The organism is Desulfuromonas sp., assembly GCF_002868845.1.
GTDB lineage: Bacteria > Desulfobacterota > Desulfuromonadia > Desulfuromonadales > BM501 > BM501.
The window spans coordinates 56033-97536 of the sequence record NZ_PKUB01000052.1 but is presented as its reverse complement, the minus strand read 5'-3'; the positions used below and the strand labels follow the sequence as shown (position 1 = coordinate 97536).

Sequence of the window (41504 nt, the reverse complement as noted above, 5' to 3'; positions counted from 1 at the left end):
AGGCCTTCAAAAGTGGAATAGACCTGCTATCAGGAAGTTACGGATCACCATACTTAACTCCATTTTTCAGACAAGATCTAAGAGGGGTCGGCAACTTACCAAACAGAGCAAAGAGGCCAGTCCCCAGGGGCTAGCGCGCCTCCTCAGGTATTTCCCGTTGCCGGGTGGCACCAAGCGTGGTAAGAGAAGTGTATAACCTCCACCAAGGCCATCCAGGGAAACCACCATGCCGACACTCATCCTCTACCTCTTCATCGCCATCTTCTTCTCCTTCCTCTGCTCGATCCTCGAGGCGGTGCTGCTGAGCATCTCCCCGGCCTACATCGCGGGCAAGGAGAAGGAGGCGCCTAAGACCGCCCACCTGCTCAACCGCCTCAAGGAGAATATCGACCGCCCCCTGGCGGCGATCCTCACCCTCAACACCTTCGCCCACACCATCGGCGCCGCCGGGGTCGGGGCCCAGGCCCAGCGACTGTGGGGCAACGAGTACCTCTCGGTCGTCTCGGCCCTGCTGACCCTGGCCATCCTCATCTTCTCCGAGATCATCCCGAAGACCCTCGGCGCCACCTACTGGAAGCCGTTGGCGCCCCTTTCGGCCCGCATCACCCGGTGGATGATCCTCATCCTTTACCCCTTCGTCCAGATCAGCCAGCTCCTCACCCGCCTGCTGCGCAAGTCCGAGGAAGAGAGCGTCTACAGCCGGGCCGACCTCAGCGCCATCTCCACCATCGGCGCCCGCGAGGGGGTCATCCATGAGGACGAGTCGCGCATCATCAAGAACCTGATGCGCTTCAACCGCATCTACGTCAACAGCATCATGACCCCGCGCACCGTGGTGACCGCCCTGCCCGAGGAGATGACCGTCGCCGACTATCGGAAGAGGGGGATCGCCTCCCCCTTCACCCGCATCCCTGTCTACCGGGAGAGCATCGACCAGATCACCGGCTTTGTGCGCAGGGACGAGGTGCAGCGCCAGATCATCGAGGGGCACCACGAGCGGGCGCTGAAGGAGCTCGCCCGGAAAATCCCCGTCGTCTACGAGTACGCCCCCATCATGGCCCTCTTCGACTCCCTCGTCGGCCAGAACGAGCACATCGCCATGGTCGTCGACGAGTACGGCGGCTTCGAGGGGATCGTCACCATCGAGGATTTGATGGAGACCCTCCTCGGGATCGAGATCGTCGACGAGCTCGACACGGTCGAGGACATGCAGCGGCTGGCCCGGGAGAACTGGGAGAAGAGGGCGCGCAAGCTCGGATTGATCCCCGACGAGGGAGAGGATCGCTAGGACCCCGATGGAATCTGGTTAAGGAATTTCCGTGAAGAATATCGTTTATATCGCCACGAGCCTCGACGGCTATATCGCCACCTCCGACGGCAGCGTCGATTGGCTGCATGAGATTCCGAACCCGTCGGGAAGCGACTACGGCTGGAGCGAGCTCATGGGCCGCATCGACGCGATCGTCATGGGCAGAAACACCTTTGAGACGGTCCTCTCGTTCGGGCAGTGGCCCTACGAAAAGCCGGTCTTCGTCGCAAGCAGCAGCTTGAAGGAAATCCCCGCGCACCTCGAGGGAAAGGTCCGGTTCATCGAGGGGACACCGTCGGAGATGGTGTCCGAACTGAACGGCCAGGGCTACGAAAACCTGTACATCGACGGCGGCGATACGATTCGCAGATTTCTCGCCGAGGATATCATCGACGAGATCGTCGTCACGCGTGTTCCCATCCTGCTTGGCGGCGGCCACCCTCTGTTCGGCAGCCTGACCGAACCCCTGAAGTTCCGGCACGCCAAGACTGAAGTTTTCGACGATATTCTAGTGAAAAGCACTTACTTGAGGGAGCGCTAGAAAATTCGGAAAACAAATCCCACCGGTTATCGGGGTCGGGCCTTCAAACAGGGAACCTCTGCCTGACTATTTATCGGGCCAGGGAACCGGTTGAAGAGAGGGGAGGCTGAAAATGCCAATCAACCTTAAGGATCTGGACGTTGTTCCCGAGCTTGCAGGGGTGAGTTCTGCGCTGATCGTCCCCTGCAACATGTGCCCTGCGGTGACGGTCGCCCTGAGAGAGGGGAAACCCTTCATCCAACTCTTCAAGAGTTTCTTCAAGTCCGCGCCCTTTGCCCGGCACATCGAGGCACTGCAGTCCCGGTTGGAAGAAGAGGGGATCCACACCAGAGTTTTCAACAGCAATCTCCCTCACCATTTCTTCGTCTGCATGTGGACTTCAGGCCGGCGCAAAAAGCTTCGGAAACAGGCCGAACAGTATGAAGCGGTGATTGTCCTCGGATGCGATTCGGCGACCGAAACCGTACGCGAGGCGGTCGAGTCGACCGACTGCAAGGTGGTCCAGGGGATGGAAGTTGTCGGCTTCACGAATGCGAAGCTCAAGTTCAAGCTGCCGTGCAGCATAACGTTTGAAGACGGCAAGATTATTCCCATATCCCGCCAGAAGAAAGAAGAGGACCCATGAGGATGTCTCGTGGCCTGGCCCCTTTTAAGGTCATGACCTTTTCCCCGACTATCCCTTAACGGAAAGCTCCGAATGACCCACAAAATCAAAGGCACCCAGAACATCTCCCGCGACTGCATGGTCTGCGGCGTCGAAAACGGTTTCGGCCTCAAGACCCGCTTCCACGAAACCGAGAACGACGAGGTGATCGCCGTCTTCACCCCGCGCCATTTTCACCAGAGCTACCCGAAGATCACCCACGGCGGCATTACCGCGGCGATCCTCGACGAGACCATCGGCCGCGCGATCATGTGCCACTACGACAACAAGACCTTCGGCGTGACGGTCGAGTTGAACGTGAAATACAAGAGGCCGGTGCCGTACGAGGTGGAGCTGAAGGTGGTCGGGCGCATCACCAACGACAACGGGCGGCTCTTCGAGGGGAGCGGCGAACTCTTCCTGCCCGACGGAACCCTGGCCGCCTCGGCCGAGGGGAAGTACATGAAACGGTCGCTGGAAAAGTTCACCGACGCCGGGTTCATCGACAACGACTGGTTCACTCCCGAGGACTGCCCGGAGGAGATTACGGTCCAGGACCAGGAAAATGGGAAAAGACAGGTTTAGTCCGGAGCTTTGGTGGACGTTGCATCCCCTGTGACGCAGTCGGAGCGGAGTGGATGAATTCGGAAAGACGCGGACGAATGTCCGAAGCCGAAGGCAAGTTTTCGTCTGCGCCGAATTCATCTGTGTAACAAACGATTTGGAAAACCGGACTTTGATGATACCATGTCACTAATCGAAGTTTGTTTCCTATAATGCTAACCACACGATTTGGAATAATCATGAAAAAAACGTTTCAAATGTCTCACCCAAGGATCAAAGGCCCTCGGCTTGTTGAAGCCATAAAACACGAAGTTAAAAAATACATAAGAAGAGAACGTAAAAAGACCCTGCCCCCAAATGTCGATTATTGGGATTTTGACTGCCGGTTCGGCGCCGATGAAGCAAGTAGTGAAGTTATTCATTTGTCCGCCATCAATAAATGTATTTCCCAGGCCGAAGAACAACAACTCGAATCTTTTTATTTGGAAATCCTCGTCAAGCCGGGTTATCGAATGAAAAAACCCAAAGACGCGTTTCAGATGGACGTGAAAGATTCAATGATCCAGAGCGAAGAGGTCGAAGAATAGGCTCGGAATTGACAACCCAACTCCTGAAAACCCTCCAAAGCCGCCTCGGCGAAGACCTCCTCATCGGCAACTGGGAAACCATCACCCAGGAACGGATCGACGCCTTCGCCGAGCTGACCGGCGACCGCCAGTGGATCCACACCGACCCGGAGCGGGCGAGGCGTGAATCCCCCTACGGCGGGACCGTCGCCCACGGCTTTCTGACCCTCTCGCTGATTCCCGGCCTGACCGGCAGCAACACCCCCGAGTTCATGGCCCGCCACTTCCCCGGGATGCGCATGCGGGTCAATTACGGCCTGAACAAGGTGCGCTTCCCCGCCCCGGTCCCTGCCGGCTCGAAGGTCCGGGCCCGCATGTCGATCGCAGAGGCGCGGCAGGCAGGGGAGGGGGTCGAGGTCGTCTGCCTCATGACCGTGGAACTGGAGGGGAGCGAAAAACCCGCCTGCGTGGCCGAGCAGGTCTTCCGCCTCTATCCCTGAAACGCCTCCCTTCCGTCGACACATCGCAAGGCATGTCTCACGCCAGCTCGCTATGCTCCCTCATGGTCGCAAAGGGCGCAAAGGAAGTTGGCCCTCTACGAGAGAACCTTCGGGCCGCAGATCAATACCTCCAGCCCCAGCCCGGCCTATCGTAGGCCGCATGCATCGAGCGATCGTCACAGCCCCTGTCCCATCTCCGGTGCGTCCTGGCCCTGTGCTTTGCCCGATGTTTTGCCCTGTCCTTCGCCTTTCCGGCCTCCCACCGCGCGTGTTTCCTCGCATGTTTCCAGTGGTGGTTGTCGTGACCGCAATCGCAGAGGTGACGGGCAGGGCGGTGGTTTATTCTTCGATCGTGGCCATGCTCATACTCATGGCCATGACGGCGGCCGCGATCGCTGTCGGTGATCGTTATGGCCACGTCGCCGATGCGGAAGGACACCGAGCTGCGGTAAGGGTCGCCTCCACCGGCAAAGACCGACGTGGCCCCCAGGACCAGGGCGCCCGCCATCAGGGTGATCATCATTCGATTCATCATGCCGTCCTCCTTTCCTGTTTCAGGGGTTGATCCTGTCCGACTCCTTGGCGTCACTATAGCGATTCGAAACGGGCCCAACAGCAGACATCCGTCCCCGTGGCACCCGATGTCGGGTTGTTTTCTCCCACTTTCAATAGGTTAAGAGGGTCTTGAACGTCGTGGCCCGGGGGAAGGTCAACCCATACGCACCGTGAAAAGGACAACCGGCCTCACGCCCGTTCGCTTCGCTCGCTCAACTTCGCTAAGGGCGCGAAGGGGAAGGTGGGATCGTGTGAGACGAAAACGGTCCGATTAGGGGTGGTATTTCTCGTCCAGCTCCGGGTATATTCTCGGGGAACCCCGACCCGAGGACGAGAGCATGCTGACCACAGTAGAGAGAGACAATCTTGAGAAGCTTTTGGCCCACGCCGTCAATCCCGCCGAGGCCTTCAACATTGACCAGCTGGAAGGGTACCTGTTCGGTGTCGTCATCACCCCGGACGTGACCGACCCGGAGGAGTGGTTCGCCGACATCTTCGGCGAAGCCCTGGCGTCGTTCCCCAGTACAAAGCAGGCCAACAAGACCTTCGGCCACCTGGGAGCCGTCTACAACCGGCTCAACGGGCTGCGCCTGGAGGGGGAGCTGAAGTTCCCCTTCGACCTGGATCACCCGACCCCGGAGATGCTCGACCGCCTGCGCGACTGGGCCTTCGGCCTGGACAAGGCCCTGACGCTGCGCTCCTATATCTGGGTGCCTGACGAGGTTCTCGACGCGGCTGATCAGGATGACGACGACGAGGCCGACGACATCATGGTCAGTCTCATGATCGTCCTGGGGGTCGCCCAGCCGGACCAGATTCCCGAGATTTTCGACGACATGGCCGAGCAGAGCGAGGGGGAAATACTGGCTTCCCTTATCAAGCAGCTGCCCGTGGCGGTCGAGACCCTGCAGGCTTACGGGGAGGAACTAGAACAGGAGCGTCAGGCGGGGCTGGCCGAGGGCGGCGGCCCAAAACCGGTGGTCCGTGACGAGAAGATCGGACGCAACGACCCGTGCCCCTGCGGCAGCGGCAAGAAGTACAAAAAGTGCTGCGGGCTCAATTGAAAACGGCGCCAGGGCTCTCTCTTCGGCTCGCCGCGGCAACCTCGAGATGGCTCAAAAAACTGCGGTGAATTAACCACTTCCCAGGCGAGGCCCATGCCGTTGCGACAAAAAGAGGTGGATTTGGCGAGGCAGGGTCGGGTACAATCGGGACAAGCGCAACCACCGAAGAGAAGGAGAAGAGCCCTTGCCCAGTGAAGCCTTCGCCTATTTCCCAACGGCCCAGTTCGCCGCCAAGCTTGAGAAGATCAAGAAACACGATCCGCCGGGCCACCACCGCATCGGCCAAGTCATCAAGAGGCTCCTCAGCAATCCCGACGACGCCGACGGCTGGATGCACGGCCTCTACCACGGCAGGCTGAAAAAATACGTCGGACGCCGCGACTACCGACTCATCTACCACTGGTGCAAGGAGTGCCGCAAGCAGGCGAAAAAGATCGAGAGCCGCTGCAGCAATTGCGACGAAGTCGCCGATAACAGCGTGATCTTCTTCGACATCTACCACAAGAACGAAGCCAGCCGGCTCTAGGGCCCCGAATCCCCAGCCTCCCCAATCCCACCCGCCCTTTAAGTTGCTCACCTATCAGATTCTGGTTTCCGTTGCGACCTTTGCGGCCTTGAGCGGGCGCAGCGAACGGGCGCGAGGCGCCTTCATGCTTCGAAGGGTTTTCCTGAGACGCCATTCTCTTTTCCTCCCCGGTTTTCCTGTTAGATTTGTTCCCTGGGACGCGCAACGCCCAGAGATTTCAAATCGAACAAGGAGACCCCATGGACTGGCTCTACGACCCCCAGGCGTGGATCGCCCTGGCCACCCTCACCACCCTCGAAATCGTCCTCGGCATCGACAACATCATCTTCATCTCGATCCTCGTCGGGCGCCTGCCCGAGAAGGAGCGGCAGAAGGGGAGGGTCTTCGGCCTGGCCCTGGCGATGGTCAGCCGCATCGCGCTCCTTCTTTCCCTGGCCTGGGTGATGACCCTGAACCGCCCCCTGTTCGCCGTGCTGACCCAGGAGATTTCAGGCCGCGATCTGATCCTGATCGGCGGCGGCCTCTTTCTTTTCATTAAAAGCACATTCGAAATCCACAACAGCCTTGAGGGCGAAGAGGCCTCCGAAGGGACAGAGGTCATTGCGGGATTCTGGGGAGTCCTGGCGCAGATCACGGTGCTCGACCTGATTTTCTCGCTCGACTCGGTCATTACCGCCGTCGGGATGGCTCAGCATCTGCCGGTCATGGTCCTGGCCATTGTCATCGCCGTTCTGGTCATGATGGTCGCCGCCAGGCCGATCGGGGATTTCGTCGACGCCCATCCGACCATCAAGATGCTCGCCCTGAGTTTCCTTATCCTCGTCGGAGTGACCCTCGTCGCCGAGGGTCTCGCGTTTCATATCCCCAAGGGGTACATCTATTTCGCCATGGCCTTTTCGACCGGCGTCGAGATGCTCAACCTGAAGGTTCGCCGGAAACGTTCGGCAGCGGTCAAGCTCCGCAAGCCGATCCGGGAACCGACACAGTCCTGATGCCGAAGATTCCTTCCCGGTCCATAGGGTCGAAAAGTGCATAAAAATGCGGCTTCCAAATTTGCCCTGTGAGCGGTTTTCTCGGTCGAGCCTTGGTCTTGGGTAGGGTCTGATTAGGCAGGTTGCGCGGTACACCTCGAAAACCATAGAAGAAAATTTGCCTCACGCCCGTTCGCTGTGCTCTCTCAAGTCCGCAAAGAACGCAAAGGGAAAACCCAACCTGTTCACCCCCCGTTCAGGCCATGCCCCACGCGACGTCGCATAAGAAATATTATGTAAACTTTGGTATTGCGCAGATCCATGTTTGGTTTTAAGGGAGAAAACCAGATCATCACCCTTGTAAGCGTTCCGATGACGGTATGCCTTCCTTTGCGATCTTTGCGGCCGTGCGTGAAGACAGTGAACGGGCATGGGACGCCTTTGGGTTTTGAAAGGACGTTGTCGGTTGAGTTTCTCGCCTGCTACTCCCCTGCGAGAACCGTGACGGCCCGAAGGAGAACCTCGGTCCCGGCGGCGATGTCGTCCATCCGGGACTTCTCGGCGACGTTGTGGCTGATCCCCCCGACGCTCGGCACGAAGATCATCCCCGCCTCGGTGATGGCGGCCAGGTTCATGGCGTCATGGCCTGCGCCGCTCGGCATCTTCCGGGCCTGAACCCCGGCTGCGGCGGCCGCCTCCTCCAGCACGGAGACGATTCTTTCAGACAGCGGCACCGGTGCGTCGTCGCACAGGACCTCCCAATCGACCTCCAGTCCCCGGCGGTCCGCGACCTCTCTCATCATCGCCTGCACCTGCTCCGCCGTGCGCCGCTTGCGCGGCCCGTCGATGTCCCGCAGGTCGATCCCCAGTTCCACCCGGGCCGGGACGACGTTCATGACCCCCGGCTCGACCCGCAGTGCGCCGACGGTCCCGACGGTGCGCCCCTCTGCTTTCCCTGCGGCGATCCGCTCGACCCCGAGGACGATTTCGGCCGCTCCCGCAAGGGCGTCACGGCGCATCCCCATGGGGGTCGTGCCCGAGTGGTCGGCGCGACCGGCGATCGTGACCCGGAAGCGGGTCGGCGCGGCGATGGCGGTGACGAGCCCGACGGGAGCCCCCTCGCTCTCCAGCACAGGTCCCTGCTCGATGTGCATTTCGACAAAGGCGTGCGCCTGCCCCGGTGCAAGGCGTGCGGACTCGAGCCGTTCCGGTTCGAACCCGGCCTTTTCCAGCGCTGAGCGCAGGCTGATGCCGTCGGCATCCTTCAGATTTTGGAGTGCCTCGCCCGCGAGTTTCCCTGTCATCGCCTTGCTGCCGAGGGTCGCGACGCCGAAACGGCTCGACTCTTCGGCGGAGAAATTGACCACCTCGACCGGGCGCCGGGTGACGATTCCGGCGTCGTTGAGGGCGCGCACGACCTCCAGGGCGGCGAGGACGCCGATCACCCCGTCGTAATGCCCGCCCTCGGGGACGGTGTCGAGGTGGGAGCCGACCATGACCGGGGACAGGTCTTCGCTGCCCGCCCTGCGGCCACGCATATTGCCGAGGGCATCGACCTGGACCTCCAGGCCGGCGTCCTCCATGGCTCCTGCCAGGCAGCGACGGGCCTCCTGATCCGCGTCCGTAAAAGCCAGACGGGTCACCCCGCCGCCTTCCAGGGCTCCGCAACGGGCGATGGCGTTGAAATCGGCTTGAATGCGCTCTTTTCGGACGGTCACGGGCGGATATCCTTTGTTTGTCGGCAGCTTATCATTCAAACCTCTCAAAGAACTTCAAGTCCGTGAAACATTTGGCCTGCGGAGATATTTTTTAACGACAAAACGGTCACTTGAAGGCGATTCCCAAGAAAGAGCACAAAGTCTTACTCCGGAAGTACTCTCCCCTCCCCTCACCCGATGCTGGCGAGTTCGAGGCGGTTCCCCCAGCGGTGAAGGAGCGTCTCCCTCACCGGGGCGTAGTCGTCCGCGGTGAGAAAGTCGACCTCGTTGGCTAGGGCGAAGGCGTCCTCCCGGGCCTCTTCGAGGATGCGTCCGTCGCGCAGCAGGTTGGCGACCCGGAAGTCGGGCAGGCCGGCCTGGCGGGTTCCGAGGAATTCCCCCGGTCCCCGGATCTCCAGATCGGCCTCGGCGATGCGGAAGCCGTCGTTGCTCTCGGCCATGACCTGCAGGCGGCGGAACCCCTCGTCGCTGCAGCGCGGCGAGCGCACGAGGAGGCAGGTGCTTTTGTCGGCGCCCCGCCCTACCCGTCCCCTCAACTGGTGGAGCTGGGCCAGCCCGAAGCGCTCGGCGTGCTCGACCATCATCACCGTGGCGTTGGGGACGTCGATCCCCACCTCGATGACGGTCGTGGAGACGAGGACCTCGATCTCCCCGGCCTTGAAGGCGGCCATGGTCGCCTCCTTCTCCTCCGGCTTCATCCGGCCGTGGAGCAGCCCGACCCGGCGGCCGGGAAAGATCTCCTCCCGCAGCTGTTCGGCTCCTTCGCTGGCGGAGCGCAGGTCGCTCTTCTCCGACTCTTCCACGAGGGGGTAGACGATGTAGGCCTGTCGTCCGACGGCCAGTTCCCGCTCGATGACGGCGTAGGCCTTTCGCCGCTCGCTCTCGGGGAGGACACGGGTCGTCACCGGGGTCCGGCCGGGGGGCATCTCGTCGATGACCGACAGGGCGAGGTCCCCGTAGAGGGTCAGGGAGAGGGTCCGGGGGATGGGGGTCGCGGTCATGACGAGGACGTCGGGGTGCTCCCCCTTGCGCCGCAGCACCCCGCGCTGGCGCACCCCGAAGCGGTGCTGCTCGTCGATGATGCCGAGGCCGAGCCGCTTGAACCGGACCCCCTCCTGGAGAACGGCGTGGGTTCCGACGACCATGTGCCCCTCTCCGCTCCGGAGAATTTCCAGGGCGGCGGCCTTCTCCTTTCCGGCCATCGACCCGGAGAGCAGGACGACCTTCAGCCCGAGGTCCTCCATCCAGGCGTGGAACTGCAGGTAGTGCTGTTCGGCGAGGATCTCGGTAGGGGCCACGACGGCGACCTGGGCGTCGTTCTCGATGGCGATCAGGGCGGCCATCAGGGCGACGACCGTCTTGCCGCTGCCGACGTCTCCCTGAACGAGGCGGTTCATGGGATGGGGGGCCATCATGTCCCTCTTGATCTCGCCGGGCACCCGCCGCTGGGCGCCTGTCAGGCGGTATGGGAGCAGTGCGGCCAGGGGCTTGGTGTAGCGGTGGGAGACGCCGAAGGGTATGCCCTCTTCGAGGACGACGCCCCGGCGTTTGAGGGCGAGGCCGAGCTCGAGGAAGAAGAATTCGTCGTAGACGAGGGTGCGCCGGGCCTGGTCGCGGCCCGCCTCCAGGGCGACCAGGGAGGCGTCGTTGCCGGGCCAGTGCGCTTGTCTCAGCGCCTCTTGCAAGGGAAGGAGGCCGCGGCGGCGGGCGATGGGCTCGGGTATGGCCGAGGCCGCATGGGGCGCGAAGCGCTCGACCACCTCCATGAAAATCTTGCGCGCGGCCTTCTGATGGAGACCCTCGGTGAGGGGGTAGACGGGAAGGATGCGGCCGAAGTTCAGGGGGTCGGCGGCCAGCACCTGTTCGACCCTCTGCCCCTCGGCGAGGAACTCGGCATCGGGGTGGTGGACTTCCCGGGTCGGGCCGAAGCGCTTGACCTCTCCGCTGAAGACCGCCCGGCGCCCGACGGGGAACTTCTTCTTCATCCACTCCTTGCGGTAGTGGAACCACTTGAGAGAGACCTGTCCGCTGCCGTCGCCGGCCACGACTTCGAAAATGCGCCGGCGTGACCGGGCGGTGACCGTCTCGGCGGAGGCCAGGATCTCGCCGCAGAAGACCTCGCGCAGGCCGTCGCGCAGCTGGGCGATCTTGCGCAGTTCGCGGCGGTCCTCGTAGCGGTGCGGCAGGGTGTAGAGGGCGTCTTCGGCGGAGGCGAGGCCCATCTTGGCGAGTTTTTCGGCGATGCGGGGACCGACCCCGCGGACTTGGTCCAGCGGGGTGGCGAGAAGCTGACGGAGGCGATCGTCGGTGGGGGTGAGGGGCATCTCCCCTGCCTTTTTTCCGGTGCCGGGAAGGCGGGTTTTCTGAAGGGAGGCCGAGGCGGGAAGCGCGGCCTCCCGCCTCGGAAATTATTCGGCGAAAATGGCGTTGAGGTCGCGGACGATGTCGTTGACGTCGAGGCCGTGGGCTGTGGCGCCCTGTTCGAGGGTCTCTCTCATGGCCCCCATGCAGCCGACGCAGCCGAGGTTGTACTTGCCGAGCACCCGGGCCACTTCGGGGCTCATCTGCAGCACCTGGTGGAACGTCATGTCTTTGTTGATTTTCTCGCTCATGGGGCCTCCTTGCCGGAAAAGCGCGGCGGTGTCTATTCGTACTTGATGTCGATGATCTCGTAAACCTTGAGTCCCGAGGGGACCCGGATGTTCACCTCGTCGTCTATGCGGTGGCCGATGAGGGCCTTGCCGACGGGGGAGGTGATAGAAATCTTGGCGTCCTTGATGTCCGCCTCGTCCTCGCCGACGATCTGGTAGGTCACCTCGACCCCCGAATCGGTGTCGAACAGGGTCACTTTGGCTCCGAAAACCACCTTGTCCGTGTCGAGCTCGGCGGGATTGATGACGAGGGCCCGGGCGATCTTGTCGTTGAGCTCCTTGATGCGTCCCTCGATAAAGGCCTGCTTGTTCTTGGCGGCTTCGTATTCGGCGTTTTCCGAAAGGTCGCCGTGGTCTCTCGCCTCGGCGATGTCTTGGACGACCTTGGGCCGCTCGACGCGAATGAGGTTTTTTAGCTCTTCCTGAAGGCGGGCGTTGCCTTCACGGGTCATGGGAATGGACTGTGACATGGAAATTTTTTCCTCTGCAATTTAAAAATAGCGGGCGTGTTTCCCCGCCCGCTCGTGGCGTCAATGTCATGGAGACAGCGTTTGGCGCCTCCCGTGTTCTATTGGGGATAATACTCTTGGAGCGGTTTCACGTCAAGACTTTCTCGGCGCATGGCGAGGATGGCGTCGACGGCGGCCGTCATTCCCTCCACCGTGGTGAAGTAGGCGACCCCGTTCATAAGGGCGCTGCGGCGGATGGAATAGGAGTCGGCCACGGACTGGGCGCCGAAGGTCGTGTTGAAGACCAGGTCGATCTCGTGGCTCTTGATCGCGTCGACGCAGTGGGGCCGCCCCTGCTTGACCTTGTTGACGCGGGTAGTCGGGATCCCCTTGTCCTTAAGGAAGGTGGCGGTTCCGCCGGTGGCGACGATCTGGAAGCCGGCCTCGGCGAGTTGGCGGGCCGACTCGAGGGTCAGCCTCTTGTCGGCGTCCTTGACGCTGATGAAGACTTTTCCGGACAGGGGGAGCTTCACTCCGGCGCCGAGCTGGGCCTTGGCGAAGGCCGGGCCGAAGGCGGCGTCGATTCCCATGACCTCTCCCGTCGATTTCATCTCCGGGCCGAGCAGGGTGTCGACGCCGGGGAATTTGACGAAGGGAAAGACCGACTCTTTGACCGCGACGTGGGGCGGGTGGATGTAGCCGGAAACGCCGAGGTCGGCCAGGCTCCGCCCCGCCATGACCCGGGCGGCGATCTTGGCCAGGGGGCGTCCGGTGGCCTTGGAGACGAAGGGGACGGTGCGGCTCGCGCGGGGGTTGACCTCGAGCAGATAGATGATCCCGTCCTGAACGGCGTACTGGATGTTCATCAGGCCGACCACCTGAAGCTCGAGGGCCAGTTCCACGGTCTGCCGCTTGATCTCCTCGATCAGCTCGGGCTCCAGGGAGAAGGGAGGCAGGGCGCAGGCCGAGTCGCCCGAATGGATACCGGCCTCCTCGATGTGCTGCATGATGCCGCCGACGACCACGTCCGTGCCGTCGCACAGGGCGTCCACGTCGACTTCGATGGCGTGGACAAGGAACTTGTCGATGAGGATGGGGTGCTCGGGGGAGGCCTTGACGGCGTATTTCATGTAATTGCGCAGCTGCTCCAGTTCGTAGACGATCTCCATGGCCCGGCCGCCGAGGACGTAGGAAGGCCGGACCACGACCGGGTAGCCGATGCGCTCGGCGATCTGCTCCGACTCTTCCACGGAGCGGGCGATGCCGTTGTCGGGCTGCTTGAGGTCGAGTTTGTGGAGCAGGGCCTGGAAGCGCTCCCGGTCCTCGGCCCGGTCGATGGCGTCGGGGCTCGTGCCGATGATCGGGACGCCGGCCTTCTCGAGGGCGACGGCGAGCTTCAGGGGGGTCTGGCCGCCGAACTGGACGATGACCCCGTAGGGCTGCTCGACGGCGACGATCTCGAGCACGTCCTCGAGGGTCAGGGGCTCGAAATAGAGCCGGTCCGAGGTGTCGTAGTCGGTGGAGACGGTCTCCGGGTTGCAGTTGACCATGATCGTCTCGTACCCGTCCTCGGCCAGGGCGAAGACCCCGTGGACGCAGCAGTAGTCGAACTCGATCCCTTGGCCGATGCGGTTCGGCCCGCCGCCGAGGATGATGATTTTCTTCTTGTCCGTCGGGTCGGCCTCGCACTCCTCTTCGTAGGTGGAATAGAGGTAGGGGGTATGGGCCTCTAACTCGGCGCCGCAGGTATCGACCCGCTTGTAGACGGGGCGCACGCCGAGGCTGTGGCGATAGCCGCGCACGTCGTCCTCGGTGATTCCCAGGAGAAACGCCAGGCGCTTGTCCGAAAAGCCCATCTGCTTGGCCTCCCGCAGCAGGTCCCGGAGCCCCGCCCCCCCTTTGGCCACCAGGGCCCGGCTCTGGACGATCTCCCCTTCCCTGGCGATGATCTGTCCGATGTTGCGCAGAAACCAGGGGTCGATGCCCGTAAGGCGGTAGATCTCATCGATGGAGAATCCGGCCCGGATAGCGTCTCCCACGTACCAGATCCGCTCCCAGCCGGGAATCTGCAACTTGGAGCGCAGGGTGTCGAGCTCCGCGTCGGAGAGGGCCCTGCGGCAGTCCTCGGGATCAGCGAAGAGCCGGCTCTCGAAGCCGTAGGAGTCGATCTCCAGGGAGCGCAGAGACTTCTGAAGGCTTTCCTTGAAGGTTCGGCCGATGCTCATCGCCTCCCCCACCGACTTCATCTGGGTCGTGAGGACGGCGTCGGCCTGGGGGAATTTCTCGAAGGTGAAGCGGGGAAACTTGGTCACGACGTAGTCGATAGTCGGCTCGAAGGAGGCATAGGTCTCCCGGGTGATGTCGTTGGGGATCTCGTCCAGGGTGTAGCCGACGGAGAGCTTGGCGGCGATCTTGGCGATGGGGAAACCGGTCGCCTTGGAGGCCAGGGCCGAGGAGCGCGACACCCGGGGGTTCATCTCGATGACCACCAGTTCGCCGTTTTCGGGGTTGACCCCGAACTGGATATTGGAGCCGCCGGTCTCGACGCCGATCTCCCGGATGATCTTGATCGAGGCGTCGCGCAGGATCTGGTATTCCTTGTCTGTCAGGGTCTGGGCCGGGGCGACGGTGATGGAGTCGCCGGTGTGGACTCCCATGGCGTCGAAGTTCTCGATGGAGCAGATGATGACCACGTTGTCCGCGAGGTCGCGCATGACCTCCAGCTCGAACTCCTTCCAGCCGATGACCGACTGCTCGACGAGCACCTCGTCGGTCGGGGAAGCGTCGATCCCCGCCAGGACCATCGTCTCGTACTCCTCGCGGTTGTAGGCGATGCCGCCGCCGGTGCCGCCGAGGGTGTAGGAGGGGCGGATGATCGCCGGGAAGCCGACGTGCTCGATGATCTCCATCGCCTCGGCGTGGTTGTGGGCGAGGCCGCTGCGGGGGACGGCAACGCCGATCCTCTCCATGGCCGCCTTGAACAGGGTGCGGTCCTCGGCCATTTCTATGGCTGGCAGCTTGGCGCCGATGAGTTCCACCCCGTACTTCTCCAGGGTGCCGTCCTTGGCCACGGCGACCGCGGTGTTCAGTGCGGTCTGGCCGCCGAGGGTCGGAAGGAGGGCGTCGGGACGCTCCTTCTCGATGATCCGCGCCAGGACCTCCGGGGTGACCGGCTCCACGTAGGTGCGGTGGGCGAAATCGGGGTCGGTCATGATGGTCGCCGGATTGGAGTTGAGGAGGACAACGGTGTACCCCTCCTCCTTCAGGGCCTTGCAGGCCTGGGTCCCGGAGTAGTCGAATTCGCAGGCCTGGCCGATAACGATCGGCCCGGCGCCGATGATAAGTATTTTCTCGATGTCTGTTCTTTTTGGCATGGTAAAACCTAGTGACGCGTGATCGGTGACGCGTGATCGGTGTGGATATAAAAAAGTCTTCCGTCTGTTACTCGTTACGCGTCACGCGTCACGCGTCACGGCTTTAGCCTTTTCCATCATCTCGATAAAGCGGCCGAAGAGGTAGCGGGCGTCGTGGGGTCCGGGGGAGGCTTCGGGGTGGTACTGGACGGAGAAGGCGGGCAGCTCGCGGTGACATATCCCTTCGACGGTGTCGTCGTTGAGGTTGATATGGGTCAGCAGTGCTTTTTCCTCGATGCTCCCGGCCTCGACGGCGAATCCGTGATTCTGGGCGGTGATCTCCACGTCGTGACCGTCGCCGCGACGCACGGGCTGGTTGCCGCCGCGGTGGCCGAACTTGAGCTTGTAGGTCTTGCCTCCGAGGGCCAGCGAAAGGAGCTGGTGGCCGAGGCAGATGCCGAAGAGAGGGACCTTTCCGAGGAGCCGGCGAATGTTCTCCTGGGCGTAGGTGATCGGCTCCGGGTCGCCGGGGCCGTTGCTCAGGAAGACGCCGTCGGGTTTCATCTCCAGGACCGCCTCGGCAGGGGTTGCGGCGGGGACAACGGTGACGTCGCAGCCCGAGGCGACCAGGTTGCGCAGGATGTTGCGCTTGATGCCGAAATCGTAGGCCACTACCTTGAACTTGCCGGGCTCGGCGGCCTCGCGGTAGCCGTCGGAAAGGTCCCAGGGGCCCTGGCTCCAGTGGTACGGCTCCGCGCAGGTCACCGCGCGGACCAGATCCCGGCCTTCGATGGGAGGCGCGGCCTGGGCCTTGGCGACGAGGCTTTGGGGGTCGAGGTCAACGGAGGAGATGATCCCGGTCTGCGCCCCCTTGTCGCGGATATGGCGCACCAGGGCCCGGGTGTCGATCCCCTGGATGCCGACGATGCCGTTCTCCTTTAGGTAGGCGTCGAGGCTCATGCTGGAGCGCCAGTTGCTGGGGCACTCGCTGGCTTCCTTGACGACGAATCCCGCCAGGTGGGGCCGGGCCGACTCCACGTCCTCGGGATTGATTCCGTAGTTGCCGATCAGGGGGTAGGTCATGGTGACGATCTCCCCCCGGTAGGACGGATCGGTGAGGATCTCCTGGTAGCCGGTCATGCTGGTATTGAAGACCACCTCTCCGGTCACCTCTCCGGGCGTTCCGAACCCCTTGCCGTGGAAGACCCGGCCATCGGCCAGGGCCAGTATTGCTTTCATGTGTATCCGACTCCTGATTCATTTCTGTTGCGGGCAAAGCGAGGGGCGGACACCGCCCGCCCCTCCGGAACCCGAAGGTTTTTGCGTTACGATCTTTGGTGGACGAGCCGCCCGCCGACAATGGTGTGGGTGGCGGCGCCCTTCATCTTCCATCCCTCGAAGGGGGTGTTGCGGGACTTGGAGTGAAACTTGTCGGCCTCCAGGGTCCACTTGAGCTCCGGGTCGATGACCGTCACGTCCGCAGGGACACCGACCTTCAGGGTTCCCCGGGGAATGCCGAGAGCCCGGGCGGGGCCGATGGTCAGGCGCTCGATGGCCTGCCCGAGGGTCAGCACCCCCTCCTCGACCAGGCCCAGGGTCAGGGGGAGGGACGACTCGAGGCCGACGATGCCGCACAGGGCGATATTGAACTCGACGTTCTTCTCGTCGATGTGGTGGGGAGCGTGGTCGGTGGCGATGGCATCGACGGTGCCGTCGGCCAGGCCCTGCCGCATTGCCTCAACGTCGTCGGCGGTGCGCAGGGGGGGATTCATCTTGGTGTTGGTCCCGTAGCCCCGCACGGCGTCCTCGGTGAGGGTGAAGTGGTGGGGGGTCACCTCGCAGGTCACCCTCGCCCCCCGTTTCTTGGCGGCGCGGATGATGTCGAGGGATTGACGGGTGGAGACGTGGCAGAGGTGAAGGCGAGCCCCGGTGAACTCGGCAAGCATCACCTCCCGGGCGATGGCGGCGGCCTCGGCGACCCAGGGAATCCCCTTGAGGCCGAGTTCCGTCGCGACGAACCCTTCGTTCATGACCCCGCTGCCGACGATGGAGAGCTCCTCGGAGTGGGCGATGATCGGCATGTCGAATCCCTTGGCGTACTCCATGGCCCGGCGCATCACGTCCCCGTTGGCCACCGGACGGCCGTCGTCGGAAAAGCCGATGCAGCCAGCCCCCTTGAGGTCTCCCATTTCGGAGAGGCTTTCGCCCTTGAGGCACTTGGTAATGCTGGCGACGGGGAAAACGTTGGCGAATCCCTTCTCGCTGGCCTCGTTGAGAATGTAAGTGGTTATCGCCTTGTTGTCGTTGAAAGGGTTGGTGTTCGGCATGCAGGCAACCGAGGTGAAGCCTCCGGCCGCGGCCGAGCGGGTCCCGGTGGCGATGTCCTCTTTATACTCGTGGCCCGGGTCGCGCAGGTGAACGTGAATATCGATGAGGCCGGGGACCACGAGCTTGCCCGAGACGTCGACCACCTTTGCGCCTTCGGCGCTGATGTCCTTTTCGATCCGGGATATTTTGCCCTCTTCGATGAGCAGGTCGAGGGCCTCGTCAATGCCGTGAGCCGGATCCAGAACCCTGCCGCCTTTGATCAGAATGTTCATGGAGCACCCCTTCATATCTGAATATTACGAGTGTTGTGTGCCGGTATCCTGCCTCGCCTACCCCTCGGGCTGTTCCCCGCCTGCGAGGAGGTAAAGGAGGGCCATGCGGACCGCGACCCCGTTTTCCACCTGGTCGAGAATGACGTTTTGCTTCCCGTCGGCGACATAGGAGGAGATCTCAACTCCGCGGTTCATCGGGCCGGGATGCATAACGATGGCATCGTCTTTGGCGAGCTTGAGGTTCTCGGGGTTGAGGGCGAAGAATTGGGAATATTCTCGCAGGGTCGGGATCAGAGAGTTGCCCTGCCGCTCCATCTGGATGCGCAGCATCATGACAACGTCGGCGCCCTTGATCGCCTCGTTTATGTCGGTGTAGACCTCGGCGCCGAGGCGCTCGATCCCCGGCGGGATCATGGTGCCCGGGCCGGCGAGCCGAACCGTGGCGCCCATGGTCTTCAAAGCGTAGAGGTCGGAGCGGGCCACCCGGCTGTGGGCGATGTCTCCGATAATGGCCACGGTGAGCCCCTCGATCCTGCCTTTGTGCTCGCGGATGGTCATGAGGTCGAGCAGCGCCTGGCTCGGATGTTCGTGGGCCCCGTCACCGGCGTTGATGATGGAGCAGCCGGAAAGGCGCTCGGCCAGGTAGTGGGGGGCGCCGGAGGCGCTGTGGCGCATGACGATGATGTCGGGGTGCATCGCCTCGATGTTCCTGGCCGTGTCCTCCAGGGTCTCGCCCTTGACGACCGAGGAGGCCGAGGCGCTGATGTTGATGGTGTCGGCGCTCATCCGCTTGCCGGCGATCTCGAAGGAGGTGCGGGTGCGGGTGCTGGCTTCGTAGAAAAGGTTGATGACCGTCTTGCCACGCAAGGTGGGGACTTTTTTGATGTCCCGACGGTTGATCTCCTTGAAGCTGTCGGCGGTGTCGAGAATGTGTTCGATATCCTCCCGTGACAGGTTCTCGGTACCGAGGATATGCTTATGCTGAAATGCCATGGGGACCTCCCTCGCTGGGTAATCGCTGAAAAGACCGGGTCAAGCCTGAGGTTTCAGGAGGCGAACCTCTGTCGCCCTGTCCTGTTCGTCGAACTCCACCTCGATCTTTTCCTCGTGGGAGGTGGGGACGTTGCGACCCGTATAGTCGGGCCTGATGGGTAGTTCGCGGTGCCCCCGGTCGACCAGGACCGCGAGTTGAATGCTGCGAGGCCGGCCCAGGTCGATCAGGGCGTCCATAGCGGAGCGGATTGTTCGCCCCGTGTAAAGAACGTCGTCGACCAGGACGATGCGCTTGTCGTCGAGGGGAAAGGGGATGTCGGTCTTGCCGACCGGCAGGCTGCCCCGAGACCCGAGGTCGTCTCGGTACATGGTGATGTCGACCGCCCCGAGGGGCAGTTCGACCCCCTCGATCTCGGCGATCCGGTCGAAAAGCATGCGGGCCAGATGATCGCCCCCTTTCCGGATGCCGACCAGGACCAGGTCCCCGGTTCCTTTGTTCCGTTCGAGGATCTCGTGTGCGACGCGGGTCAGGGCCCTGCGGATGCCGGCCTGATCCAGGATGACAGTTCCTTCCTTTGCCATGGTCCAACCCTCCCTTACTCTGGCCTGAACACAAAAAAGTACCTTTCCGCGCCAGGCGGAAAGGTACTCTGATATCTAATGACGGCTGGGTGCCGTTTCTTGCATTTTGCCACCTTTGCTAACCTCTCTGGATTAACTTAAAAGGGACGTTCAACTAAATTTTTCGGACTATATCAGGGCGATGGCGGCCAAGTCAACCGGAACTTTTCAGTCGATGGGACGGCCGAGCCTGGCCCAGCGGGGCCGGAACTTTTCACGGTCCCAGGACCAGTACTTGATAAAAGCCAGGCCCTTGATCTCGGACTCCTTGACGAATTTCCAAAAACGGCTGTCGTAGGAACGGTCGCGGTTGTCGCCCATGACGAAATAGCTCTCCGCCGGAACTTTGACCGGGGCCATGAAATCTCGGGGGCCGAACTCGGTCGCGATCAGGTCGGCCTCCTTGTGGACCTCCTGGGGGATGATATGGGACTTCCCGTTGATGAAGACCACCTTGTCGCGGACTTCGACAACGTCCCCGGGAACCCCGACCACCCGCTTGATGAAGTCCCGCCGCTTGTAAAAGGGCTTGTCGCGGTCTTCGGGGAACTCGAACACGATAACATCGCCACGCTCCGGGTGGCGAATAGGAAGTAAGCGCAGATCGGTAAAGGGCAGCTGGGTGCCGTAGATGAACTTGTTGACCAGGAGATGGTCCCCGACCAGGAGAGTGTCCTCCATGGACCCGGAGGGGATCTTGAAGGCCTGGACTACGAAGGTGCGAATCAGCAGGGCAAGGATCGCGGCGACAATGAGCGCCTCGGCGTATTCCCGGTACCACGGCTTCTTGCGGGCCCTCGCTGCAGTTGGCCCGTTTTCTTTCGCAAGTCCAGTGTCTTCACTCATCATTTCTTTTCTTTCACTTTAAGGATGGCCAGGAAGGCCTCCTGGGGCAGTTCAACGCTGCCGACCTGTTTCATGCGCTTCTTCCCCTCCTTCTGCTTCTCTAGGAGTTTGCGCTTGCGGGTGATGTCCCCCCCGTAGCACTTGGCGGTGACATCCTTGCGCAGGGCCTTGACCGTCTCCCGGGCGATGACCTTGTTTCCGATGGCGGCCTGAATAGCCACTTCGAACTGCTGACGGGGGATGAATTCCTTCATCTTGGAGACGAGTTCCCTTCCGCGGAAAGGAGCCTTGTCGCGATGAACGATAAGCGAGAGAGCATCGACGACCTCGCCGTTGATGAGGACATTGAGGCGCACAAGTTCGCTGAGCCGGTAGTCGAGGTGCTCGTAGTCGAAGGAGGCGTACCCCCGGGTGATCGACTTGAGGCGGTCGTAGAAATCGAGCACGATCTCGTTGAGGGGCAATTCGTAGATGACCATCACCCGGTTGGCGGTCAGGTATTTGATCTCCCGCTGAACGCCGCGCTTCTCCTCGCAAAGGGCGAGCACGGCTCCGACGAATTCGTTGGGGACGTGGACCGAGGCGAGGATAAAGGGCTCTTCGACGCGCTCGATATACTGCGTATCGGGAAGCTTGTTGGCGCTTTCGACCCGGAGCTTTTCCCCGCGCACCGTGGTGACGTGGTAGACAACGGTCGGGGCGGTGGTGATCAGTTCGACGCCGAATTCCCGCTCCAGGCGCTCCTGGATAATCTCCATGTGCAGCAGCCCGAGAAAGCCGCAGCGGAAGCCGAACCCGAGAGCGAGGGAGTTCTCCGGTTCGAAGGAGAAGGAGGAATCGTTCAGGCGCAGCTTCTCCAGGGCGTCTCGAAGCAGTTCGTAATCCCCCGTATCGATGGGGTAGAGACCGGAGAAAACCATGGGCTTGACGACCTTGAACCCGGGCAGTGCGTTTTCGGTCGGCTTGTGCAGGAGGGTGAGAGTGTCTCCGACCTTGGCGTCGTGGACGACCTTGATGCCTGCGATGACAAAGCCGACCTCGCCGGCCGACAGGGAGCCCATCTCCACCGGGTGAGGCGAAAATGCTCCGACCTTGATGACCTCGTAGCTCTTTTTCGTGGCCATGAGCTGGATCTTGTCGCCCTTTTTCAGGGTGCCGTCGACGATCCTTACCAGCACGATGACCCCCTGGTAGGAGTCGTACCAGGAATCGAAGATCAAGGCCTTCAGGGGCGCATCGGCATCCCCTTCAGGAGCGGGAATCTTGTGCACGATCTCCTCGAGGATGTCGTGGATGCCGATCCCTTCCTTGGCGCTGGCCACGACGGCTTCGGAGGTGTCGAGACCGATGATCTCCTCGATCTCCTCCTTGACCCGTTCCGGTTCGGCGCTGGGAAGGTCGATTTTGTTGAGGACCGGGAAGACCTCCAGGTTCTGGTCGATGGCCAGGTAGACGTTGGCCAGGGTCTGGGCCTCGACACCCTGGGACGCATCGACCACGAGAAGGGCGCCCTCGCAGGCGGTCAGAGACCGGCTGACCTCGTAGGAGAAATCGACATGACCGGGGGTGTCGATGAGATTGAGGATATAGTCCTGACCGTCGTCGGCCCGGTAGTTCAGGCGTACCGCCTGGGCCTTGATAGTGATGCCTCGTTCCTTTTCAATGTCCATCTTGTCGAGGAACTGGTCGGTCTTCTCCCGTTCGCTCAGGGTTCCCGTCTCTTCCAGGAGCCGGTCCGCCAGGGTCGACTTGCCGTGGTCGATATGAGCGATGATAGAAAAATTGCGAATTCGATTCTTATTCATAACTACCTAAAAAAACGAGGTTATTGTTACTTTTACCCAATCATTTAGACTATAGAAATGATACCGGTTTGTAAAGGACAAAAGGGCGGGTCCCCGGTGTTCCTTTGGTCCGGAGATGCGGGCCCGGCGCTCAGGCTCCTTTTCGTCGCCGATCTCCCCGGCAACAGGTTGACAGAAGGCAGGCATCCGGTAAGCTTAACTGGTTGTAATCTTTTAAGTTGTCACCTCGAACCGGGAGCCTTCCCCATGCTCGGCATCTTGTTGGTAGCATCGATGGCCGGCAACATCATCCCCCTTAGCCTCTTCCCTGAAGGGACCGTTTACCTTGGCGGCGTTGCGGTCCTCTTGGTGGTAAAGCAGTACGGGGTGCGCTGGGGCGTGGCGGCAGCCCTTCTCTCCGGAATGCACACCCTCGCCCTGCTCCATCACCCCTTCTTCGCCATTCTGTTCGTCGGCGAGGCCCTGGTGGTCGGCATGATCCTCAGGCGCGGGGCGGCAAACCTCCTGCTTGCCGACCTGGGCTACTGGCTCTTCTTCGGGCTTCCCCTGTTCTGGTTCTTCTTCAGTGTGATCCTCAAGGTGGACCCGGAAGCGACATCCCGTCTCATGGCGATTCAGGGAGCCAACGGGGCGGCCAACGCCCTTATCGCCACCGGCCTGCTTCGGTTGATAGATGCCCGCCGCAATGTCTTCCCCGGGCTGTCCCTCTGGGAACACTATTTCAATATGATTCTGGTCTGTTTCCTGACGCCCACGGTCCTTGTCATGGCCCTCAACCTGACGGCAATGACCGATGCTCTCAAACCGGATCTGGCTCAGAAGCTGACGATCGAGTGCAATGTCGTCCAGGCCAAACTGGCCTCACTCATGAGCAAGGCGACCCTGGCCCAAACCGAACTGGCAGGCGTGGCCTCCAAGGAGGGGCTGAGACAGACTCGGCTGCTTCAGGATAAAACCGACACCTTTGCCCGTAACTGTCCAGAGTTGGCCGACCTTTGCGTGCTCGATCCCGAAGGGAATCCGCTGGCGCGGGCCAGGTCTTCGAGCAAAACGGCCGGTGAAGCGATTCGGCCCAACTTTCTAGAGAGCCTCCGATCTTCTCCCCACCCTCTCCTGAGCGGAATCCAGAAACTGGGCCCCTCTTCTTCCCCAATCGTCCAGCTGGGAACCCCTATCCAGAGGAAGTCCGGCTTCGCCGGTTTTGTTCTGGGAACCATCGACATGTCCCCCGTCACTGCCCTTCTCCAGGACATGTCTCTGCCCGCCGGTCTTTCACTGACCCTGCTCGATGACCGAAACCAGGTCGTTTCGAGCAGCAACGCAAACAGGAGGCCTGTCGAGCCGTTTTTCAATCAAAAAAGACAGACCCTGAACCTGCTCCACTACCTCTGGAACCCGGTCGAGCAAAAACTGGTTCCCTTGCTGCCCTGGCAGGACCTTCTGACCCGAAGGATTTCGGTGGACCGCTCGGTTCCCTGGCAACTGGCCGTGGAGGTGCCCCAGGCGATACATCAGGCACACCTCGAGAGGCTCTACGTTCACAGTATGGCCATCATGGCTGTGCCGGCCGGCCTCGCCATCCTCCTTGCCTGTGTCGCAAGTCGACGCATGGTTCAGCCCCTGCGGGAACTCGCCCGGGTCAGTGAAAGCTTGCCCGAGAGACTCCGTGAAAACCAGGAGATTACCTGGCCCTCCGGCACCATCTCCGAAGTCGGCACCCTGGTGGAAAACTTTAAGTCCCTCGCTGTGGACTTGAAAAAATCGTACGATGAGACCCACCGCACCAGGGAGAACGCCGAAGAAACCATTGACGGGGTCAAAGCGCAGCGCAATTGGGAGGTTTTCAGGACGGGGCGCAAGCTTCAGAACGAGATGGACCGCCGCCAACGGATCGAAAACCTGATGGCCGAGCTGGAAACCGCAGAATCGAAATATCGTTTTCTGATCGAAAACACCCTGGTCGGAGTCTTCATTATCCACGGAGACAGCTTCTCCTACGTCAATCCGCGATTCGCCGAGATTTTCGGCTATTCCCAGGAGGAGTTGCTGAATGGGATCACCCCCGTAGATCTCGTTGCCCGGGAAGACAAGGTTTTTGTTTCCGGAAACCTCCGAAGACTCTCGCTTGCCGAGGTCCGCAACCTTCAGTATCAATTCCAGGGGGTGCGCAAGGAGGGTCGCACGATCAACGTCGAGGTTCTCAACGGATGGGGGATGTACGACGGCAGGGGGGCGATCCTGGGGACGCTGATGGACATTTCCGAACGCAAGGAGGCCGAGGAGACCATCAAGCATCTGGCCTACCACGACCCGCTGACCGACCTGCCCAACCGCCCACTGTTCCGGGACCATGTCGAGAAGGCGCTGGCCTTCGCCAACCGCAACGGCAATGTGGTCGGCCTGATGTTCGTTGACCTGGACAACTTCAAGACCATCAACGACACCCTCGGTCACGATGCTGGAGATATGCTCCTGAAGGAAGTCTCAAAGCGGCTTCTTGACTGCGTGAGGGAAACCGACACGGTGAGCAGGTTTGGCGGGGACGAGTTCAATATCCTTCTCGCGCCCATTCGCCACGAATCCGATGCGGGACTTGTCGCCCACAAGATATTGAATTCCCTTCAGTGGCCCTTCAAGATAGCCGGGCATGACCTTCATGTCTCGTGCAGCATCGGTATTGTCATATATCCCAAGGATGGCGAGGAGGTTCTTACCCTGATCAAGAACGCGGATGTCGCCCTTTACCGGGCGAAGGACCTGGGGAAAAACAATTACCAGTTTTTCGCCCCGGCGATGAACGCGGGGGCCCTGGAACGGATGGAACTGGAGAACGGCCTGCGCAGTGCCCTGCCCCACTGCGAACTGCGCGTCCTCTATCAGCCGCAGGTCGATCTTGCCACGGGCCGCGTCGCAGGCATGGAGGCCCTGGTCCGGTGGCAGCACCCCTCGGGGGACCTGATACCTCCGGAGGTGTTCATCCCCCTCGCCGAGGAGATCGGGCTGATCTCGGATATCGGGTTCTGGGTGATGAAAACCGCGTGCAGTCAAGCCAAAGCCTGGCAGGAAGCGGGGGGCCGGCCGATCCGGATCGGGATCAACGTGTCGGCCCAGCAGTTCCAGAATGATGATTTTCTTGATATCTTGAACGATATTCTGAAGGAACTCGATTTCGACCCCCGGTGGCTTGATCTGGAGATCACCGAAAGCCTTGTCGTAAAGGACGTCAAGCAGACCGATGCAAGGCTCTGCGACCTGAGAGACATGGGGGTCTCGGTGGCCATCGACGATTTCGGGGTAGGGTATTCTTCCTTGAGCTACCTGAAGGACTTTCCCGTCGACCTGCTGAAAGTGGACCGCTCTTTCGTCAGCAACCTCCCCCACAACGAAAGCGAAGCCAAAATCGCCCGACATATCGTGGAGATGGCCCACTCTCTGAACATCCGGGTGATCGCCGAGGGCGTTGAGAGGACAGAGCAACTCGACTTTCTCCGCTCCATCGGCTGTGACGAAGTGCAGGGCTACATCTACAGCCCCCCCCTTCCCGCAGAATCATTCAGCGTGAACCACATGAAGGACCGCCAGGCCCCCAAAAGGGAGAAGGGCGTTCTGCCGAGTCCGGCCGGCCTATCGTGAAACCGTCTTATCTTCTCCCCGAACCTGGCGTGACGGGGCTGAAGTCGTGTCGTGTTGCATCTCGGCGGAGTCAAGGAGTCGTGCCATCTCGGCCGCCCTTTGACCGGGTGGCTGCCGCCCGATTCTTTCCGCTGCCCGGAAGAAGTCGTTCATGCCCCCTTCCCTGATCAGCAACTCCTGAAAAGCGGGCACGAGCAGACGATAGGTGCTCATCGAAGCCAGTTTGGCATTGTTGAGCTGTTCGCCGAACCATCGGTCATAGCCGGCGTACCCTCCCCAACGGTCCTTCATCTCCCGGTAGTCATCTCGCAGCGAAGCGATGATTCTTTGTTTGGCCGCCCGTTTGGCGGTGAGATCGAGATCCCCTTGGTAGAGGGCGTCGAGGGTTTCCCGGGACTGCATCACGAGGGAGACAAATTCCTCTTCCCGGTCCAGTTTTGCTCGGTACCGTTCCATCTCTTCGGACTCTCCCCGGCTGTCGAGCCAACGGCGGACCCCCTCCAGTTCCACCGCCTTGGCGAACGCCTCATTGAAGGACGAGTCCCCCTTGACGTATAGCTTCTGATGGGCAAGTTCGTGAAAGATCAACCCCGCGACGGAGGTCTCGGGTCCTTGGCAAAAGGTGTTGAGAACGGGGTCGTCGAACCAGTTGAGGGTCGAATAGGCGGTCACACCGTACAGGTAGACGTCGAGCCCCTCGGCTTCGAGTTGCCGGGCCGCGGTTCCGGCTTCCTCGTGGGAGAAATACCCCCGGTAGGAAACGCAGCCGGCTATCGGGAAACACCACTGCATGGGGCTGAGAGAGAACTCGGGGGCCGCGACCACGTTCCAGACCACATAGGGCCGGCCCAGGTCGGCATAGGAGCGATAGCTGCCGTTTTCGGGGAGGAGAAGTTCTGCGCTGGCGAAATCGCGGATCTCCAGGACCTGCGACAGCCGGCTTTTAAGCTCGGGGGAGGCTTCTCGGTCGTCAAGGATTTCGGCGATGGGGCGGCACCGGCCCATGATGTCCAGATGGCCCCGGGCGCACTGGGCGTAGTAGCCGATGTCCGTACATGCGGCAAGTCCGAGAAGGCAGATCCCGCCAGCCACAAGCATCCCCAGGTAAAAATAGGATCTCATAGCGAGCAGAATACCACGGATACCCCTTTCGGGAACAGCCCTGAGCAGAGGCGGTTATCCAAAAAGCGGGCCCGAACCGATATTCAGGGCCGCACCTGGAGGGCGCCGCCCAGGGCGTCGATGAGCAACCGGGCGGCCTGCCCCGCGCTGGGCCCGAAGGCGACGATGCCGTCTTCGTGCCCCCCCATGGAAAATATGCCGCTCGATCCGGCAAACTGATTTCCGAGGAGGCGTGCCACCTCTACGGTCATCTCGACGGTTCCGTAGGGAATGCCAGGCCGGGTAACAGGAAAACCGAGGGCTTCTGCGTTTTTCCATATCTGAGGCGAATGGGCATGGATCACGAACTGGATGGCCGGGTCATGACCGTAGACGGTGGCATGGGTCATGGCCTCGGACGAGGGCTGGACGGGTCCCTTGGCCACTACGCGATTCTCCCTGGGGAAGCACCGGAGAACGGTCGCAAAATGCTCCGGGGTCAATTCCTCGAACTGCCCGGTTTGGGTTCCGCTGATGATGAAGGCATCGGGGTCCTGCCGGGTCCTGTGGCGGCAACTGATATTGCCGAAACCGAATCCCCCGTAGCGCCGGGAATCCTGGCCGATCAGTTGAAGCATGTGGAAAATCTTTCGCCAGGCGCTCAACTCCGTCAGGAGATCTGGGGGTAACGGTGGGGCGGGCAGGAAATCGAGAGAAAACTTGACGACGCCTTCCCGCTCTGCTTCGCGCATCGGTCAGGCCTCGGAGAATTCGATGGCCTGGTGGGGGCATGCCGGGATGCAGATGCCGTCGAGGTCACATTTCTCCTCATCAATGACAGCAATGCCGTCCTCGATGCGGATCGCCCCCTGGGGGCAGACCTTAAGGCAATTGCCGGAAGCCCGGCACCTGCTTTTGTCCACGGTGATTTTCATAATCAGGACCCTTTCGACAGTTCAGCCACCGGAGCGTGCGCAAGGCGCCGAAGAGTCTTCCTTGTCGTGAGAAGGTTCCTCGACAGCGGTCTGGAGTCGCCAGGCTCCGCTTTCCAGGAACAATCGCAGGGCATTTGCCGACTCGGGATTAATCAACAGAAACTCGACCCCGAACCCCGCAGGCATCGAGGGATTGCGGCGGGGAAATTCCTGGTTGAGCCAGGCCACCCGCCCCTGAACGCCCTTGACGGAGGGGCTTCCCCCGGGCAGGTCGAAACTTATGGTAACGCTTTCGCCAGGCGTCACGGCCTGTCGGGACTTGAGATAGATCCCGCTTTGGCTCAGGTCAACGCTCAATGCTTCAAAATCCCCCCGCCCCGTCTGGCAACGGACCCTGGTGCCAAGGGAAAGTCTTTTTTCCCGGCGATCGATATTGAAGAGGTATCGATTCCCGAAGGCCAGAAAGTCCCTTCGAGGGACGGGCTTGATCAGAACCTCCTGGCATCCCGCGTCCCTGCACTTGAGGGCATCGCCCTCCTCGGAGCATGCGATGACCATGATCACCGGGATCGTTTTCAGGACGGGATCCGCCTTGAGATGTCTGCAGCAGGTGATGCCGTCCATGACCGGCATGTTCAAATCCATGAAGATGAGGTCCGGTCGTTCGCGGGCGGCGATTTGGAGAGCTTCCTCACCGTTTCGGGCGGTATATATGGTCGCCGGTGTCTGCTTGAGGTAATCCTTTTCCACCTCGAGAAAAAACTCAAGGTCGTCGACCAGCAGGATCTTGGCACGTGGCACGCTTCCCTCCGAAAAAAAGTCCGAAAATCCGGATGCAGGGTGAGAACCCATGGCGAGCAAATTAGTTCCGCCAAAGATATCACAGGTAAGCCCTTGGTCCAATCGGAAAACCGCGAGACCCGTCAACGTTATCCTGCTTCCAGAGAGGCCCCCACCGAAGCGAAGAAAAAACGCCTCCCGAACCGGGATTGGATCTGAGCTCCCCGCAGCTGCCCGGTGCAGTGAGAGGTTCCTATCTTCTCGATTCCGAAATCCTGCAACGCCCCCAGGGTGGCGTCGAACTGCTCTTCGTTCGCCCCGGCCAGGTGGGTCCCTCCCACCACCGCGTAAATGCGGTCCTTCCCGGTCTGGTCGAGAACGTGACGCATGATGTTCACAAGCCCCGCGTGAGCGCACCCTACGACGACGACCAGGCCCTTCGCTGTGTCAAGGACAAGGGAGAGATCGTCTTTGAAGGGGTCGGGTTCAAAACCGTCCCCCGTATCCGAGGTGACCATCAGGTGAGGGTCGCCCCTCTCGAAGGAGGTCGTACGGGGAACCTCTCCGCTGAGGAAAACCCCCGGTGCGATATCCCGGAACTGCCGTTCGAAGTGAAAGCGGGCGCCGAGCGCCTCGAGGAGAGGCCTTCTGTAGGGGATTCCGATAAATCGCTTTTCGTGTTCCCCGACCCAAAAGCGCTCCTGAAAGATTTCAGGTTGGGCATGAACCTTCAGCTCGCCGGTCGCCCCAAGAACATCGACCAGGCCCCCGGCGTGATCGTAGTGGCCGTGACTGAGGACCAGGGACTCGATGCCGGCGAGATCCTTGTTCAGGACCGAGGCGTTGCGCAGAATGCCCGCACCCTGTCCGGTGTCGAAGAGGTAATTGCCCCCCACGGTTTCCACGAAGCAGGCAAACCCATGTTCCCCCACGGCCTTAATGGGACGCCCGACGGTATTCTCGCACAAAATGGTGAGACGTACTTTCATGGCTGTCTCCGAACTAGAGAGGCGAGGTTCCGGACTCAGCGCTCTTCCCCGCTCATTTTCAGAATACAATAAGACCACAAAGACCGGTGCCCTCGCAACCAAACAATATAATCGGCCGGCAAAGGTAACGGGAGCGGAAAGGGGGGAATCCAGGGTTCCCAAAAGGAGCCGCGGAGAAAGCTGAAGGAGTAGAAAATGTATAAATCTCTGTTATATTTTTTCTGTTATATATCCGTTGAAAATTCCATTCCAACCGACAAACCGCTTCTAATTTAGGGAGGTTTCATGGTGCGCTTCTGGGTATTTGTGTCAATCCTCTGTTTGCTTTTGATGGGCTGCGGCAAGGAGGGGGAAAAGGCTCCCCCCGTAAAATCCGCCCCCGTTCAGGCCAAGACCGAAACAGCACCGCCAGCCGCAAGCCTTGCCCCCTCGGGAGAAGACCAACCGGAGCTCGAGAAGGGCGCGGCTGACAAGGACCTTGGCGCGGGAATCTATCAAAAGGCATGTGCGGCCTGCCATAGCGCCGGGGTGGCCGGGGCGCCGAAGACCGGAGACAAGGAGGCCTGGCAGCCAAGGCTCGCCCAGGGAATGGAAACCCTGGTGTCCCATTCCCTCATTGGATACAAAGGGGCTGCCGGCTATATGCCGGCTCGGGGAGGAATCGCAACACTCTCCGACGAGGAGGTCAAGGCAGCGGTCCACTTCATGATCGAAAAGAGCCGCTAGGATGAGTCCTGCTGCCCCCTTTCGGAAAACGATCCCTTGCAGAACCGGGCAAATGGGAATCCGCCTGGGACTGGTTTTCGCAAGCGCTCTTTTGTTGACCTCCTGCGGACCGGCCCGAGATGCCTCCGAAGCCCAGGCTTCTGTCTCGGCGGAGACCCTCCTCTCGTCCACCCCGGAAACGAACCAGGACGAGGGGGAAAGGGTTTTTCAAAAGCTGTGCGTGATTTGCCACGGCCTGGGCGTCGCCGGTGCGCCGAAAGCAGGGGACTCCGAGGCCTGGGCGGCGCGCATCGACCAAGGCATGGAGACCCTTGTCGAGCATGCCCTTCTCGGCTTTCAGGGCGAACAGGGCGTCATGCCCCCGAGAGGAGGCGACATGTCCCTCTCCGATGCCGAGGTGGAAGCCGCCGTGTCGTACATGGTCGAAGTGAGTCGATAAGTCCCTTCTGTCCCATGAAAAAGCAGGGGCCGCGACCAGCGGCCCTTTTTTCTTGGGGCGAAACGGGATCTCGTCTATAATGCCGCGTTTCTCGTTGCGGAGAAGGCTCTGCGTACAGAGAACCTACCCTCACCCCAACTTCGTTGAGAGTCATCCTATGGAAAAATTGAGCGGCAAACAGGCACGCTTCCTCCGCGGCCTCGGGCACCATCTGAAACCTTGCGTCATGTTGGGCAAAGAGGGACTCACGGACAGCCTTGTCGCCTCCGTGGAGGAGGCCCTCGAGATTCACGAACTGATCAAAATCAAAATCCAGGAGGGTTGCCTACTGGATCGCAAGGACGTTGCCGAGACCCTCTCCCAAAGAATGGGCGCCCAGGTAGCCCAGGTTTTAGGCAGAACAATCCTCCTTTACCGGCGGGGAATCGACCCGAAAATCAAGCTCCCCTGAGCTTCATCCGGAAAGAAGCTCCGTGACCTCCTCGGCTTTGAGGGGAACGCTGAAAAGGAACCCCTGGATCTTGTCGCAGCCCTTTTCGCTGAGGAAGTCACGCTGTTCCGCCTTCTCGACCCCCTCGGCGACCAACTCCAAGTTCAGAGTATGAGCCATGGCGATCACCGCTGCCGTGATCGCCTTGTCGCCGGTATCGTCCGGAATCCCGGCAACAAAGGACTGGTAGAGTTTCAACGTGTCGATGGGGAACTGCTTGAGGTAGCTCAGGGATGAGTACCCCGTTCCAAAATCGTCGATAATAACCTGAACTCCCATCGCCTTAAGTTGATGCAGGGTATCGATGGCCTGCTTGACATCTTGCATGATCACGCTTTCGGTGATCTCCAGCCCCAGCCACCGCCCCTCCAGACCCGTTTCCTCCAGTATCCTGGCGACCAGTTCCACAATGCTGCTCTGAAAAAACTGCCGCGCAGAGACGTTGACCGACATCCGCTGTGGTGGCAGTCCCGCCTCTTGCCACCTGCGATTCTGCACGCAGGCCTCGCGCAGAACCCACTCGCCGATAGGGTCGATCAGACCGGTCTCCTCCGCCAGGGGGATGAAATCGGAGGGGCCGACCGGTTTCGCCTCGGGTTGCTTCCAGAACACGAGTGCTTCCATGCCCTCGACGAGGCCAGTGCGCAGATTCATCTGCGGCTGGTATCGCAGGGCGAACTCATCCTTTTCAAGAGCCTGATGAAGACGGTTTTCAAGGATTAGGGCACTGAGAGAGTAGTTCCCGATATCCGGGAAGTAAAACTGATAGTGATTCCCCCCCATCTGCTTGGTTCGAGTTCTCGCCGCGTCGGCGTTCCTTATCATGGTCTCGGTGTCCTCGCCGTCATAGGGAAACATGGCCAGGCCGATGCTCGCCGACAGGTGCAGGGAGTGCCCCTGGTAGCTGAAGGGGGCCTGCAGGGCTTCGAGCAGTCGAGAGGCCAGCCCTTCGGCCTTCTCGGGGGATTCAACGTCTGTGGCCATCAGTAGAAACTCGTCGCTTCCTGCCTGGGCGAGGAACTCCTCCCCCTCAAGGGCATCGGACAGCCGCCCGGAGATCTCCTTGAGAAGAACCTCTTCTGCGGGATGGCCCAGGGTCCTTACAATGGTCCGGAAACGATCGAAGTCCAGGTAAAGGACCTCCAATTCCTGTCCCTTGAGCCTGGCCGCGGCAATGGCCTCGTCGAGCCGCTCTTTGAACAGTTGCTGCTTGGGCAGACCGGTGACGGAGTCGTAAAATGCCAGCCGGGCGATGGCGTTTTCATTGCGTTGTCGCTCCAGCTCCGCGGAAGCGCGGGCGGCAAAAATCCTCAGCATCGATTCGGCCCGGTAACGGTCGGTGATCGGCCGGCCATCCATCACTGCGATGAGGCCCATGGGGTTATCGTCCGAATCGAACAGGGGGGTGCCGACGAAGCTCTCCACTCCCCGCTCAGACAGGAGCGGGGAGTGGGGAAAGTGCCGCCGCGCATCCTCAGCCAGGCAGAAGGAGTGCCCGTCCCTGATTTCGCCGCAGGGGGATCCCTCGAGAGGGTCGATGAAATTGGCTCGTTTTTTCCCCCGCACCGAGACCGCCACGGTTTTCAACTCGTCGCCGTTCTGATCATCGAATTGTCCGATAAAGGCATACTCTACGTTCAACGCCCGGCTGAGTTGAAGGGAAAGCTGGTCGAAAAAAGCGTCTCCCACCTGGGCAGAAACCCCCCGCATGATCTCCTGCAGCCTCTCGTCTTCCCGTCGCTGCGAAGAGAGGTTGCCGCGCACCAGGGCAAAGACCAGGACGGCCGAGAAACAAATAAAAAGCCCTTCCTTAAGACCTTTGAGCAGACCCGGAGAAGACGCGGGGACGACCAATTCCAGAACGTTGGCGGCAAATAGGGACCATGCCCCCCAAAACAGCAGGTAGCCAGCAACGACCCGGAGAGCCGCATTTTTACGGTTTGGGACTGCTGGCCAGTAGGAGGTGTCTTTCATGATGTCGCCGTTCTCCCTTTCCCCAAACAGATCTCTTTATAAAAGCTAGCCCCGGCTGGTGGAAAGTCAAACGGCTCCTGTCGCGAAGAGGCCCCCCAGGCCCTGGCGGGGCCCTCTTCTTAGCGACTCAACGGCAAAAAGGAGGACCGCCGGGGCAGCCCTCCCTTGGGAAATGAAACGTGTCCGGACACGCTGTCAGACCCTCTCGTAGGGCTCAAACAGTCTTTTGTATTCGTCGAGAGCGTAGCGGTCCGTCATCCCTGCAATATGGTCGCAGATGACCCTCTCGCGGCCAGCCTTTTCGAATTTGTTCTGGTAGTTGAAGGGGAGCAGGAAGGGAGACGAAATGTAGGTTTCGAACAGGAGGGTAATGAAACGCTCCGCCTTGACGCGCATGCGTTCCACCTTGTAATGATGGTAGAGCCGATGGAAAAGGAACGACTTCAGCTGGCCGTTTTTCCTTTTCATCTCGGGGCTGAAAGCAACGAGGCGGGAAGAGTGGCGGCGGACGCTTTCAAGGTCGGTAATGCCGTGGAGGGTGATGTTGCTGGCCGTGGTGACGACCAGGTCTTCAATCAGGGCGCCGATGAGATGGCTGATGGTCTGGTAGATGTGACGTTCCTGGTCGAGAAGAGGGAACTTTTCACTGACCAGGCGGGAAGTTTCATCCCAGAGGTCCAGACCCACCAGATCTTCCTGCCGGATATGGCCAGCTTTCAGCCCGTCATCGATGTCGTGGTTGTTGTAGGCGATTTCATCGGCGAGGTCGATGAGCTGGGCCTCAAGGGTGGGCTGGATCTCCGGGCGATATTCGGCCGCATCGGAGGCGTCCGGGTGGTCGAACTCGGAAGAGTGCTTGATGATCCCTTCCCGGGTTTCCCAGGAAAGGTTGAGGCCGTTGAACCCCGGGTAACGCTCTTCGAGTTCCTCGACGACCCTCAGGGACTGCCGGTTATGTTCAAAACCGCCGAACTCGGCCATGAGCCGGTTGAGAACGTCCTCCCCGGTGTGGCCGAAAGGGGTGTGGCCCAGGTCGTGGGCGAGGGCGAGGGCCTCGGTCAGGTCCTCGTTGAGGGAGAGCCTGCGGGCGATCCCCCGGGCGATCTGGGCCACCTCCAGGGAATGGGTCAGGCGGGTCCGGTAGTAGTCCCCCTCGTGGTTGACAAAGACCTGGGTCTTGTACTCGAGGCGCCGAAAGGCCGCGCAATGGATGATCCGGTCCCGGTCCCTTTCAAAGGCCGGCCGGGAATCCTTGAAAGGCTCGTCGAAGCGGCGCCCCAGGCTCTCCTTGCTGAGGGCCGCATAAGGGGCCAGTGCCTTTCTTTCCATGGGCATAGTCCCTCCAAGAACATACTCGCGCAGGTTGACATTGAAATGGTCCGATGAACCTTAATGTACTGTGTCCAAAAGAAATCCGCAACCCGCTCGGTTCTTGACGGCTTCGGGGGGCTGTGCTAATTTCTCGCTAATTTTGGACCCGAACGCCTGCGGAGAAGAGGCCTGACGTGCGCATCATCGGCGGAACCATGAAGGGCAAAAAGCTGGCGACATTTTCCGGCCGCCATATCCGCCCCACGCCGGACCGGGTGCGCGAGGCGATCTTCAGCATTCTTTTCAGCAGGGCCGGCACCCTTTCCGGCAACTCGGTCCTGGATCTCTTTTCGGGGACCGGCGCCATGGCCCTGGAGGCCCTGAGCAGGGGGGCCGGCCGGGCCGTATTGATCGACCAGGGGGCGGAAGCCGCCCGGCTCATTACCGAGAACCTCCGCGCCTGCGAGTTCCTGGAGCGGGCGGAGTTCAGGAGTCAGGACGTTCTCTCGGCCCTCCCCCGCCTGCCCGCCGAGCGCCCCTTCGACCTGATCTTTCTCGACCCGCCATACCGGAAGGGGCTGGTTCCGACCGTGCTGGAGGCCATCGCCGTTCGCGGGCTCCTCGCCCCTGGGGGCTGGATTGTCGCCGAAGAGGCCCGTGGCGAGGATGTCGCACCGCTGCCGGGCGGGCTGGTTCTATGCGAAAGCCGCAATTACGGAGCGACGGCGGTTCATCTTCTCACCCACAACGAGCAGAAAGCGCAAGGGTAATGCCGAGTCATGTTGCAGTGTATCCAGGGTCTTTCGACCCTGTCACCTACGGCCACCTGGACATCATCCAGCGCGGCCTCCAGGTCTTCGACAAAATCGTCGTGGCGGTCGCTCGGAATTCGGAAAAAAACGCCCTTTTCACCATCGATGAACGCCTGGAGATGATCCGCGAAGCCGTTGGGAACGAACCCCGCCTGGAATTGGACACTTTTGACGGCCTGCTGGTCGACTACGTGGTGTCCCGAGAATCCCGTGTCATCTTGCGTGGACTTCGGGCGGTTTCCGATTTCGAGTACGAGTTCCAGATCGCCCAGATGAACCACACCGTTCAGGAAAAAGTGGAGACCCTGTTCATGATGACTTCGGTCCCCTACGGCTACCTGAGTTCGTCCATCGTCAAGGAGGTCGCCTCCCTGAAGGGCCCCGTCGATTCCTTCGTCCCTCCGGTGGTCAAAAAGGCCCTCGAGAAAAAGTTCGGCCCGACAAAATCGTCTCCCTGAGGACGCCGCCCCCCCCAGCTTCGTGACCGGCCTCCCCTGAACCGACGGGTTCGGCTTCGGACGACCTTACTCCTGCCAGTTTTCCAACTTCTCCACCAGCCTGTTCAAAGCGTCCAACACCACCTCCTCGATGCGAGCCCCCTTCTCTGCCGATGCCTTGGTCGGATCCCCCCAGACCCCTCCCGGCCAGTACTTGCGCTTGTCTCTAACCAGAATACCGTTCGGAAAGGAGGGAAACTCCCTCTCCGCCCTCCCCTTCACCAGATGGGGGTGGGAGTGGAGGATCCGCGAGGTTTCGATCTCCCCGGCGTGGGAATCCCCTTCGGTTTCGATGATTCCACGCCCCTGCCGCGATGCAAGCATGTATTCGGACAGAACCGCGACCCGGATGTCGTCGAACCGCAGCAGAAGTTCCTCGCCGGCGTCGATGAGGGCCGAGGTGTGGGTCCCCCCGGCATGCCCGGTGAGCAGGACGAAGTTGCGCAGACCCTGCCGATGGAGCGCGGAGACGATATCGAGGGCGAGGGCCTTCAGGGTCGCCGTCGTGATGGAGAGCGTCCCCGCGTGCTGGGAGGTCTACCGGCAGACGCCGTAGGGGATCGGCGGGGCGATAAAGATCGGGCGCCGCTGAGCCAACCTGCGCCCTACCTCGACGGCATGCAGGGTGTCCGTGGCCAGGGGCAGGTGGGGACCGTGCTCCTCTGTGGAGCCGAAGGGGATGAGGACGGTCCGGGTTTGGTTCAATCCTTCGGCGAATTCGGGCATGGTCAGGTCTTCGATGATCATGGCTCGATGCAGTTCTCCTCTGAGATGAGAAATATAGAATGACCCCAAGATATCCGAGGAGGGAGCGTTTTTCTAGAACAAATTCAGGGCTTGACGAGGGACAGTGAAGGGATGAGGTCCCGGGGGGACTCGAGGAGGGCGGTGAACTCGTCGGCGGGGAGAGGCTTGCCGAGGAAAAAACCCTGGGCATGATGGCATTCGTTGAGCTGAAGAAAGACGAGTTGGGAGCGGGCCTCCACCCCCTCGGCGAGGACCTCCACGCCAAGGCTGCGGGACATGGCAATGATAGCTTTGGCGAAGGCCTCGTCGGCCGCCCTCTCCCCGATATGCCGGATAAAGGCCCTGTCGATCTTGAGCCGGTCGATGGGAAAGTCCTTCAGGTAGCTCAGGGATGAGTAGCCGGTGCCGAAATCGTCGATGGCCAGGCTGATGCCCATTTCTTTGAGGCGGCGCAATATCAAAATGTTTTTCTGAACATTCTGAATGATGGTGCTTTCCGTCAGTTCCAGTTCCAGATACTTCGCATCGAGGCCGGTCTCCTCAAGCACTCTCTCGACCATTCCGATGAAATCATCCTGCTGGAGCTGGCGGCCCGAAATGTTGACGGCCACGGTGGTCGGTTTCAGGCCGGCCCGTTGCCAGGCCTTGTTCTGGGCGCAGGCACTGCGCAGAATCCATTCGCCGAGGGGGATGATCAGGCCGGTCTCCTCGGCCAGGGGAATGAACCGGCCCGGAGGGATCAGTTCCCCATCGCCACCCTTCCAGCGAACCAGGGCCTCGCTGCCGATGACCTGGTGGTTGCGGATATCGAACTGGGGTTGGAAGTGAAGGAGGAAATCCTTCTGCTGCAGGGCGCGGCGCATCTGGTTTTCTAGGTTCAGTCGGTCCTGGGTCTGGACATCCATCTCGCGGGAGAAGAACTGATAACAGCCGCCTCCCTGCCCCTTGGCAAGGTACATGGCTGTGTCGGCGTTTTTCAGCAGGGCCTCCGGGTCCGACCCGTCATGAGGGTAGACCGCGATGCCGATGCTGGTCGAGCAGAAGATGGTGTGCCCTTCCACTTCGATTGGCTCCTCCAGCCCCTCTATAATCCTTTCTGCGGCCAGAGAGGCATCCTTCTCTTCGACCATTCCCGGAAGGATGACGACGAACTCGTCACCGCCAAAGCGGGCGATGATGTCACTCTCCCGCAGGCACCCGGCCAAGCGCTGGCCGACCGACTTGAGGAGGAGGTCCCCGAAGGTGTGACCCAGGGAATCGTTGATGACCTTGAACCGGTCGAGGTCCAGGAACAGCACCCCCACCCTCTGTCCCTGCCGCCGGGCCAGGGCCAGGGCCTGCTTCAGGTTGTCGTGCAGGACCTTGCGGTTGGGCAGACCGGTCAGGAAATCGACCTCGGCGAGTTGGGCCAGGCGCCGTTCGGCTTCCTTGCGCTCGGTGATGTCGAGGGAATACTCGATCATCTGGACCACCTCTCCGGCGGCGTCGAAAATGGGATAGCCATGCACCTCGAAAATCCGGTCCCCGTGGAGGTGTTCGGTGGTCACCGGTTCTTTTGTCCGGACCACCTCCTTGAGGGGGCAGATATGCTCCTCGCCGCGGCATGGGACCGGCGAATCGTGGGTCAGTTGGTGGCAGGTGACGTCCCCGAGGCCGCCTTCGGGCCGAAAGACGGAATTGGACATAGATATGGTGTAGTCGGCCACGTTGACGACGTAGAAGGGATGCTGGATGGAATCGAAAATATTGTTCAGGAACCGGTGCTGCTCCTCGATCTTCATCTGGGCCCGTTTCAGATCGGTGATGTCGATCCCGACACAGACGTATCCCTGAGTATGACCGTCCCCGTCGAAAAGCTCGGTCCCTGAGAAAAGGATCGGAATCTGCCTCCCATCGCTGGCCCGAAATTTTCTTTCCTCGTTCTGGCACACAAGGGTCGCCGGTGTCGCCCTCCCCTCCCCGGCCGTTACAAGAATGGCGTCGATCTGTTCCCCAAGCGCTTTCCCTTGCTCGTACCCGAGCATGTCGAGAAGGGCCTTGTTGACCGTTTTGATGTTCAGGTCCTCGCCGACCACCACGAGGCCGTCGCGCATATTCTCCAGGATGTTGTCTACATAGGCCTTGGAAACCGTCGTTTTGAGGAGGTTTTCCGTCATCTGTAAAAACGCGGATCCCAACTGGGCGATCTCGTCCCGGGACTCCAGGTTCATCTCGGGCGGATGGATCGTTTCGCCCCTGCCGAAGCGCCCCACCATCTCCTTGATATGGCCCAGGGGTCTGATCAGCATCCGATTGCCCACGTAATTGACCAGGATGAGGGTGACCAGGAGAACCAGGGCGAACAGGTTGATGAGGAAGATGTTGGAGTATCTGGCCCTCACCTTCAGAAAGGCGAGGTCGTCGATCACCGTCTTGTTGTATTTTTCGGCGGACTTGGTCAGCTTGGCGAGAAGTTCTGTTTGGAAAAGCCCTACCTTGCGAACCTCCTCGAGACGTGTCGTCGGGTCTTCGCCCCGGGCAAGAACTGGGTAGAGTCGGGATGCGAGATCGAAATATTCGCGGTACATATAGATCAACTTGTCGCAGCCCCGATGTTCCTCCATGTGCTGGTAGCGCGCGTCTCCCTTGAGGGAGAGCATTTCGTCGAACACGGCGAGGATTTCGATCCCAAGACGGTTGGCCTCGGCGACCGACTCCGCCTGCCCGACGAGATAGCCCTCTTCGTAGAGAGCCTTCTGCTCCTTGAAGAGGTTGAGTACCCTGGTACTTTTTTGGGCTAGAGGAAAATCAAAATCCTCTGTTATGGCCAGGTGTTCGGACACCTGGGTGTTGGAGTACAGCATCGAAAGGGTAGCCACCAGGAAGCCGAAAAAAGCCACGTTGACGCACAGCCAGACTTTCTTTTTGATGCTGTTGAAAAAATTCATATTCAACACCGGGTTTCCGAAAAAATCGTGAAAGTGTCTGGGCGTTTAACGAATTTCCAAGCTTTTGACCGTCTCATCCAGTGACTCCGGGAGGATATACCCGATGGCCAAGGGATTCGAAGCGACGAACCTCTTCATGGTCTGGTCGTCCGGGAGGCTCTTCGGCGGGGTTCCCGTCCCGGAAAAGAGGGCTTTGCGCCAGTATGTGAAGAACTGCTGGGGGGTCTTTTTGACCACCCCCCGGGTAAATGACTCGTTGGCGGCAGTTTGCTCCTGGACAAAGACGGTAATGGACTGCCCGTCGGGCCAGGTGGTCCTCTTGCCGAGAAAGATGTTCTTGGCGTCCTGGGCGCTGATAGTCGAAACGGGGTTCTCCTGGTGGGTGATCACCACATAGTCGGCGGTCTCGGCGGCGCTGACCGCGGCCACTGCCAGGAGAAACAACACTGAAGCAATCATCAGTCTCATCGGTTTCTCCTCCTAGAAATTGAACGAGGCCTTGGCCACCGCATAGTTCCAGTCTTTTTCGAGACCGTCGGGGTTGAAGATCTGCAACCCCAGGGCGCCGCCGTCCACGTGGTGCCATTCGGCCTTGACCAGCCAGTTGTAGTTGATGTCGTAGCGCAGGGCGACACCGAAATCCTTTCGCCAACCGACAAAGGATGGCAGCCCCATCTCCTCGAAGCCCTTCCCTCCATGGTCGGCCTTGTTGGCGTAGAAGTGGTCATAAAGGACGGAGAGAGTGAGTTTTTCCAGGGGTCTTACGCTGGCCTGCCCGTACCAGCCCTGGGACCTTTGGGATGGCACTCTGGACCCCAAAACCTCGCGGTCCGCTGTGAACTCCGTGTACTCGGAGGCGAGGGTGAAGAGTCCTGTGGTGTATTCAAGGGAGAAGACGACGAAATCCTTATTCCGTGCAGTCGCCTCTTCCTGGGTCACCTTGCCGGTGCCGAATTCGGTCAGTTGGATGTCGAAGTCGGTGCTGCCGTTGAAATAAGATGCCCCGATTCGGAGCCCGTCCAGGGACGTATTGTAGATCAGGGAGGCACCGTAGACATACTTGTTGTCCGCGTCCATATCGGTGACCAGACCCAGCCCCTTCTGTTTTGCGGTGCGCTGTGCCAGGTTCTGCACCCGGCGGGCCTGCCCCGAATCGTCGGGGAAGTCTGCCTCTCCGGCGTAGACCTGGTAGTCGACATCCCCCATGTCGGAAAAGAAAATGTTGCCGTAAAGGCCTATCCCCGCAGCGGCGACGAGCAGGTTGCGCTTGTTCTCATCGTAGACACTCTGGGGCAACCAGGCCATGGGGCGCAGGAAATCCGAGTCCCGCCCCTGGTTGTAGAGCCCGATCGGAAGCTTGATTTTCCCGATGCGCAGCCCGAGCCAGTCACGGTGGCGGTAATCGGCCACGGCCCAGTCGAGGCGCACGTCGTTGTTGCCCTCCTCACCAAGGTCCCGGGAGAGGAGTTGAAGACCGAGGCGGAGCTTCCCGCCCAAGCGGGAGTGGAGGGTCACCCCCATTTCGTTGATCTCGAAGGTGCCGTCGGTGGTCTGTGCGAGGAAATTGTTCCCGTAACTGTACATGTAGCCCTGAGAGAGGAAACCGTTGATTCCCAGGGGGCCACGCTCGAAAGCCCACGCGCTGAGGGGCAGCGCAAGGATGAGTGAAAGGGTCAAAAGGGTCAGGCGTCTCATCGCTCCTCCGTGAGAGAAAAATCTGAGCACTCCATGCGCCCAAAAACAAAAAAACCGTCTTTCAACCGAAGACGGGCGTAATTCTTATCGAACTTAGATCCAAGGGAATTTCGCTATTCTCTTCGGCAACCCGGCCATCCGGCTGGGCCGGATCCGTGGCTTTGCGTCACCAG

37 protein-coding genes, 1 pseudogene and 1 riboswitch (1 of these 39 cut by a window edge) are annotated in these 41504 nt (G+C 60.7%); of the genes and pseudogenes, 16 read left to right on the top strand and 22 right to left on the bottom strand.

Annotation, left to right across the window (positions count from 1 at the left end; translation table 11 throughout):
* The first annotated feature begins 226 nt into the window (after positions 1–226).
* The 10 genes from C0617_RS16145 (at position 227) to C0617_RS16100 (ending at position 7260) form a co-directional block, all read left to right on the top strand.
* The gene (locus C0617_RS16145) at positions 227–1288 is read left to right on the top strand and encodes a hemolysin family protein (RefSeq protein ID WP_291318064.1); all 1062 of its coding nucleotides are present in this window, start codon (positions 227–229) and stop codon (positions 1286–1288) included.
* A 31-nt stretch (positions 1289–1319) separates the two neighbouring features.
* Positions 1320–1850, top strand: coding sequence for a dihydrofolate reductase family protein (locus C0617_RS16140; protein WP_291318063.1), 531 nt, complete (start codon positions 1320–1322; stop codon positions 1848–1850).
* A gap of 112 nt (positions 1851–1962) precedes the next feature.
* The gene (locus C0617_RS16135; protein WP_291318062.1) at positions 1963–2475 is read left to right on the top strand and encodes a hypothetical protein; all 513 of its coding nucleotides are present in this window, start codon (positions 1963–1965) and stop codon (positions 2473–2475) included.
* Positions 2476–2547: 72 nt separating this feature from the next.
* On the top strand, positions 2548–3078 hold the full coding sequence (locus C0617_RS16130) for a PaaI family thioesterase (protein WP_291318061.1): 531 nt from the start codon (positions 2548–2550) through the stop codon (positions 3076–3078).
* 218 nt (positions 3079–3296) lie between these two features.
* Entirely contained in the window at positions 3297–3644 is a 348-nt protein-coding gene (locus C0617_RS16125) for a DUF6172 family protein (RefSeq protein WP_291318060.1), read from the top strand.
* Between the two features lie 8 nt (positions 3645–3652).
* Positions 3653–4123 (top strand): MaoC family dehydratase, encoded by a 471-nt coding sequence (locus tag C0617_RS16120; RefSeq protein WP_291318059.1) that lies wholly within the window; start codon positions 3653–3655, stop codon positions 4121–4123.
* 301 nt (positions 4124–4424) lie between these two features.
* Positions 4425–4688 carry a hypothetical protein gene (locus tag C0617_RS16115; protein ID WP_291318058.1) on the top strand — a complete coding sequence of 88 codons (264 nt, stop codon included), beginning with the start codon at positions 4425–4427 and terminating at the stop codon, positions 4686–4688.
* A gap of 328 nt (positions 4689–5016) precedes the next feature.
* Positions 5017–5742: a UPF0149 family protein gene (locus C0617_RS16110; RefSeq protein ID WP_291318057.1), complete on the top strand. Its 726-nt coding sequence runs from the start codon at positions 5017–5019 to the stop codon at positions 5740–5742.
* Between the two features lie 184 nt (positions 5743–5926).
* Positions 5927–6268, top strand: a complete 342-nt coding sequence (locus C0617_RS16105) for a toxin (protein ID WP_291318056.1) — start codon at positions 5927–5929, stop codon at positions 6266–6268.
* A gap of 239 nt (positions 6269–6507) precedes the next feature.
* A complete protein-coding gene (locus C0617_RS16100; RefSeq protein WP_291318055.1) occupies positions 6508–7260 on the top strand; it encodes a TerC family protein in 753 nt (250 codons plus the stop codon).
* A 461-nt stretch (positions 7261–7721) separates the two neighbouring features.
* Here C0617_RS16100 and C0617_RS16095 read toward each other — a convergent pair whose 3' ends face one another.
* The 11 genes from C0617_RS16095 to lepA form a co-directional block, all read right to left on the bottom strand.
* A complete protein-coding gene (locus C0617_RS16095; protein WP_291318054.1) occupies positions 7722–8957 on the bottom strand; it encodes a M20 family metallo-hydrolase in 1236 nt (411 codons plus the stop codon).
* A 170-nt stretch (positions 8958–9127) separates the two neighbouring features.
* Positions 9128–11281, bottom strand: a complete 2154-nt coding sequence (recG, locus tag C0617_RS16090; RefSeq protein WP_291318053.1) for an ATP-dependent DNA helicase RecG — start codon at positions 11279–11281, stop codon at positions 9128–9130.
* Positions 11282–11365: 84 nt separating this feature from the next.
* Positions 11366–11569 carry a DUF1858 domain-containing protein gene (locus C0617_RS16085; protein WP_291318052.1) on the bottom strand — a complete coding sequence of 68 codons (204 nt, stop codon included), beginning with the start codon at positions 11567–11569 and terminating at the stop codon, positions 11366–11368.
* Positions 11570–11601: 32 nt separating this feature from the next.
* Positions 11602–12078, bottom strand: coding sequence for a transcription elongation factor GreA (gene greA, locus C0617_RS16080; protein WP_291318051.1), 477 nt, complete (start codon positions 12076–12078; stop codon positions 11602–11604).
* 98 nt (positions 12079–12176) lie between these two features.
* Positions 12177–15431, bottom strand: coding sequence for a carbamoyl-phosphate synthase large subunit (carB, locus tag C0617_RS16075; protein WP_291318050.1), 3255 nt, complete (start codon positions 15429–15431; stop codon positions 12177–12179).
* 81 nt (positions 15432–15512) lie between these two features.
* Complete coding sequence (gene carA / locus C0617_RS16070; protein WP_291318049.1) at positions 15513–16649, bottom strand: glutamine-hydrolyzing carbamoyl-phosphate synthase small subunit; 1137 nt, start codon at positions 16647–16649, stop codon at positions 15513–15515.
* An 86-nt stretch (positions 16650–16735) separates the two neighbouring features.
* On the bottom strand, positions 16736–18010 hold the full coding sequence (locus tag C0617_RS16065; protein WP_291318048.1) for a dihydroorotase: 1275 nt from the start codon (positions 18008–18010) through the stop codon (positions 16736–16738).
* A gap of 57 nt (positions 18011–18067) precedes the next feature.
* The gene (locus C0617_RS16060) at positions 18068–19003 is read right to left on the bottom strand and encodes an aspartate carbamoyltransferase catalytic subunit (RefSeq protein ID WP_291318047.1); all 936 of its coding nucleotides are present in this window, start codon (positions 19001–19003) and stop codon (positions 18068–18070) included.
* Between the two features lie 39 nt (positions 19004–19042).
* Positions 19043–19585: a bifunctional pyr operon transcriptional regulator/uracil phosphoribosyltransferase PyrR gene (pyrR, locus tag C0617_RS16055; RefSeq protein ID WP_291318046.1), complete on the bottom strand. Its 543-nt coding sequence runs from the start codon at positions 19583–19585 to the stop codon at positions 19043–19045.
* A gap of 207 nt (positions 19586–19792) precedes the next feature.
* Complete coding sequence (gene lepB / locus C0617_RS16050; protein WP_291318045.1) at positions 19793–20470, bottom strand: signal peptidase I; 678 nt, start codon at positions 20468–20470, stop codon at positions 19793–19795.
* Positions 20470–22275, bottom strand: coding sequence for a translation elongation factor 4 (gene lepA, locus C0617_RS16045; RefSeq protein WP_291318044.1), 1806 nt, complete (start codon positions 22273–22275; stop codon positions 20470–20472). Before lepA ends, lepB begins: the two co-directional genes overlap by 1 nt.
* Before the next feature lie 246 nt (positions 22276–22521).
* On the opposite strand from lepA, the gene C0617_RS16040 reads away from it, so the two are divergent.
* A complete protein-coding gene (locus C0617_RS16040; protein ID WP_291318043.1) occupies positions 22522–25908 on the top strand; it encodes an EAL domain-containing protein in 3387 nt (1128 codons plus the stop codon).
* Here C0617_RS16040 and C0617_RS16035 read toward each other — a convergent pair.
* The 5 genes from C0617_RS16035 to C0617_RS16015 form a co-directional block, all read right to left on the bottom strand.
* Positions 25900–27030 carry an aminopeptidase gene (locus tag C0617_RS16035; protein ID WP_291318042.1) on the bottom strand — a complete coding sequence of 377 codons (1131 nt, stop codon included), beginning with the start codon at positions 27028–27030 and terminating at the stop codon, positions 25900–25902. The genes C0617_RS16040 and C0617_RS16035 overlap by 9 nt on opposite strands.
* 83 nt (positions 27031–27113) lie before the next feature.
* The gene (locus tag C0617_RS16030; protein ID WP_291318041.1) at positions 27114–27647 is read right to left on the bottom strand and encodes a class II aldolase/adducin family protein; all 534 of its coding nucleotides are present in this window, start codon (positions 27645–27647) and stop codon (positions 27114–27116) included.
* A gap of 117 nt (positions 27648–27764) precedes the next feature.
* Complete coding sequence (locus tag C0617_RS16025) at positions 27765–27944, bottom strand: 4Fe-4S binding protein (protein ID WP_291318040.1); 180 nt, start codon at positions 27942–27944, stop codon at positions 27765–27767.
* A 21-nt stretch (positions 27945–27965) separates the two neighbouring features.
* Positions 27966–28745, bottom strand: a complete 780-nt coding sequence (locus tag C0617_RS16020) for a response regulator (protein ID WP_291318039.1) — start codon at positions 28743–28745, stop codon at positions 27966–27968.
* Positions 28746–28873: 128 nt separating this feature from the next.
* Positions 28874–29713, bottom strand: coding sequence for an MBL fold metallo-hydrolase (locus tag C0617_RS16015; RefSeq protein ID WP_291318038.1), 840 nt, complete (start codon positions 29711–29713; stop codon positions 28874–28876).
* 285 nt (positions 29714–29998) lie between these two features.
* Here C0617_RS16015 and C0617_RS16010 point away from each other — a divergent pair, with 285 nt between their 5' ends.
* The 3 genes from C0617_RS16010 (at position 29999) to yhbY (ending at position 31329) form a co-directional block, all read left to right on the top strand.
* The gene (locus C0617_RS16010; RefSeq protein WP_291318037.1) at positions 29999–30439 is read left to right on the top strand and encodes a c-type cytochrome; all 441 of its coding nucleotides are present in this window, start codon (positions 29999–30001) and stop codon (positions 30437–30439) included.
* A 52-nt stretch (positions 30440–30491) separates the two neighbouring features.
* The gene (locus tag C0617_RS16005) at positions 30492–30878 is read left to right on the top strand and encodes a c-type cytochrome (protein ID WP_291318036.1); all 387 of its coding nucleotides are present in this window, start codon (positions 30492–30494) and stop codon (positions 30876–30878) included.
* A 157-nt stretch (positions 30879–31035) separates the two neighbouring features.
* On the top strand, positions 31036–31329 hold the full coding sequence (gene yhbY / locus C0617_RS16000; RefSeq protein ID WP_291318035.1) for a ribosome assembly RNA-binding protein YhbY: 294 nt from the start codon (positions 31036–31038) through the stop codon (positions 31327–31329).
* 3 nt (positions 31330–31332) lie between these two features.
* On the opposite strand, the gene C0617_RS15995 is transcribed toward yhbY, so the two are convergent.
* Both C0617_RS15995 and C0617_RS15990 read right to left on the bottom strand, forming a co-directional pair.
* The gene (locus C0617_RS15995; protein WP_291318034.1) at positions 31333–33342 is read right to left on the bottom strand and encodes an EAL domain-containing protein; all 2010 of its coding nucleotides are present in this window, start codon (positions 33340–33342) and stop codon (positions 31333–31335) included.
* 195 nt (positions 33343–33537) lie between these two features.
* On the bottom strand, positions 33538–34671 hold the full coding sequence (locus tag C0617_RS15990; RefSeq protein WP_291318033.1) for a deoxyguanosinetriphosphate triphosphohydrolase: 1134 nt from the start codon (positions 34669–34671) through the stop codon (positions 33538–33540).
* A gap of 176 nt (positions 34672–34847) precedes the next feature.
* Between C0617_RS15990 and rsmD the strand changes: the two genes are divergently transcribed.
* Positions 34848–35423 (top strand): 16S rRNA (guanine(966)-N(2))-methyltransferase RsmD, encoded by a 576-nt coding sequence (gene rsmD, locus C0617_RS15985; protein WP_291318032.1) that lies wholly within the window; start codon positions 34848–34850, stop codon positions 35421–35423.
* Positions 35423–35923, top strand: a complete 501-nt coding sequence (coaD, locus tag C0617_RS15980) for a pantetheine-phosphate adenylyltransferase (RefSeq protein ID WP_363324383.1) — start codon at positions 35423–35425, stop codon at positions 35921–35923. The genes rsmD and coaD overlap by 1 nt, the downstream gene beginning before the upstream one ends.
* Positions 35924–35989: 66 nt before the next feature.
* Here coaD and C0617_RS15975 read toward each other — a convergent pair.
* From C0617_RS15975 to C0617_RS15960, 4 genes and pseudogenes are all read right to left on the bottom strand, one after another.
* A pseudogene (locus C0617_RS15975) lies at positions 35990–36709 on the bottom strand (creatininase family protein).
* Between the two features lie 83 nt (positions 36710–36792).
* Positions 36793–39636 (bottom strand): EAL domain-containing protein, encoded by a 2844-nt coding sequence (locus C0617_RS15970; protein WP_291318065.1) that lies wholly within the window; start codon positions 39634–39636, stop codon positions 36793–36795.
* Positions 39637–39681: 45 nt separating this feature from the next.
* Positions 39682–40104, bottom strand: a complete 423-nt coding sequence (locus C0617_RS15965; protein WP_291318030.1) for a hypothetical protein — start codon at positions 40102–40104, stop codon at positions 39682–39684.
* Positions 40105–40116: 12 nt separating this feature from the next.
* Positions 40117–41331 (bottom strand): hypothetical protein, encoded by a 1215-nt coding sequence (locus C0617_RS15960; protein ID WP_291318029.1) that lies wholly within the window; start codon positions 41329–41331, stop codon positions 40117–40119.
* A 121-nt stretch (positions 41332–41452) separates the two neighbouring features.
* A riboswitch (cyclic di-GMP riboswitch) is annotated at positions 41453–41504 on the bottom strand (it continues 27 nt past the right edge of the window).

Bases quoted from the DNA above. Each gene is read 5' to 3' on its own strand.
- C0617_RS16025 (WP_291318040.1), bottom strand. From the start codon at position 27,944: ATGAAAATCACCGTGGACAAAAGCAGGTGCCGGGCTTCCGGCAATTGC.
- pyrR (WP_291318046.1), bottom strand. From the start codon at position 19,585: ATGGCAAAGGAAGGAACTGTCATCCTGGATCAGGCCGGCATCCGCAGG.
- C0617_RS16145 (WP_291318064.1), top strand. From the start codon at position 227: ATGCCGACACTCATCCTCTACCTCTTCATCGCCATCTTCTTCTCCTTC.
- C0617_RS15965 (WP_291318030.1), bottom strand. From the start codon at position 40,104: ATGAGACTGATGATTGCTTCAGTGTTGTTTCTCCTGGCAGTGGCCGCG.
- C0617_RS16005 (WP_291318036.1), top strand. From the start codon at position 30,492: ATGGGAATCCGCCTGGGACTGGTTTTCGCAAGCGCTCTTTTGTTGACC.
- C0617_RS16015 (WP_291318038.1), bottom strand. From the start codon at position 29,713: ATGAAAGTACGTCTCACCATTTTGTGCGAGAATACCGTCGGGCGTCCC.
- coaD (WP_363324383.1), top strand. From the start codon at position 35,423: ATGCCGAGTCATGTTGCAGTGTATCCAGGGTCTTTCGACCCTGTCACC.
- C0617_RS15990 (WP_291318033.1), bottom strand. From the start codon at position 34,671: ATGGAAAGAAAGGCACTGGCCCCTTATGCGGCCCTCAGCAAGGAGAGC.
- C0617_RS16125 (WP_291318060.1), top strand. From the start codon at position 3,297: ATGAAAAAAACGTTTCAAATGTCTCACCCAAGGATCAAAGGCCCTCGG.
- yhbY (WP_291318035.1), top strand. From the start codon at position 31,036: ATGGAAAAATTGAGCGGCAAACAGGCACGCTTCCTCCGCGGCCTCGGG.
- C0617_RS16130 (WP_291318061.1), top strand. From the start codon at position 2,548: ATGACCCACAAAATCAAAGGCACCCAGAACATCTCCCGCGACTGCATG.
- C0617_RS16010 (WP_291318037.1), top strand. From the start codon at position 29,999: ATGGTGCGCTTCTGGGTATTTGTGTCAATCCTCTGTTTGCTTTTGATG.
- C0617_RS15970 (WP_291318065.1), bottom strand. From the start codon at position 39,636: ATGAATTTTTTCAACAGCATCAAAAAGAAAGTCTGGCTGTGCGTCAAC.
- C0617_RS16100 (WP_291318055.1), top strand. From the start codon at position 6,508: ATGGACTGGCTCTACGACCCCCAGGCGTGGATCGCCCTGGCCACCCTC.
- recG (WP_291318053.1), bottom strand. From the start codon at position 11,281: ATGCCCCTCACCCCCACCGACGATCGCCTCCGTCAGCTTCTCGCCACC.
- lepA (WP_291318044.1), bottom strand. From the start codon at position 22,275: ATGAATAAGAATCGAATTCGCAATTTTTCTATCATCGCTCATATCGAC.
- C0617_RS16135 (WP_291318062.1), top strand. From the start codon at position 1,963: ATGCCAATCAACCTTAAGGATCTGGACGTTGTTCCCGAGCTTGCAGGG.
- carA (WP_291318049.1), bottom strand. From the start codon at position 16,649: ATGAAAGCAATACTGGCCCTGGCCGATGGCCGGGTCTTCCACGGCAAG.
- C0617_RS15995 (WP_291318034.1), bottom strand. From the start codon at position 33,342: ATGAAAGACACCTCCTACTGGCCAGCAGTCCCAAACCGTAAAAATGCG.
- C0617_RS16110 (WP_291318057.1), top strand. From the start codon at position 5,017: ATGCTGACCACAGTAGAGAGAGACAATCTTGAGAAGCTTTTGGCCCAC.
- C0617_RS16065 (WP_291318048.1), bottom strand. From the start codon at position 18,010: ATGAACATTCTGATCAAAGGCGGCAGGGTTCTGGATCCGGCTCACGGC.
- C0617_RS16040 (WP_291318043.1), top strand. From the start codon at position 22,522: ATGCTCGGCATCTTGTTGGTAGCATCGATGGCCGGCAACATCATCCCC.
- C0617_RS16030 (WP_291318041.1), bottom strand. From the start codon at position 27,647: ATGCTTCAACTGATCGGCCAGGATTCCCGGCGCTACGGGGGATTCGGT.
- carB (WP_291318050.1), bottom strand. From the start codon at position 15,431: ATGCCAAAAAGAACAGACATCGAGAAAATACTTATCATCGGCGCCGGG.
- C0617_RS16085 (WP_291318052.1), bottom strand. From the start codon at position 11,569: ATGAGCGAGAAAATCAACAAAGACATGACGTTCCACCAGGTGCTGCAG.
- lepB (WP_291318045.1), bottom strand. From the start codon at position 20,470: ATGAGTGAAGACACTGGACTTGCGAAAGAAAACGGGCCAACTGCAGCG.
- C0617_RS16035 (WP_291318042.1), bottom strand. From the start codon at position 27,030: ATGAGATCCTATTTTTACCTGGGGATGCTTGTGGCTGGCGGGATCTGC.
- C0617_RS15960 (WP_291318029.1), bottom strand. From the start codon at position 41,331: ATGAGACGCCTGACCCTTTTGACCCTTTCACTCATCCTTGCGCTGCCC.
- greA (WP_291318051.1), bottom strand. From the start codon at position 12,078: ATGTCACAGTCCATTCCCATGACCCGTGAAGGCAACGCCCGCCTTCAG.
- C0617_RS16060 (WP_291318047.1), bottom strand. From the start codon at position 19,003: ATGGCATTTCAGCATAAGCATATCCTCGGTACCGAGAACCTGTCACGG.